Consider the following 57671-nt stretch of genomic DNA (forward strand, 5'->3'; position numbering starts at 1 on the left):
GACTCCTGATAAATCAAGAGCTTAAAAATAATGGCGCGCTCGAGAGGATTCGAACCTCTGACCGCCTGGTTCGTAGCCAGGTACTCTATCCAGCTGAGCTACGAGCGCGCAATTTTCGAGACTAAACAAACCGCTTAGTATCAGGGCATTACCCTTATTCACAATATTCTTTCACAAGAAAGAATGGCGCGTCCGAGAGGATTCGAACCTCTGACCGCCTGGTTCGTAGCCAGGTACTCTATCCAGCTGAGCTACGGACGCGCAGGCTTGATTGTTTTCACAATCGGACTCCTGATAAATCAAGAGCTTAAAAATAATGGCGCGCTCGAGAGGATTCGAACCTCTGACCGCCTGGTTCGTAGCCAGGTACTCTATCCAGCTGAGCTACGAGCGCGCAGGTTGTGAAGAATATCACATTTTTATTCTTTTGGAATAAAAACTTGCCCGAAGGCGAAGAAATGGCGGTGAGGGAGGGATTCGAACCCTCGATGCGGCTATAAACCGCATACTCCCTTAGCAGGGGAGCGCCTTCGGCCTCTCGGCCACCTCACCACTTTTCTCTTCCAAAACTTACGTTTCAGAACTTTTCATACTCCCGAAGGAATATGGCGCGTCCGAGAGGATTCGAACCTCTGACCGCCTGGTTCGTAGCCAGGTACTCTATCCAGCTGAGCTACGGACGCGCATTTCACCTAATGTGCTAAATTAAGTGTCGCAAGAAATGGCGGTGAGGGAGGGATTCGAACCCTCGATGCGGCTATAAACCGCATACTCCCTTAGCAGGGGAGCGCCTTCGGCCTCTCGGCCACCTCACCGTCTTGCGGAGGCACATATTACGATTTACCAAAAATATGTCAAACACTTTCTTGGCGAAAATAACAAAAAAACGCTTAACCGTTGGCTATTTAACCAAAGCGGTGTGAAATTACACTTTTATTAAAAATGAATATCTGAAAGACAAAAAAGGCCGGCAAATTTGCCAGCCTTTCTTCGATAATTAGTAGTTGCCTGATGCAACGTTACCATTACCTTTTTCAGCTTGAATGCGCATGTAGATTTCTTCACGGTGCACAGAAACTTCTTTCGGAGCGTTTACACCGATACGCACTTGGTTACCTTTAACACCAAGTACTGTTACTGTCACTTCGTCACCGATCATGAGTGTTTCGCCAACGCGGCGAGTCAAAATTAGCATTCTTTGCTCCTTGAGTAATCTCTGTATTATCTTGCAACTACGTTATTATCCACTAAAAGTTATATTTTCGTAAACTCTCTATTGCAGTCAAATCAGCCTAAAAATGCATGTTTAGGTTGAAAGTCCACAAGTGTTTCCGAATCGATATAAGCTTCGTGCAAAATATTTGCCGCTTCGTCAACGCATTGCGGCGCAAGCATCAACATCAATGATTGTGAAGTCGTAGAAGCATAATGCACGTCGATGCCTTTTTCAGACAACAGTACACGAGAATGCTCCTCTAAGTCAGGCGCTTGCAGACCGACCGTAGTCAGTAAACTCACATGTTCACTATTACGGATTTTGTCGCTGAACACCAGATCCAACTTGGCACAGGCATCGCGTTTTACCACAACTCCTGCCCATTCTGCCTTTTCGATCACATTCCAGACTTCCACACCCAGCATCTGACACTGTTTTGTCAGGCTGGATAATGAGTCATGTTCAACAGTAATCAGAGACATATCGCGTTGAACCGCCAGACCACACACCGCTTGCGTACCGAGTTCGCCTTTAATCAGGCTTCCTTCGTTCACATCAAACGTCGACAATACTCTTAGTGGAACCTGATTTTCCCAAGCGTACTGAACACAAGGCAGATGGAGCACTTTCGCGCCTTTACGTGCCATCTCTTCCATCGAAGGAAAATCGATCACGTCCAGTTTCTTTGCATTCGCTACAACTCGAGGATCACAGGTATAAACCCCGTCAACATCAGTGAATATTTGGCACTCATCTGCGTTGAGCGCTCCGGCCAATGTCACCGCACTGGTATCCGAACCGCCACGACCTAAAGTGGTGATATCCCCATTCTCATTGATACCCTGGAAACCGGCTACGATAACAATCTGATCTTGCTCCAGAAGTTCCGTAATCGTTCGTGTATCAATCGTTTTAATCGTCGCGTCATTGTGTTGGTTATCCGTCACAATGTTCGCTTGAGCTCCGGTTAGAGAGCGAGCAGCATAACCCAGTTTATTCAGAGTCATTGCCACCAGTGCCATAGACACCTGCTCACCAGCAGAGAGCAAAACATCAAGTTCCCTAGCGGTTGGTACGCTATCTACTTGTTGGGCTAAACCCAGCAGTCGGTTGGTTTCGCCTGACATCGCAGAGACAACAACAACAACTTGATTACCATCATTTTTCGCTTTAATGATGTGTTCAGCGACAGTATGCATGCGCTCAATCGAGCCTACTGAAGTTCCGCCGAACTTTTGCACGATAAGGGGCTTTTTCACCAGTATTCACCTTCCCAAGACCAAAGTCTCATTCGGACTAAACTGTGCTCACCAACGAGTTGTCTATCAGTTTAGTAGTTGCAAAAACAAAACCAAGCAGCTAATCGGCTTTGTACAAAATTAAGCCAATTAAACCACTTGGTTGACCAGATAAAGTTACGCTCAATCAAAAATTGTTTTGATTGAGCGCTATTTATTTCAGTTTGTTATAGACGCTCAGCAATCCAAGCGTCTACGGACTCCAAGGCTGAAGGCAATGCTGCTGCATCGCTACCACCCGCTTGAGCCATATCTGGGCGACCACCGCCTTTACCGCCAACTTGCTGGGCAACCATGTTCACCAGTTCCCCTGCTTTCACTTTGGCAGTCAGATCTTTTGTTACGCCAGCAATCAGACCCACTTTATCGTCAGCCACGTTGCCCAGCATAATAATGCCGCTACCCAGCTGATTCTTCAGTTCATCAACCATGCCGCGTAGCGCCTTGTTATCTGCACCATCTAGTTGCGCTATCAGTACTTTCACACCAGCGATTTCTTTAACTTTGCTGGTCAGGTTGGCACTTTCTTTTGCAGCCAGTTTGTCTTTCAGTTGCTGAATCTCTTTTTCCAGACTCTTCGCTTTAGACGCCATCTCAGAAACTTTGCTCTCAAACTGAGACTGTTGTGCGTCAAGGTAATCCAGTGCCGCCTCGCCGGTTACCGCTTCAATACGGCGGATACCCGCTGCGATACCACTTTCAGAAGTGATCTTGAACAGACCGATATCACCAGTGCTGCTAGCGTGAATACCGCCACACAGCTCTGTTGAGAAATCGCCCATCGACAGAACGCGCACCTGATCGTCATATTTCTCACCAAACAGAGCCATCGCGCCTTTGGCTTTCGCAGCGTCGATGTCCATGATGTTGGTTTCAATATTGTGGTTGGTGCGAACCTGTTCGTTCACCAGACGCTCAACTTCTTTAAGTTCAGCCGCAGAAACAGCTTCCAAGTGCGAGAAGTCAAAACGCAGAGCTTCCGCACGAACCAGCGAACCTTTCTGCATCACGTGCTCACCAAGAACACGACGCAGGGCTTCGTGCAGCAGGTGCGTGGCAGAGTGGTTAAGCGAAATTGCTTTGCGACGTTTAGCATCGACAATAGCCTGAACTTTATCGCCCTGAGCGAATACACCTTCAGCCACAACGCCGTGATGCGCAATCGCATTGCCCAGCTTTTGCGTATCCTGTACGTGGAATACACCCGCTTCAGTCTTAAGCACACCCGTATCACCACACTGGCCACCTGATTCTGCGTAGAATGGAGTTTCATCCAGAACGATGATCGCTTTGTCGCCAGCTGACAGAGAAGCGGCTTCTTTGCCTTCCACAAACATGTCAGCGATGACACTTTCACCCTGAGTCGCGCTGTAACCGCAGAACTCAGTTGTACCTTCAACTTTAATCAACTGGTTGTAGTCGGTGCCGAATTGACCCGCTTCACGTGCACGTTGACGCTGCTCTTCCATTGCCGTTTCAAAACCAGTTTCATCGATAGTAAAGCCACGTTCACGAGCCACATCGTTGGTCAGGTCAGCAGGGAAGCCGTAGGTGTCGTAAAGCTTAAACACGGTTTCACCATCCAGCTCAGTGCCAGACAGCGCATCTAATGCTTCATTCAGAATCGTCATACCGCGATCCAGAGTACGGCCAAAATTTTCTTCTTCGATACGCAGAACTTTTTCAACAATAGCTTGTTGTTTTTTCAGTTCTTCGCCAGCCGTACCCATCACTTGTGCCAGAGGGCCAACCAGTTTGTAGAAGAATGCACCTTTCGCGCCCAACTTGTTACCGTGACGTACTGCACGGCGAATGATGCGGCGCAGCACGTAACCACGACCTTCGTTTGAAGGCATAACACCATCAACAATCAGGAAAGCACAGGAGCGGATGTGGTCAGCCACCACGCGCAGAGACTGATTCGACAAATCGTCGTAACCAATCACGTCAGCAGCAGCTTTGATCAACGTTTGGAAGACATCGATTTCGTAGTTTGAATGCACACCCTGCATGATGGCAGAGATACGCTCGATACCCATACCCGTATCTACAGACGGTTTTGGCAGCGGCTCCATCGTTCCATCAGCATGGCGGTTGAACTGCATGAATACGTTGTTCCAGATCTCGATGAAACGGTCGCCATCTTCTTCTGGTGAACCAGGAGGCCCACCCCAGATGTGATCGCCGTGATCGTAGAAGATCTCGGTACACGGACCACAAGGGCCGGTATCACCCATTTGCCAGAAGTTATCTGACTCGTACGCTTTGCCGCCAGGCTTGTCACCAATGCGAATAATACGATCAGCAGGAATACCAACTTGTTTGTTCCAGATATCAAACGCCTCATCGTCGGTCTGATAAACAGTGACGAGCAGGCGCTCTTTAGGCAATTGCAGTACTTCAGTCAGAAATTCCCATGCGAATTTGATGGCGTCTTCTTTGAAATAGTCACCAAAGCTGAAGTTACCCAGCATCTCAAAAAAGGTGTGGTGACGTGCGGTGAAACCGACGTTTTCTAGGTCGTTATGCTTACCACCAGCACGCACACAACGTTGGGCAGTGGTGGCACGCGTGTAAGCGCGCTTTTCCAAACCTAGGAAACAATCTTTAAACTGGTTCATACCTGCGTTAGTGAACAGCAGGGTCGGGTCATTTGCAGGTACCAACGACGAACTGTCGACGATTTGGTGACCTTTACTTTCAAAGAATGAGAGGAACGCGCGGCGAACCTCATCCGTGCTCATGTACATGCAGCTCTTCCTGAAATACTCAAGTTAGAATTTTGCGCTATTGTAAAGCATGGATAAGAGTTCGCCTAGTTTTCTTCAAGAAAAGACGAAAATGAATTGAAATACAAAGAAATGTCAGAGAGTTAAATTTGATTTAACCGTTAACAACGTGAAATGTCTGGAAAATCCCCACAATATCGAGCTGCGGTCAGCTTTCTTCATCACTCAATGCATACTGAATCTGGTCAAAACCAAACCCACGATATTGCAAAAAACGAACGCGCTTTGCGTACTCTTTGGGCTCCCGGGCAGAGAGCGGAGAAAACTTTTTCTGCGCCGTAACTTTAGCCAGTTCAAACCAGTCTGTGCCCTCTTCTTCTATCGCTTGGGAGACAATATCGGAATCAACCCGCTTTTGCTGCAGTTCCTGACGGATACGTCGTTCGCCATGACCTTTGGCCACATGTTGTCGAACCTGACTGTGTGCATAACGCAAATCGTTGAGATAGCCATGCTCTTGGCAATAGCGCACCGCTTGCTCCACTTCCTCCGGTTCGAAACCTTTAATAAGTAGTTTCTGGTGCAACTCGTATTCCCCATGATCCCGTCGTGTGAGCAAAAACAGCGCGTTTTCTTTGCAGGTCATTTTCGGTGAGCGTGAATACATGATTTTTCCATCAATTCTCTGATAGCAAAAAGCCCCGCAATAGCAGGGCTTCATCGGTAAAGAGTCGGATTAAAACTCTTCTTCTTGTTCTGGCACTGAACCAAATTCCGGCTCTTCGCTGACCGCAACTTGTTCAGGGTTCAGCAGCATTTCACGCAATTTGCTGTCGATAAATTTAGCCACTTCAGGGTTTTCTCTCAGATATTTACATGCGTTTGCTTTACCCTGACCGATCTTGTCGCCGTTGTAGCTGTACCAAGCACCTGCTTTTTCGACCAGCTTGTGCTTCACGCCCAGTTCAATCAGCTCACCTTCACGGTTAAAGCCTTGGCCGTACATGATTTGCGTGTTGGCTTCTTTAAATGGTGCCGCAATCTTGTTCTTCACTACTTTGATACGAGTTTCGTTACCGACAACTTCATCGCCTTCTTTGATAGAACCGGTACGACGAATATCCAGACGAACAGATGCATAGAATTTCAGTGCGTTACCACCAGTAGTGGTTTCTGGGTTACCGAACATCACACCAATCTTCATACGGATTTGGTTGATGAAGATGCACATACAGTTTGACTGTTTCAGGTTACCCGTCAGTTTACGCATCGCTTGCGACAGCATACGCGCCTGAAGACCCATGTGGCTGTCGCCCATTTCGCCTTCAATTTCCGCTTTTGGTGTCAGTGCTGCAACCGAGTCAACGACGATAACGTCAACAGCACCTGAACGCGCCAATGCATCACAGATTTCCAGCGCCTGTTCACCTGTATCTGGCTGAGACACCAGCAGTTCATCAATTTTCACGCCCAGACGACGAGCATAAACTGGATCCAGAGCGTGCTCTGCATCGATGAAGGCACATGTTTTACCTTCGCGCTGAGCCGCTGAGATCAGTTCCAGAGTCAGCGTCGTTTTACCTGATGATTCCGGACCGTAGATTTCCACGATACGACCCATTGGCAGGCCACCCGCACCCAAGGCGATATCCAGAGAAAGTGAACCGGTAGAAATCGTTTCTACGTCCATCGTGCGGTTGTCACCCAAGCGCATGATAGAACCTTTACCGAATTGCTTTTCAATTTGACCCAGGGCTGCGGCCAGAGCCTTCTGTTTGTTCTCGTCCATTACTTTCTCCAGACTGTCACTATCTATTTATGTTTGAGTACCGACAGTGATACGTGAATGCGTAGAAATCGGTTCGACATTTGTTGTCAGATTGCTGCTCATTATACTGTTGATTCATACAGTGTCCACCCCTGTATGGAAAAAAGTTGCAGCGAGTCGACAAACTTAACGCTTAAGCCATTGATAAATATTTGCTCAACGTCAGCAGGGCATGTTGCACCGCTTGATAGCGAACTTGCGCGCGATTTCCAGCGAAATGATGAGTTTCTACATGAAGCCAACCATGCTTACTCGCCCAGGCAAAGCATACGGTGCCGACCGGCTTTTCTGCGCTGCCGCCGCCCGGCCCCGCGATGCCACTGATCGAAATACCAACGCTGCCCTGAGAGTGTTTTAGCGCGCCGAGTACCATTTCAACCACGACCGGTTCCGATACCGCGCCGTACTGTTCCAGCGTTGCAGCCTTAACACCAATCATTTCCTGCTTGGCTTCGTTGCTGTAGGTCACAAACGCGCGATCAAACCACGCGGAGCTGCCAGCTATATCGGTTACCGCGGTTGCCACGCCGCCGCCCGTGCAGGACTCAGCCGTAACCAGTATTTCACCCGCTGCCAGCAATTGTTCGCCAACCTGCTGACTTAATGTTTGGTGTAATTCCATAACCAAAAACCTCTTTGCGTCTTTTCGCTCGATAGGGATTCACGTATCCTAAGCCGCTATGTCCACAAACAAAAGATGTAACCCGTGACTGCCGAACAAAAACATACTCCAATGATGCAGCAATACCTCAAGCTCAAAGCTGAGAACCCGGATATTTTGCTGTTTTACCGCATGGGAGATTTTTACGAACTGTTCTATGACGATGCCAAACGTGCATCGCAATTGCTGGATATTTCCCTCACCAAACGCGGCGCATCCGCTGGTGAGCCGATCCCGATGGCGGGCGTACCGTTTCATGCGGTTGAAGGCTACCTGGCGAAACTGGTCCAGTTGGGTGAATCGGTCGCGATTTGCGAGCAGATTGGCGACCCGGCCACCAGCAAAGGCCCGGTCGAGCGTAAAGTCGTTCGCATCGTCACTCCCGGCACTGTCACGGATGAGGCTTTGTTATCAGAACGGGTGGACAATCTGATTGCCGCGATTTATCACCATGATGGTCGCTTTGGCTACGCGACACTGGATATCACCTCTGGCCGTTTCCAGTTGTGTGAGCCGGAATCGGAAGAAGCGATGGCGGCCGAACTGCAACGCACCTCACCACGCGAACTGTTGTTTCCGGAAGATTTTGCACCTGTGCAGTTGATGGCGAGCCGCAAAGGCAACCGTCGCCGTCCGGTATGGGAGTTTGAGATTGATACCGCCAAACAGCAGCTCAATCAACAGTTCGGTACACGCGATCTGGTCGGCTTTGGTGTAGAACAAGCGAAACTGGGTTTATGCGCGGCGGGTTGTTTGATTCAGTACGTGAAAGATACTCAGCGTACTGCCCTGCCACACATTCGTTCACTGACGTTTGATCGTCAGGATCAGTCGGTCATTCTCGATGCTGCGACCCGTCGCAACCTGGAGCTGACACAGAATCTCGCAGGCGGCACCGACAACACGTTAGCCGAAGTACTCGATCACTGCGCAACAGCGATGGGCAGCCGTATGCTCAAACGCTGGCTGCATCAACCTATGCGCAGTCTGGAAACATTGAACCAGCGCCTGGATGCCATCGGGGAAATTAAACAGCACGGTTTATTCACCGAGCTACACCCTGTACTCAAGCAGATTGGTGACATTGAACGTATTCTGGCGCGTCTGGCACTGCGTTCTGCCCGTCCACGCGATCTCGCCCGCCTGCGCAATGCGCTGCAGCAGTTACCGGAACTGGCGGATGTACTAACCATCCTGACTCAGCCATATCTGGGCAAACTGCGTAACGACGCTCAACCGATGGACAGCCTATGTGAGTTACTGGAACAAGCCATCAAAGAAAACCCACCCGTCGTTATTCGCGATGGCGGTGTCATTGCCGATGGTTACAATGCTGAACTGGATGAATGGCGTGACCTGGCCAATGGTGCAACCGAGTATCTCGACAGGCTGGAAGCTGACGAGCGCGAGCGTCACGGCATTGATACACTGAAGGTCGGCTATAACGCGGTGCATGGTTTCTACATTCAGGTCAGCCGTGGGCAAAGTCATCTGGTGCCGCCACATTACGTGCGTCGCCAGACACTGAAAAATGCTGAACGCTACATCATTCCAGAACTGAAAGAGCACGAAGATAAAGTGCTGAATTCTAAGTCCAAAGCGCTGGCGTTGGAGAAACAGTTGTGGGAAGGGTTGTTTGATCAGCTTCTGCCCCACTTAGAGCAGATGCAAAATCTGGCGTCTGCCCTGTCGCAGATTGATGTGCTGCAGAATCTGGCTGAGCGTGCAGAAAGCCTAGATTACTGCCGCCCAACACTCAGCGATGAACCGGGGATTCGCATTCAAGCTGGTCGTCACCCGGTGGTCGAGCAAGTGATGGATGAACCATTTATTGCTAACCCGATTGAACTGAATCCGCAACGTAAGATGCTGATCATCACCGGCCCGAACATGGGTGGTAAATCGACTTACATGCGTCAGACGGCGTTGATTGCGCTGTTGGCTCACATTGGTTCTTACGTGCCAGCCGAAGCGGCGCACATTGGTTCGCTCGATCGCATCTTCACTCGTATCGGCGCTTCTGATGATTTGGCATCGGGTCGTTCAACCTTCATGGTGGAAATGACAGAAACCGCCAATATTCTTCACAACGCCACCGAACGTAGCCTAGTCTTAATGGATGAAATCGGCCGCGGTACCAGTACTTACGATGGCCTGTCACTGGCCTGGGCAAGTGCGGAATGGCTGGCCAAGGAAATTGGGGCAATGACTCTGTTTGCCACGCACTATTTTGAACTGACGGAGTTACCGAATTCACTGCCACATCTCGCCAACGTTCACCTTGATGCGGTGGAGCACGGCGACAGCATTGCCTTTATGCATGCCGTACAAGAAGGCGCAGCGAGTAAGTCGTATGGTTTGGCGGTGGCAGGTTTGGCAGGTGTACCTAAAGCGGTCATCAAAAACGCCCGAGCCAAACTGACTCAGCTCGAACAACTCAGTCTTCAGCAGCCCAGTCAGAAACCAAGCACGGTCGATATTGCTAATCAACTGAGCCTTATCCCAGAGCCAAGCGAAGTCGAACAGACACTGGCCGAGATTGATCCCGATGATCTGACCCCGCGCCAGGCACTTGAGGCACTCTATCGTCTGAAAAAGATGCTCTAGCCCTCTTCCTACAGTGATCAAAAAAGGCACTCAATGAGTGCCTTTTCATTTCAATCAGTCTGCTGTATTTAATCGTTTTCCACGTTGAACAGCGATTCCATATTCAGGCCTTGTTTCATCAGGATCTCTCTCAGACGGCGCAGACCTTCAACCTGAATTTGGCGTACACGTTCACGAGTCAGATTAATCTCGCGGCCCACTTCTTCCAGCGTCGAAGGTTCATAGCCCAACAAGCCAAAACGGCGTGCCAGCACTTCTTTCTGTTTCGGATTGAGCTCATCCAGCCAAGCCACCAACGAATCACGAATGTCGTCATCTTGCGTGGAGACTTCAGGATCAGAGTTGTTGATGTCCGGAATGATATCCAGCAGCGCCTTATCACCGTCACCGCCAATCGGAGTGTCCACAGAGCTGATGCGCTCATTCAGGCGCAGCATTTTGCTGACGTCATCCACTGGCTTATCCAGTTCAACCGCTATTTCTTCTGCGGTTGGTTCGTGGTCCAGTTTCTGAGACAGTTCACGTGCAGTACGCAGGTAAATATTCAGCTCTTTCACCACATGAATCGGTAAACGAATGGTGCGGGTTTGGTTCATCAGCGCACGTTCAATGGTCTGACGAATCCACCAGGTGGCGTAAGTCGAAAAACGGAAACCGCGTTCTGGGTCGAATTTCTCTACCGCACGAATCAGGCCGAGGTTACCCTCTTCAATCAGGTCAAGCAGTGCCAGACCACGATTGCTATAACGGCGGGAAATCTTGACCACCAGACGTAAGTTACTCTCGATCATGCGTTTGCGCGCAGCTTCATCGCCACGCAGAGCACGGCGAGCGTAGAGTACTTCTTCTTCGGCGGTTAACAGTGGTGAGAAACCAATCTCACTCAGATACATCTGAGTTGCATCGAGGCTTTTCGTTGAAGCGTCAAACTCTTCACGAATCTCTTCTGACTGGTCATTGTTGGTAGCAAGTTCTTCTTCGACCTCAGCAAGATTCGCTGTTTCAGGATCAAAATCAAACTCTTCGACTTTAGTGGCTGTATTGCTGATACTCATAGCGCCTCCCCTGGCGAGCTAGCAAGACATTACTACTCTGAATGTCACTACATGACTCTTAACAAGTATGTTTATGGTAAGTAGCGCTTCGGATTCACTGACTTACCTTGATATCGAATTTCAAAGTGCAAACGAACACTACTGGTTCCTGAACTGCCCATTGTTGCTATTTTCTGGCCAGCCTTAACACTTTGTCCTTCTTTAACCAGCAACCGATCGTTGTGGGCATAAGCACTGAGATAGTGATCGTTGTGCTTAATGATGACAAGATTGCCATAACCTCGTAATGCATTGCCCGAGTACACCACGGTACCTGCTGCGGTTGAAACAATGGATTGACCTCGCTGTCCTGCAATGTCGATACCTTTGTTACCTTGATCCCCAGCAGAAAAATTCTTAACAACTCTGCCTTGAGTAGGCCATAACCACTTCGCGACTTTATCGTTCGTTGGTTTAGGTTTACTTACAGTTTTGTTAACATTTTGTTTACTTGAGTTTCCAACATACTCTTTTGTTTTCGATTGATCAACACCCTTTTCTGGATATTTTTTAACCACTTTTGATGATGTATTAGTAGTTTGTGATGACGCTGCAGGTTTAGAGTTTTTGCTCACGTTTGGCACAGCAACGGGAGGTGCTACAGGTTTTGCTGCTACAGAAACCGCACCAGCCGCAGCAACTGCTGAGCCTGCGCCACTTCCACCATAAGCGGGTGGATTGTATGCAGGTTGCCATAGTTTCAGTTTTTGACCCGGATGGATCGTGTAGGGAGATTTAAGATCATTGTAACGAATCAACTCTTTTACATCTTTATCTGTGATGTAAGCGATAAAGTACAGCGTATCCCCGCGCTTCACTTCGTAGTAGCTGCCACGGTAGCTGCCACGCTCAATTGAGTTGTAGTCCTTTTTCAGCCCCGATACTGGTGCAGGAGAATGCGCCACGCAGCCCAACATCAGGCAGCACAGTCCAATCACAATCCAGTTTCGACGCTGAAAAAAGCTCATTACGCGAGATCACCTGCCACTAACGGTACAAAACGCACCATTTCAACCACTTGGGTGGTAACTTCATCACCTTGACGTACGATTTTCAGCAGTTGTTGATCTTCTTCGCCAACCGGAATCACCAAGCGGCCACCTTCGGCCAACTGATCCAGCAAAGCCTGAGGAACCACAGGCGCAGCTGCAGTCACAATGATGGCATCAAACGGGCCTTTCGCAGGCCACCCCTGCCAGCCGTCACCATGTTTGGTCGAGACATTATAGATATCCAGCTGCTTGAGACGACGCTTGGCCTCCCACTGCAAAGACTTGATGCGCTCAATCGAGAAAACATGATCAACCAACTGAGCGAGCACTGCGGTCTGATACCCTGAGCCAGTGCCGATTTCCAACACCCGACTGCCGCGTTTAAGCTCCAGCATTTGGGTCATTTTGGCCACAATATAAGGTTGAGAGATGGTCTGCCCCTGACCAATCGGCAACGCATTATTGTCGTATGCCTGGTGCATCATGGCTTGGGAAACAAACGCTTCTCGTGGTAACGCATGAATCGCGGCCAGCACACTCTGATCACTGATACCGTGACCTGCGAGCAATTGAATCAATCTGTCCGCTTTCGGGTTAGCCATCGGCACTTTCCTTAAGCCAGTGGTTCATTGCTCCCAGTGATTCGTGCGCCGTCAGATCCACCTGCATTGGCGTAATAGAGACGTAACCGTGCTCAACCGCATGAAAGTCGGTACCTTCGCCCGCGTCTTGTTCTTTACCCGGAGGGCCAAGCCAATAGATATCGTGACCACGAGGATCTTTCTGCTTGGTCATGCTCTCGGCGTGATGGCGCGCACCAAGGCGGGTTACCTGATGGCCTTTGAGTTTATCAAAAGGCAGATCCGGGATATTCACATTGATCAGACGATTGGTCGGAATCGGAGAAGAAAGATGTTGCAACACCAGCTGACGAGCAATTTTACCCGCAGTGGCAAAATGATGTTTTCCGACCAAAGAAAATGCAATGGACTGAACGCCAAGGAAATGACCTTCCATAGCTGCGGCAACGGTGCCCGAATACAGCACGTCATCACCCAGGTTGGCGCCATGGTTGATGCCACTCAGCACCAAATCCGGCAACTCATCTTTAAGCAGCTCATTGAGTGCAAAATGAACACAATCAGTCGGAGTTCCCTGCACAGAGTAGGTATTCGGCTCGATGCGGGTGACACGTAAAGGCTGCTCGAGTGTTAATGAATTCGAAGCGCCTGAACGGTTACGATCCGGCGCAACGATGATGATTTCCGCCAGGTCGGCCAGTGCATACGCCAGAGCACGAATGCCCTCAGCGTAAACACCGTCATCATTGCTCAGCAAAATTTTCAGTTTTTTTTCACTCATATACACGCTCTACAGGAATTTCTTCGATCAACTCACGCACAATCGAGGTTGCAAAACTGCCCGCGTCCAATGCAAATCGTAATGTAATCTGGTCGCCATCCACTTCCCAGCTCAGGTCTTGCGGCATTAACGAGACTGCGCGGCGATCATGGCGCATGCGGTTACCGCAGATGAGCGCCATCAAATCCGGTTCCGCATCTAATTGTGGCTGTTCCAACGCTAACGCCTCCTTTTGAGTCGGCAGCGCATTGTCACCCGCCAGAGCCGCTGAAATCACCGCTTCACCACGTTGCAATTTGGCGTTCCACTCGTTTAACTGGCCCGCTTCTACCAGCATTTGTTCTCTGCCCACCAGCGCCACATCGCCGTCGACAAAACGGTAGAAACAATCAGCCTCAATACGCGCTGACACAATGTGGTTAAAGATCCACGAACGGGCGCTCGACAGATACAGGCTGCGCTGATTCTGATTGCGACTGCGAACATTCTCACGCCCCCAACGGCGTGCCTCAGTGACGTTGTTACCGTCTCGGCCAAAACGCTGGTTACCAAAGTAGTTCGGCACGCCCTGCTGAGCAACAACGGCCAGACGGCGCAGCACATCATCCACGTCAGTCACTTCCGACAGGACGACTTCAAATCGATTGCCGCGCAGATCGCCCGGGCGCAGCTTTTTATTGTGACGCTGCATTGCCAGAACTTCGATGCTTGGGTATTGCGCCAGAAACAGACTCAGGTTCGGGAACTTGCCTTGTGGCATGTGCACGCTCAGCCATTGCTCGGTCACCGCATGGCGATCCTTGAGGCCTGCCCAGCTGACATCTTTCGATTTCACGCCACACGCTTTGGCCAGTTCATTCGCCACAAAACTGGTGTTCTCACCAGTTTTACGGATACGTATCATCACTTGCTCGCCACTACCGCTGAAGTCATACCCCAGATCTTCAACGACTTTAAAATGTTCCGGTTTAGCCTTAATTTTGGCCTTAGCTGTTGGTTTACCACATAAATAAGCCAACGAAGATAAAAGATCTGTCATTTTTTATTCCGATATGTGAAGGCAGTGACAATCATGCCTTCACCAGTAATACGACGGCTTCACATGCGATGCCTTCTTTGCGGCCGGTGAAACCAAGGCGTTCTGTTGTGGTCGCTTTCACATTCACGTTGCCCAGATCCGTTTCAAGATCTTCAGCAATCGCGGCACACATCGCTTCAATATGCGGGGCCATTTTCGGAGCCTGCGCCATGATGGTAACGTCAGCGTTGCCTAAACGATATCCCTGCTCTTTGACACGGCGATAGACGTCTTTCAACAACTCACGGCTGTCTGCCCCTTTCCACTTATCATCAGTATCCGGGAAATGACGACCGATATCGCCTGCGGCAATCGCGCCCAGCAGAGCATCGCTCAATGCATGCAGCGCCACATCACCGTCTGAATGGGCGATCAACCCTTGTTCGTAAGGAACGGCAACACCACCAATGATAACCGGACCTTCTCCACCAAATTTGTGTACATCAAAACCGTGGCCAATTCGAATCATGTTCAGTCCTTGCTGTTGCTTAGATAATTGCGGCTTAAATAGAACTCGGCCAGTGCGAGATCTTCAGGTTGGGTAATTTTAATATTATCGGCGCGCCCTGCCACCAACGCAGGTTTCTGTCCCAGCCATTCAAAAGCAGACGCTTCGTCGGTAATCACCGCCTGGGCAGCGAGCGCTTGCGTCAAAGCCTGCATCAGCGGCTGCGCACGAAACATTTGTGGAGTCAGTGCGTGCCATAGCGCGACGCGATCCACGGTATGGTCGATATTCTGTCCACCGTCGGCGCGTTTCATGGTGTCACGCACTGGCGCGGCCAGAATCGCGCCCACAGTATGGGTTTGCGCTGTGGCGATCAGTTGGCTGATATCGACATGTTCAACGCACGGGCGGGCAGCATCGTGCACCAACACCCACTCACTCAACTGATGCCGGCACACATAATCCAGCGCGGACAGCACCGAATCGGCGCGCTCTTTCCCACCGGAGACCCGAACCACACGCGGATGATTAGCCAGTGTCAGCGAGTCGAAATAAGGATCATTGTCGCTGACGGCCACCACCACTTGTCCGACATTGGGATGACGCAGCAAGACTTCGACGGTGTGTTCAAGCACAGTATGTCCATGCAGGATTAAATATTGCTTGGGGCGATCAGCCTGCATACGACTGCCGACGCCAGCGGCGGGCACAATTGCAGTAATCTTAGCGGTCATGGACGGTCCTCACCGATGATGCGATAGAAAGTTTCCCCCTCTTTAACCATGCCCAGTTCATGTCGGGCACGCTCTTCAATCGCATCCAGCCCCTGACGCAAATCGTCAATCTCCGCAAACATCTCCTGATTACGCAGATGCAGGTTACCGTTTACCTGCTGTTGTACCTGAATTTCGCTCGACACAGCCCGGTAATCGGCAATACCGTTTTTCCCCATCCACAAGTCGTATTGTAGTAAGGCAAACAGCAGAGTCAGTGCCACCGCAAATACTCGCATAACCGTCTCTCTCGTTGATTGAAACTATGCCGCACAATGGCGGCATAAGATGAGATTCATTGTTAAGAAAAGTTCACCACTTATACCACAAGCCCGAACTTCAGGCGAGTCAGCACAAGGGCAACGCGCTTACTGGCTGAGCAGAAACGCGAACAAACCCGCGCCCAGCAGCAGGCGGTAAATCACAAACGGAGTCATCCCCATACGGGAAATCAGCTTCAGGAAGAAGAAAATACAGATATAAGCGCTGACAAATGATGTCGCGATACCCGTCAGTAGAAAACCGGTATGCACAGGCTCACCGCTGGTCACCAGTTTCAGCCCCAGATAGCCACCCGCCAGCATGATGATCGGAATTGACATCAGGAACGAAAAGCGGGCAGCCGCTTCACGGGTAAACCCTAGGTAAAGTGCAGCAGTGATGGTCGCACCGGAACGAGAAGTGCCCGGGATGATCGCCACAGCCTGAGCCAAACCAATAAACAGCGCTTTTTTCCAGCCCGCCTGATACTCATCTTCAAGCAGCGATGCATTCTTATCGACGTACCACAACAGCAAACCAAACACGATTGTAGTAGTCGCAATCACCCATGCGCTGCGCAAGTACACTTCCACAATGTCTTTCATCAGTAGGCCAAATACACAGGCCGGAATCGTCGCCAGCACAATAAGCCATGCCAGTTTGGCTTCTTTGCTGCGATCACCTTTAAAGATTGAGCCGAAAAATGCCCGCAGCAACGACACCACTTCACGGCGGAAATAAATGACGACGGCCGCCAGCGTACCGACGTGAACCGCAACGTCAAACGCGAGTCCCTGATCCGCCCAGCCAAATACAGCTGACGGCAGAATTAAATGCGCAGAGCTGGAAATAGGAAGGAATTCGGTTAAGCCCTGAATTAAAGCCAGAATGAACGATTCAAAATAACTCATTGTTTTCTCGTTGATTAGTTAAGAGTAAACCACAGTTCAACCGGCTTCAGAGCCGTTAATCCCTGGGCTTGTTGCCACACATGTTCAATAGTGTCTTGCGTGCCGGGAACCGTCAGCATCGGACACAGTTCGTGCAGGGGCTGAATCACAAAAGGGTATTGGTAGATATCCGGGCGAGGCAGAACGGGTGCCACGGCCGAAACGGTATCGCCGAACAGAATGATATCCAGATCCAGCGTACGATCCTGGAACTTCTTCGCCTGACTGTCACGCCCCCAGCGCAATTCAATCTCGCGCAGGGTTAGAGCAAAATCAGCCAGACTAAGTTCCGTTTTCATCTCAACCACCAGGTTGTAAAACGCATGGCTGTCAAACCCCACCGATTCACACTCATAAATAGTCGACAAACGTAGATCGCAACCAAGCCGACACAATTCATCAATTGCCGCTTCGATATGCTTGTGACGCTGCAGGTTTGAACCGATTCCCACATACGTGGTGATCATGCCTGACCGCGCTCAATGATCACGCCGACACCTTTTGCCTGAGCGACCGCGCCTGGCTTCGTCAGGCGAATGCGAATCCAAGGCACAGAAAAACGTGTCATGATCAGTTCTGCGACCTCTTCTGCCACTCGTTCAACCAACAGAAAACGACCAGTTTCAATATGTTCAATCACGGCCTGACTCACTTGAGCGTAATCCAGTGCATCTGCAACATCATCACTTTTACCGGCAGGCTGATTATCGTGTGCCATTTCCAGATCCAGCACCAGCTTCTGCTTGATTTCCTGCTCCCAGTCGTAAACACCGATTGTCGTGATCACTTCCAGCTGTTCGATAAAAACTTTATCCATATTTCTATTGCATCCTTTTTACAGGTCGGATACCCAAATTGAGTAAAAAAACGTACTATTTTTGCTAATCGCGATATCATATACCCAAACCACCTCAAGATGCGAAATCCAAACAGAATTTTTACTTTTGAGCTTGGTTTACAAAGACTTGTGAGCCGTCGCTTAGGTAAAACACCACTCTGAGGCAATTATGACTCCACTGGCACTCATTATGATCATTTCCGCTTACCTGCTGGGCTCAGTATCCAGCGCGGTGCTGATCTGCCGTCTGTTGGGGTTGCCGGATCCACGCGCAGTGGGCTCACACAATCCTGGCGCGACGAACGTATTGCGTATCGGCGGCAAGAAAACGGCCGCTGCAGTGCTGTTGTGTGACATGCTCAAGGGCACCATTCCGGTGTGGAGCGCCTATTTTCTTGGTATCGATTCGCTGATGCTGGGTATCATCGCGATTGCGGCCTGCCTTGGCCATATGTACCCGCTGTTTTTCCACTTTAAAGGCGGAAAAGGCGTCGCCACTGCTCTTGGCGCCATCGCACCGATCGGGCTAGACCTCACGCTGATGATCATGCTCACCTGGCTGGTGGTTGCCGTGATCTTTCGTTATTCCTCGCTGGCCGCTCTGGTCACGGTATTATTGGCACCGTTTTATACCTGGATGATCAAACCACAATACACCTTGCCAGTGGCGATGTTGTGCTGCCTGATTGTGCTGCGTCACCATCAAAACATTAAGCGCTTATTTGCTGGCACGGAACCCAAAGTCGGTGAAAAAAAACCGAGCAGCCTCGACTGACTCAATATCATTGGCAATAAAAAAGGCCAAACGGCCTTTTTATGTTTGCGTTATGCGTACACCTTAGCGAAGAAGCGCATCAGCATATCGGTGACAAACTGCGGTTGCTCCAGATTACTGATGTGGCCAGCTTGTGGAATCACCACCAACTCACTGCCGGTAATACTGTCATTCATTAAATAAGATTCGAGCGCCGGGCGCGGCGCATCTTCTGCTCCGACCGCAATCAGTACAGGAAGCGCAAACTTCTCAACCTCTTCCATTAAGTCGCGGCGGCCAAACACCATACGGCCAATTCGCGCAACTTCAACGGCCTGCTCGCCACTCAACGCCGCCAAACGGTTGCGGAATGATTGCACCAGCTGTGGCGAGCTCTCTGCGGCGTTTTGTGCAAAAAACATTGGCGTGACCACATCGACAATCGGCGCTGGGACCGCTTGAAGTTGGCTGATGGTATCCAGCATATGGAAGTATTTCGCATGTGTGACTTCTGGTTCCAATCCGACAAAAGTGTCCATCATCACCAAAGATTTTACTCGTTGCGGCGCAAGGGCAACCAACTCGGCGCCCCACATACCTCCCACCGAGAGTCCCAGTACAGAAAACGTTTCGATCGCCAGATGATCCATCAGTGCCAATATATGCTGCGCGTAGTCAGCCAGATTGCGCATTGCAACTGGAGCAGAATCGGACGCCCCGTGCGCCCACAAATCAGGCACAATACAGCGATAGTGCTGACTGAGCGCTTCCACCTGCGGAGCCCACATTTGGCTATCCCACAAGTAACTGTGACCCAGCACAATGACTTCGCCCTGCCCCACGTCCAGATAATGCATCTGCTGGCCATCAACGTTAAACATGTTCATTCTTATTTTTCCTGTTATCAATTTTGCAGCGACTATAGCATTAAAAACACTACTGTCAGCTCTGAGCAGACACGTCAAAACTGTACTAATCGATTGATTCATAGAAACAAAAACGGCCGCTTCAGCGACCGTTTGACAGTGATTAATCGTTGATTGGCGTCAGTTGATCTATCGGCCAGCGCGGGCGCGCTTCCAGAGTCAAATCCGTCACATCACCGTTTTTCAGACGCTGCATGCCAGCGTAGGCGATCATGGCGCCGTTATCGGTGCAAAATTCAGTACGCGGATAGTAAACTTCACCGCCGACTTTCTTCGCCAGTTTGCCTAAGTCTTCACGCAGCTGTTTATTAGCACTCACACCACCCGCAATCACAATGCGCTTCATGCCCGTCTGTTCCAGAGCACGGCGGCACTTGATAACTAAGGTGTCACACACTGCTTCCTGAAATGCATAGGCGATATCCGCTCGGGTCTGCTCATCATCGCCGTTAGCCGCAATCGTATTGGCAGTAAAGGTTTTCAGGCCAGAGAAACTCATATCCAGCCCTGGGCGATCCGTCATCGGACGCGGGAACTTAAAGCGACCCGGTGTGCCTTTTTCAGCCAAACGCGCCAGCAGCGGACCACCAGGATAATCCAGCCCCATCAGTTTCGCGGTTTTGTCGAACGCTTCACCGGCAGCATCATCAATCGATTCACCCAAAATCTGATATTCACCAATGCCGTTCACTTCCACCATCATTGAGTGTCCACCTGAAACCAATACCGCAACAAACGGGAATGGCGGCGGGTTGTCTTCCAACATTGGCGCCAGCAAGTGACCTTCCATGTGATGCACAGGCACCGCGGGCACATTCCAGGCATAAGCTAGGCTGCGGCCAATCGTTGCACCCACCAACAAAGCGCCAACGAGGCCCGGGCCTGCGGTGTACGCGACGCCATCAATGTCTGCCGGGGTTAAGTTAGCTTCAGCCATCGCCGCTTTGATCAAAGGAATGGTTTTCTTAACGTGATCGCGTGATGCCAGTTCCGGCACTACGCCACCGTAGTCTGCATGAAGTTTGACCTGACTGTAGAGTTTATGCGACAGCAATCCTTTCTCATCGTCGTAAATCGCTACACCCGTTTCGTCACAAGAGGTTTCAATACCAATAATGCGCATAGTTTTCTCAGCACGCTGTCATCTATAATTCGAAATTGGCGCCATGTTACCTCGGCTTGGCTTCACAAACAAATTTTGTACAGACTGTAAGCGACAAAGTGCTTTACAAAGCCGTGGCTATCGGATTAAAATTCCGCACCATTTTTGATCAAGCTGGTTTCGACCAAACTAATTGTTGTTTTGGTCACACAACGCCAGCGTTAACGAATTAACCCCTGAGGTGAAAGGCATATGCCAGTAGTTAAAGTACGTGAAAACGAACCGTTCGACGTTGCACTACGTCGTTTTAAGCGCTCTTGCGAAAAAGCAGGTATCCTTTCTGAAGTGCGTCGTCGTGAGCACTACGAAAAACCAACTACAGTTCGCAAACGCGCTAAAGCAGCAGCTCAAAAGCGTCACGCTAAGAAGCTTGCTCGCGAAAACGCTCGTCGCGTTCGCCTGTACTAATAACTGATTCCTAACTAAGGAATTCGTTATGGCTCTGATTGACACTCTCAAAGATGAGCAAAAATTAGCGATGAAAGCCAAGGACAAAGCGCGCCTTGGCACTATTCGTTTAGCCCTTTCAGCCATTAAGCAACGTGAAGTTGACGAGCAGATTACTCTGAGCGATGACGACATTCTTGCTGTGCTGACCAAAATGGTTAAACAACGTCGCGATTCTGTTACGCAATTTGAAGCAGCAAACCGTCAGGATCTTGCTGACGCGGAAAAAGCAGAAATCACAGTTCTTGAGGAATTTATGCCTCAACCACTGAGCGAAGAAGAAGTGGTCGCACTGATTGACAGTGCAATTGCTGAATCTGAACCAGCGGGCATGCAAGACATGGGTAAAGTGATGGCGCTATTGAAACCGCAGATTCAAGGGCGTGCAGATATGGGTAAAGTTAGCGGCTTAGTTCGCGCTAAACTCGCTTAACCTGACACCCAATTGCATCAAGCCGTGCTATCCTCTGGAACGCACGGCTTGTTTGTATCTGTACTCTGCCTGAACGCGGGTACGTTTCTTTGAATTTCAGTTCTTTCTTTTAGGTTTTATGGCAGGACAAATCCCTCGCAGTTTCATTGATGACCTCCTGGCTCGGCTTGATATTGTCGACATCATCGACGCACGTGTAAAACTTAAAAAAAAGGGTAAAAACTACAGCGCCTGCTGCCCATTCCACAACGAGAAAACCCCCTCCTTCAGCGTCAGCCAGGAAAAACAGTTTTATCACTGTTTCGGGTGTGGTGTGCACGGTAATGCCATCGACTTTATGATGGAATATGAGCGTCTGGAGTTCCCTGAAGCCATTGAAGAGCTGGCCTCTTTTCTCGGACTTGAAGTACCTCGGGAAGAGCGCAGTAACGGGTCGTTTAACAAAAATGCCCCTCGAGCCAACAGCGAAGAAAAACGCAACCTGTATGATTTGATGGGCAGCATCGCTCAGTTTTATCGTCAGCAACTCAAAGTCGCATCCAACCGTCACGCGATTGAATACCTGAAAAACCGCGGTTTATCTGGCGAAATCGTCCAGAAATTCGGTATTGGTTTTGTAGCAGACGAATGGGATTTGGTTCGTAAGAACTTTGGTCAAAGCCGCCACAATCAGGACATGCTGGTATCAGGTGGTATGTTGATCGAGAACGACAATGGCAACCGCTACGACCGTTTTCGCGGTCGAGTAATGTTCCCGATTCGTGATCGTCGTGGCCGCGTGATCGGCTTTGGTGGCCGCGTGCTCGGCGATGGCACACCGAAATATCTCAACTCGCCAGAAACGCCCATCTTCCATAAAGGTAAGGAACTGTATGGCCTTTACGAAGTACTGCAGGCCTATCGTGAACCACCACAGATTCTGGTGGTCGAAGGCTATATGGATGTGGTGGCGCTGGCGCAATATGGTATCGACTACTCTGTCGCCTCACTGGGTACGTCAACCACCGGCGATCACTTACAGCTGCTATTTCGTCAAACCAATACTGTGGTTTGCTGTTACGACGGTGACCGTGCAGGCCGTGAAGCCGCGTGGCGTGCACTGGAAAATGCACTGGGCTACTTAAAAAGTGGCAACATTCTGAAGTTTTTGTTCTTACCTGATGGAGAGGATCCGGACAGCTACGTACGCAAGTTTGGTAAAGATGCCTTTGAAGAACAGATGAACCAGGCAGAACCTCTGTCGAAATATCTGTTTTCTAATCTGTTGTCACAAGTCAATGTCGGCAACAATGAGGGTAAAGCGGCGCTTGAAGCCATGGCTCTGCCACTGATCAATAAGATCCCAGATGAATCTTTACAGGATCAGTTGCTGAAAATACTTGAGCAGAAAACCGGTATTTATAAAAAGCCGAATTTACCGAGTGAAGCCAATAGTCGACCGCAACCGCACAAAGAAATTAAACGCACGCCGATGCGGGAAGTTATCGCTTTGCTTCTGCAAAATCCGAGCTATGCTGATATGGTACCTGACCTTTCCAGCGTTAGAGGTCTGGCTATTCCGGGGCTGAGTTTGTTGGTAGAAGTCCTTGAAAATTGCCGACAATACCCCCATATCTCAACGGGCCAATTACTTGAACATTGGCGCAACAGTAAAAATGAGGCACTTCTGTCTCGTCTGGCAAGCTGGGAAATCCCCCTTGTCGAAGACAACCAAGAAGAACTATTTTTAGACTCATTGGACAAAATTCTTGCCCAGTGCGTAGAGAAACAAATTGAAAACTTGCAGGCTAAAGAGAGAAGCGTCGGTTTATCAGCCGAGGAAAAGCGGGAGCTAGTAGCGTTAATGCTAGAATTAAAAGCGTAACCCAGTTTAAATAGTCAGCAACGAATAAATTTGTTAATATACGTGGTTTGCATTTCGCATACTATTCCTTCACCAGATACGAAGTTGGATACCGTCTATGGATCAAAATCCGCAGTCACAGCTTAAACTACTTGTCATTAAAGGCAAGGAACAAGGCTATCTGACCTACGCCGAAGTAAATGACCACCTACCTGCTGAGATCGTCGATTCTGAACAGGTAGAAGATATTATTCAGATGATCAACGACATGGGTATCAAAGTAGTAGAAACTGCTCCTGATGCCGATGACCTCGCCCTTAGCGACGACAACACGATCACTGATGAAGATGCAGCAGAAGCCGCTGCAGCTGCGCTGTCAAGTGTAGAAAGCGAGATTGGTCGAACGACCGATCCAGTCCGCATGTACATGCGTGAAATGGGTACAGTAGAACTACTGACTCGTGAAGGTGAAATCGATATTGCTAAGCGTATTGAAGAAGGTATCAACCAAGTTCAAAGCGCCGTAGCTGAATACCCGGGCACCATCCCTTACATTCTTGAACAGTTTGACAAAGTTCAGGCCGAAGAACTGCGCCTGACCGATCTGATTTCTGGTTTTGTCGATCCAAACGAAGAAGAGACCACCGCACCAACAGCAACCCACATCGGTTCTGAGCTAAGTGGTGCAGATCTCGACGACGAAGATGAAGAAGACATCGACGACGAAGATGAAGACGAAGATGAAGACGGTGATGACGACAGCAGCGACAGCGATGAAGAAGTCGGTATCGACCCTGAGCTGGCACTGGAAAAATTCACCGAGCTGCGTAACAAGTTCCAAAACCTGCAACTCGCGATCAACGAGCACGGTAACGAAAGCTCAAAAGCGCAGCAGGCAACGGATCTGGTACTGGATGTCTTCCGTGAATTCCGTCTGACACCAAAACAGTTCGATCATTTGGTTGATACCCTTCGCACGTCAATGGATCGCGTTCGTACTCAAGAACGTCTGATCATGAAAGCCGTGGTCGAAGTGGCAAAAATGCCGAAGAAATCGTTCATCGCTATCTTCACGGGTAACGAATCAAGCGAAGCATGGTTGGATCAGGTTCTGGCATCAGATAAGCCGTACGTGGAAAAAGTTCGCCAGTACGAAGATGATATTCGCCGTTCTATCCAGAAACTGAAGATCATCGAACAAGAGACCTCTCTGACTGTTGATCGTATCAAAGACATCAGCCGTCGCATGTCTATCGGTGAAGCGAAAGCTCGCCGTGCGAAGAAAGAGATGGTTGAAGCGAACTTGCGTCTGGTTATTTCTATCGCGAAGAAATACACCAACCGTGGCCTACAATTCCTGGATCTGATTCAGGAAGGTAACATCGGCCTGATGAAAGCGGTTGATAAGTTTGAATATCGTCGTGGCTACAAGTTCTCGACGTACGCAACTTGGTGGATTCGTCAGGCGATCACTCGCTCAATCGCAGACCAGGCACGTACTATCCGTATTCCGGTTCACATGATCGAAACGATCAACAAACTGAACCGCATCTCTCGTCAGATGCTACAGGAAATGGGTCGTGAGCCACTGCCGGAAGAGTTGGCTGAACGCATGCAAATGCCGGAAGACAAGATCCGCAAAGTACTGAAAATTGCCAAAGAGCCTATCTCAATGGAGACACCAATCGGTGACGACGAAGATTCGCATCTGGGTGATTTCATCGAGGATACCACTCTGGAACTACCACTGGATTCTGCAACAGCGACAAGCCTGAAAGCAGCAACTCGTGATGTTCTGGCTGGTCTGACGCCTCGCGAAGCGAAAGTACTGCGTATGCGCTTTGGTATCGACATGAATACCGACCACACGCTCGAAGAAGTGGGTAAACAGTTCGACGTAACTCGTGAACGTATCCGTCAGATCGAAGCAAAAGCACTGCGCAAACTGCGTCATCCAAGCCGCTCAGAGACTCTGCGCAGCTTCCTCGACGAGTAAGCAATCATTGCAAAGACAAAGGTGAGCCACGGCTCACCTTTTTTATTATTCGGGATGCTAAGTGAATAAAAACTAAGCGCTATTACCCTACTTTGCGGCTAGACACTCCAAAGCCCATCCCCTATAATCGTTCCCCTAATCGGCCCCTTAGCTCAGTGGTTAGAGCAGTCGACTCATAATCGATTGGTCCCCAGTTCAAATCTGGGAGGGGCCACCAAATTGCAAAAGCCTGATGAGGAAACCCATCAGGCTTTTTTGCATTTGGAAATTGAGGAGAAAATTGCCACTACCAAAAATAGCGGAATTTGAGCAGCACCGAATTCATGCCTGCATTTTGTGAATATATGCCGCCATTAGAATAATGCAGGTAAGTTAGCATCAACGTACCGAAGTCATAGTGCAAACCAAACGCGATCCGATCCTCGAACTGGAATTTACCACCCATATCTCGATCGTTGAATACATATTCGCTAATGTAGCTTCCCCCGATACCGCATTCTAGATTGGGTTTGGCTCCGAACAATCGCGTAGAAAATTGGTACGTAAACACCGGGGAGATCGCAACAATGCGCAGGTCATCTTTTCCAGGTAATGACCAATTGTTCAAAGACAAATCTAGATAGGCTGAAAGGCTTCCAGAGTCACTCTCCCACCATTGTTTATCAAAATTGTGCTGAATACCGATATGCGCGAGAAACTCGTGATCAAATGAAGTTCCAGCGCCAACACTCACACTGTCGAACCAAGATTGGCAATAAACGGCAGACGAAAAGCAAAACGATACACCCACAATCAATGACCTACATAAACAGACATTCATCATGTATATCTTCATTATTACTGATAGATATAATTTTAGTTCGCAATACCTATTTTGGTAGCTAAACGCTTTTCTTCTATCCACTAAAACTGGCTGTAATCCGGATAACATAATCTTTAATAACGAAAGCAGATGTTTGAACCCATGCCACGAAACAGACACTGAGTGATCAAAGACAGCACAATGCCCCGAGTCCAACTACTCTGTTCCACGTTCAGAGACTACGCTTAGAGCTACTATCTGTGATGAAAAGGTTCCACCATGAGAAATGTAACGGCTTTACTCGCTATGGCGCTCAGCGCATTCACGGCTCACAGTGCTTTTGCCAGCGACTATGTCTTGGACTCCAGCTTATCGTCGATCAGTTTTGCCACGATTAAGAAGCAGTTTGTGGTCGAACCTGCCAGCATCAACACCCTTTCCGGGCAACTGAAAGAGAATGGTCAATTTCAAATCAGTGTCGATTTAAAGGGCATCAGCACTGGCGTGCCTATTCGCGATACTCGCCTCAACGAGATCTTCTTTGACAGCATGACCTACCCAACGGTGTCGATCACCGGTAGCGTCGATGCTGGTTTGTTAAGCGGCGAAGCCAAACAAGTCGCCTTGCCCGTCAAGGTGACCATGCACGGCCAAACTCAAAGCGTAACTTTTCCGGTTGTAGTGATGCCAGCCGGCGATCACATCATGGTCAGCTCATACGCCCCCGTAGTGATCGGGGGCAGTGATTTTGGTATTCCTGCTGGCAATTTAAATGCGTTGTCAACCACGGTGGGCGACATCAGCATTTCGGATCGTGTGCCAGTGACACTGACACTGATGTTTCGTAAGTGACTAAGTATTTAGGAATAAAAATGCCCGCAATATGCGGGCATTGAAAACAGCAAAATCAAAGATAGGTGTAACATTATTCCTGATATGAATAACTGTAATAACCATATCCGTAGTTAGACGCTTTTTTCTCTGTTGCATTCAAAATAACGCCTTTTACTTCGATGCCCGCTTGTTCGAAGCGGTTTCGAGCAACATCAATCTCTTTCACTGTGTTCATACCAAAGCGAGCAACCATAAGAGTTGTCCCAGCTAATGCACCAACAATGCTTGGATCCGTAACAGCTAAAACTGGAGGTGTATCAATAATAACCAAATCATAGTGCCCACTCGCCCACTCCACTAATTCATTGAATCGAGGATGCATAAGAAGCTCAGAAGGATTAGGGGGAACCTGACCACGTGTGATGATGTCCAAATTTTCAATACGGGTCTCTTTAACCGCCGTTGCAAGAGGAATCTTGCCCCCCAGATAATCTGATAAGCCATTTTCCCAATCCATTCCGAAAGGTTGCTGCAAATATCCCTTGCGCATATCTGCGTCAATCAATAGCACTCTTTGACCTGTCTTAGCTGCAACGACTGAAAAGTTCGTCGATACAAAAGATTTACCTATACCTGGTGCAGGCCCAGAAATCATGAGGACATTATTCTTTGCTTCCATCATCGCAAAATGCAAGCTGGTACGTAATCCGCGCAATGCCTCAACTGATAAGTCTGCAGGATTGGATTCAGCTAATAATGTAAGATCCCTATTTTGTTTACGATGGCGTTTGAGCTTGTTGAAGAGTTCTAGTTGAAGACTTGACTTGGGGATACTGGCATAAACTGACAGGCCTATCTGCTCAATGTCATCAGGATTCTCAACTCCACGGTGTAGTGCTGCTTTAACTAAAACAAAAGCTAAACTTAGCATCCCTCCCAATAATGTTGAAAGCAGAACAATCATAGTTTTTTGGGGCTTAACTGGGGTTGCAAACGTCTGTGCATTGTCTAAAATGCGAACGTTGCCAACTGTACCTGCTTTTACGATTGAAAGCTCCTGAACTTTGTTTAATAGCTGAACGTAGATTTGTTGATTCACCTCGACATCACGCGTCATTCGCAGCACTTCCCTCTGCGTTTTAGGCATCTTTTGAATCTGTTGATTTAAGCGTTCTTTTTCTTTTAGAAGCGTAGTACGCTTGTCTAACAGAGATCGATATGCGGGATGATCCTTGGTAAAGCGCTGACTGATTTCACTTTCTTTAAATGTCAGTTCATTAAGCTGTGCTTCAAGCTCCACCATAACCTTCAATGTTGATTGGGCCTCTAGTCCCAAATCGATTGAGTCATTTTTTTGACGAAACGTGTTAAGAACGTCTTCGGCGGTAGTCAAGCTGTCTTTTACATCCGGTAAGTGACTTTTCAGGAAGCTCAAACTCTTCTCTGCTTCTGCTGAGTTACGAGCGACATTCTGTAAAAAGTAATTCTGTGCTATATCATTAAGCACATCTGAAATCAGTGCTCGATTCTCACCAGTAAAACTCAGTCCTAATATACCTGTTTGCTTTCCTCGCTCACTGACAGACAAGTTTTGCTTTAACCACTCAATCGCCTCCAATTGACTACGCTTCGCGATAGAAAATTCAAAGCCATCATTCGCATAAAAAGAAGAAACGAATACTTCATAACCATCTTTTTTTGCTAATGCACCAGCTTGACCTTTCAATACTACACGGTCATCTCGAAGCAACTGATAAGTTTGCTGATCATTATCAAGAACAACAATGGTATGGGTTGACTCTTGGGCAAACTCAGGAATGGCAAAGCGCTTCACACTTATTGCACTTAAATCACCACGAATACGTGCCAATCCCTTGCCAAAAAATGGAAAATACGACGGTTCAACGACTGTTGTTAAATTAAATTTATCAACTGTATCCCCTAAAATCATACGAGATTTAATGATTTCTATTTCGGTTGTAGCAGAAGACTCCGAAGAAAATAGCTCTCCCATATCTCCAACCAAAGAGCCAATACCACCTGAGCTTTTTTGTTCTATCTGGATCAATGAATCAGCTTTGTAGATCGGTGTAGAGAGAAGAGCGAATGCCACACCCACGAGAGAAAATAACAAAGTAGTTAAAAGAATGATCCATTTGGAATCAAAAATAATACCGAAGAGTTTTCCTAACTCGATTTCATCAGAACTATTTTCAGCCGCTGTTCTCGATAGTTTTGTTGTCATAGTATTGTTGTGTCCTGGGTCGTTCCGGGAAAGAGTGAAATTAATTGTGTGGTCCAGCAAGCAGTTTTCATATTTATAGCTTTTTCACCCAAGCTTTAGCGGACTGTTCAATCAATTCATAAGCATATTCAAACGCTTCTCTGCTTTGTCGAAAAGGATCAGGGATATCTTTCTGTCCTATCCATTGTCCAAATAGCATAGTTTTGCCACGAGCCTCTGGCGCAATCTCTGTCAGCGCTTCTATATGCTTTTTTTCCATAACCAGAATCAAATCGTATTGCGCACAAAGTGAACTCGTCAGCTGTTGCGCGCTGTGGTCACTCAGGTCCAAATTATGTTTTTCCGCAACTTTTAAAGCCAATTCATCAGCTGGCCTTCCTGTCAGACGGCTTTTGTCTGTACCCAAGCCAGCTGAAGCAATATGCTTGTGTGGGAGCAACCTGTTCAACAAGCGCTCCCCTGTAGGAGAGCGACAAATATTACCAACACAAACAACTAAGATATTGTTAAACAAAATTCCCCTCCTTACGGCCAGTTACGGATCCGCAACACTCCCTCGGTGAGGTCATTAAACCCAGAGATAGTCGGGACCAATTGACTAACCACACGATTCCAACGTGTGAGTGGAGCAGCCGTAACATATACAATGTCATAAGGCTGAATTTCAAATTCCGTACCAATCACTAACGCAGAAGCGTCTTTGATATTCAGTTGATAAATATCTGCCAAGCGCTCCGATTTATCATTAGAAGTGCGAATCACGAACACGCCCGTAGCATCAGCCGATAGTTGGTTAATCCCGCCCACACCACTAAGCGCTTCAGTGAGACTCATTCCAGAGCGATCAATCTTCAGCATTTTGGGCTCATTCACTTCCCCCATAACAAACACTTTCTGACTATCATTTCGAGGAACGTGAATAATATCGCCAGCTTGTAACAATTTATTTTGAGTCAAATCACCATGTTGCATCAATGCATACAACGAAATATGCAGCTCTTCGCCGTTACGTGTTAATGTAACATTACGCCAATCAGCATCGTCGGCTAAACCGCCAGCATTGTTAATTGCATCGAGGATGGTCAAAGGGATATTGGTTATAGCTTGTTTACCCGGAGTTGAAATTTCACCAGTAACGTATGCCTTCTGAGATCGAAAAGCCGCAACACTTACGTCCACCTGTGGGCTTTCAATATACTTGGATAAACGTTCTGAAATTATCGCGCGAATCTCACGCACTGTTTTTCCAGCGACATCAACCGTGCCAATGTAAGGATAGAAAATTGTACCATCGGAATGAACCCAGTTACCCGCTTCAGAGGCACTCCGATAGGATCCCGCAGGAATAGTCAGTTCAGGATGATCCCAAATCGTAACATTTAGTATGTCACCAACCCCTACTTGATACTCGTAGGTCTCAATTTGTTTATCAAGCTCAGCATTTGCGCGAGAGCGAACATCTTTAGCAGAGTTATAGCGACTAACACTGTGCGCATCTAGGGGATAAATGTTGACTTGCTCAGTCGTATTATCGTTTTGATCATTCGAATCAGCTTGAATGATGTTTTTATTATCAACGGAAAGATGCGAACCTGGTACAACAGTGCAACCAGCCAGAATCGTCGGTAACAATACCGAGAGAACGAGATATTTTTTCACTTCCATTTAAGCCAATTTTTTCATGAGTACTTTACAGTTACTCTTATCATCTCCGGTAAACATTCAACTGTACAAAAGTAAGAGCACAGCTCTACATAAAGTTTGAAAGTTTTAGAACAGCTATTGTTACCAGAACTATACCTAGCCCTTTACAGGCTCCCTATACGTTGTTGTTCGTGGATTTCAAAGAAAATTTAGCAATAATAAAGACACATAACACTAGACTTAAATGTTCACTCTCATCTAATTTCGCCTAAATTTATCCTTAAGACTCACCCTTACCAACATATTGACAAAATTATCATGACGGTTACTTATACCATCTTTATTCTTAGGTCGATTATTATGCATATTGCAGCCAAGATGACAATTTATTGTCTCAAATATCTTTTAGAAACCGCTGTCCTGTTTAAGCAAGTTTGAATCTAAACTTATCGAACACATATGTTCGTTTACTTTCCAAACGATTTATATCTACAATTGGCTTCGAAGTGAAATACACACTTCAAACATCGATGTTTAAATTTGTATATTAAGGACTCTCTATGAAAAAAATCGCATTAGCATTGTTCGTTGCATTGGGTGTTTCAACATCGGCTTTCGCAGCTGTTGAAGAAAGCTCTGCTGCTGCAGCGTCTGGTGGCTCAGCTGGCGGTGCAGCAGCCGGGACTGCTGCTGTCGGAGGCGTTACTGCTGCTGGCGTTGCTGTGGGCACCGCATTAGTAGTGACAACCGCTGTTGCCGTTTCTCAAAACAACAGCACTGATGGTACAACAGGTACAACAGGTACGAACTAGTTTGCTACCTAAAGTAAAATCACACGCTATAAGACCAACTGCGGTTGGTCTTTTCCTTCAAACTTTACACTAATTTGAACTTATCGAATTAAAAACAAAAATATCAATAAACAAACCAGAACAAATAATAATCAATTCGATGTTCTTAAGATTGAAAATAACAAAAAAATAACAAAATCCCTTCTGGAATTAATTAACACAAAACACAATAAGGAATAGCATTAGCCATGAACGACATGTCAGGATGGCGTAATTTATTAAAAGTAGGCAACGCCACGGTTTTGCTCTTACTAGTTGGTTGCTCTTCGCAAATATCGAGTGTCAATGACACATTAAAAGAAGCATTTTGGGGTATTGATGATGTCACTCTTTCTGCTGAGCAAGTCAATGAATTACCCTATGCAAGCACTTATGTGCGACTGAATAATGGACCACGTGTGTTTATGGTATTAGCCTTTGCCGAAAAAAACCCGGTGACTGGAAATACTCAATTAAAATGGGTCTCTAACGATCATGCAATGATTGTGACCGAGCAAGGCAGAATTGTAAAAACGCTCAACCTTCCAGAACAGAACTTGGCTGCTATTAACGGAGAAATGCCTGAATGGACTTATCCAGGTCGATGGCAAGCAACTTATGACTGGCAAACCAGAAACCAATACGGATATTCCGCCGATGTCTCAACAATCAAGTTAAATAGTGATTTTACTCAGCCCGAACTATGGCAGGAAGCCTTGGAACATTGGCAAGAAACCATTTCCTTTTCGGATCTTTCATCGAGTATTCAAAATCACTATTGGGTCAACCAGCAAGGCGTGGTGCTCAAGAGCATCCAACACATTGGGCCGAATATGGCCCAGATAGAAATGGACATTCTCAAACCTTATCTGGAAACTCGACAATGAACCGCTTGAAACCACTATCGCTTTTCATGACTGTTTTAATTTTAGGCAGTTCCGGTATTTCAGCTCATGAGTCAACACATGTTGTATTGCACAATCACCAACTTGTGCTGCAGTACAATCAGGCAGTTCGCCTCGATCGAGTGTTAGCAGATGCGCTGATTCAAGACATGAAATCTATAGAACCACACGCTTATCATGAAGGGAGCAAACTTTTTTCTCTTAATCAGAAAAAACAAGCCGCTCAGTTCTACTTAAATGTACAAGAACAATTAAGCAACTTACTGAATGACAATGACTATCGTGTCACTGCCAAGCAGTTGTTGACTCAACTCAATCAGTTTCAATTTGGTTTTAGGTTGAAAACCAATCTGGACGTCGACGCCGTTCGCCTCAAAACTGAGCTTAATCCATTGCTTCCAGGCAACTATCAGCTTGAGTTGGCTCATAGACCCAATTCAATAACGCTATTCGGCCTCTCTGAAGAACAAAGCACTGCATTTCAGTCAAGTTTTACTGTTGCCGATTACATTGAACGTTCTCGCGCCAGACACAAAAGCTATTCGAGCTACGCTTGGGTTATCTCTCCAAACGGCGACATTTCACGTGTCGGCTATGCCTACTGGAACAATGAGTCAACAAAACTTCAACCAGGCAGTTCGATTTTGGTCGGGTTTAATACTACAGACCATCAATTGATTCAACTCGAAAAAGACATTGCCACCCTTATTAGTATGATCGAAGGTCCTTATTTATGACAAACCTTGAACGCTCAATCACGCCTTTTACTTATGCCATGAGCGCGGTTTGTCTTGGCATGCTTTCCAGCCAAGTTTTCGCCTCATCTTTGACACCACTGTCATTACAACCTTCTCAATCAGATTTTGGTGGTGTTGGGTTGATGCAAACACCAACGGGTAGAATGGCCGACGAAGGTGAATTCAACTTTGGAATCAACGTCAATGATGATTACCAACATTTCTATACCTCTATACAGTTATTTCCTTGGTTGGAATCTACGATTCGCTATACGCGGGTACCTGATATGCTGTACAACCCAAATCCGTCCTACAGCGGAGATAACTTGTATACGGACAAGGGGATAGACGTCAAATTACGCCTTTTGGAAGAAAGTTACTGGTTGCCAGAAACCTCTATCGGAATTAGAGATATTGGTGGTACTGGGTTATTTGACGGCGAATTTATTGCTGCGACAAAGCGTTTCGGCAACTTAGATATGACCCTTGGGATGGGATGGGGATATTTGGGTCAGAGTGGTAACATCGGTAATCCATTCTGTCACACTAGCAATTCGTTTTGTGATCGCAGCGCGGAAGTAAAGCAAAGTGGTGGTTCTATTGATGCAGGCCGTTGGTTCCACGGTCCAGCAGCACTATTCGGAGGGGCTGAATATCAGACGGCATACGCTCCACTTCGTCTAAAAATCGAATACGATGCAAATGATTATTCTCAAGATTTCCCTTATGTGCAGGGAGGCAAGCCAATGCCTCAGCATACTCCTTGGAACTTTGGTGTTCTTTACAGGCTTGGGGATTGGGGCGATGCAAAGCTGAGTTATCAACGAGGCGATACTTTAACGCTAGGACTGAATCTCTACACTAACTTCAATCAGTTACAATCCAGTTGGAGAGATGAGCAAAAAGAGTCGGTCGGCGCAGCGCCGAACAGTACCCCCGACTGGAATGAAGTGAGCGCGAAACTCGCAACCAATGCGGGTTATGTGAACAATACCATCAGCCAAAATGACGAGACTTTGGTTGTGACAGGTCAACAAGTCAAATATCGCGATCGTGAAGAAGCTCAAGATCGATTGGCCGCGATTCTGGCTAATAATGCTCCAAGCACGATTCGAACCTATCGGATCGTAGAGCAGCGGAATGGCGTTGCACTTACTGAAACGGATATTTCAGCAACTGGCTATAAAAAAATTGCTCGCAACGAATACATCGGCGCTCAAATGGCGGATGCCACCAGAAGTTCAGAGCCTAGGAAAGGATCATCCGGTACGATACTGGCTGAGAACCACAACCGATGGAACGCAGGTATAGCTCCTGTTTTACAGCAGTCTTTTGGTGGGCCAGAGTCCTTTTATCTTTACCAAATAGGCTTCAATACTAATGCCAACCTGTGGCTTACCAACAATATTGAGGCCAGTGGTTCCATTTACTTCAACTTGGTCGATAACTATGACCAATTTAACTATGTTGAGAACAACCCTCACATTTCCAACTTTGCCGTACCACGCGTGCGTACCATGTTCCGAGCCTACGTTCACGATAACCCAGTGCGACTGAACAATCTTCAGCTGACCTGGTTTGAACAACCGTTCCAACAAATCTATACACAAGCCTACGCCGGTTATTTAGAAACCATGTTTGCTGGTGTCGGGGGGGAAGTTCTGTATCGCCCAATGAACAGCAACTGGGCTGTTGGTGTCGATGCTAACCTGATTTCACAACGTGATCCTGATTCCTGGTTCGGTACATTCAGCGATTCTTACGTTTACTATGATGGTTATAACGCCAACAACTGTGCAGCAGGTGACGTCAGTTGTCAGGCCTATGTTCTTGATAAAGGAACAACTGGGCAAATCACCACATATTACACACCGCAATGGCATTGGGTTGATGACACCTTATTCAAAGTCAGTGTTGGAAAATTCCTTGGGGGAGACAAAGGGGTGCGGGTAGATTTTTCCAAGCAATTCAAATCCGGTGTGATTGTCGGTGCATTTGCCACTGTGACTGACCTGACTACCGAAGAATACGGTGAAGGCAGCTACAACAAAGGTTTCTATGTTTCCGTGCCATTCGACGTTATGACGATAAAACCATCAACAAACAGAGCCAACATAGCATGGCAACCTATTACCCGCGATGGTGGCCAGACGCTGAGTCGGAAATATCATCTCTATGATATCACCGATGCTCGTAGCCCTTGGTTTGAGCGCAAAAACCAAGTTTCTTCCAGTCAGTAATCATTAATTCTGTCATGCCTACGCACCGTAGGCATGACTTTTCCCTCTGTATACCTTTCAGTTGTTACCCCACTTTAAATCCTCTGCCGTTCATCGTCACCAAACTGCAATCGAAACGCCATCAAAGCCTCATCCAATCGCAGCGGTTCTGACACAATCGCGCTCTAGCATGACGATAAAACACGGATCGTGAGGACGTTATGCTTTCCACCAGCCCTTTTAAATTGCCGCGCAAAACCCCGTTTGGCCTGGGTGAACAATTCGCCGAATGGGCGACCGGTTTAAACCAACTTGATAAATTTTACGCCCAGCGTCCGGCTGGGTGCGATACGGCGCAGTTTCTGCGTTTCACGCTCGAAGTGTTGGGCATTGATTACCAATTGGTGAAAGGCTCACTGGGCCAAGTGCCGCAAACGGGTGCGACTGTGGTCGTGGCGAACCACCCACTTGGCTGCGTGGAAGGGGTGATTCTGGCTGAACTGCTACTGACTCGCCGCTCAGACATCAAGATCCTCGCCAATCACTACCTCAAAACCGTCCCCGAGCTCGATGAACTATTTATCGGCGTGGATGTGTTTGAAACCCGCCAAGCGCACAAGGCCAATTTACTGGCTCTGCGTCAGGCACATAAACATCTGGAGCAAGGCGGCTTATTGCTGATGTTCCCCGCCGGCGAAGTGTCACAACTGGTCGACAACAAACAACGTCGTTTGGAAGACAAAGAGTGGAGCCAGTCGGTCAGCCGCCTGATCAAAAAACACAAAGCCAAATCGGTGCCGGTGTACATCGATGGCCAGAACTCCAAACGTTTTTATATGGCGGGGAAAATCCACCCACTGCTGCGCACCCTGATGCTCGGGCGCGAACTGCTGAATAAAAAGCAGAGCTGCATCGACATCGCGATCGGCGAAACCATTCACTACAAAGAAGTGAACGATCTGTGCGATCAGCAATTGGTCAACTACCTGCGCTTGAACACCTATTTGTTGCACAACCCTGCCACCATTACGCGCAACAAAACCGCGCAAGATAGTTCGCTGGCACCGATCGATGCCCGCTTGCCGTTGGATGATCTACGCCAAGACATCGCGCGTCTGTCATTTTCGGATCATCTGCTGCGCCACAACGAATTTGATGTGTACTGCACGCGAGCCGAGAACATTCCCGCCATCCTGCATGAAATTGGCCGTGTGCGAGAACTCAACTTTCGCCAAGTCGGTGAAGGCACTGGTTTATCATTGGATATTGACGAGTTCGACCGCGACTATCTGCACCTGTTTATCTGGGATCGCGAACATGAGGTATTGGTCGGCGCGTATCGCTTAGGGTTGGTCGATGAACTGCTGACAAGTCGCGGCATTGATGGGCTGTACTCCAGCACACTGTTTCAATACGACCCGCGCTTTCTGCACAACATGGGCAAAGCGATTGAGATGGGGCGCTCGGTGATTGATGAAGCGTACCAAAAAAGCATGGCGCCTCTGTTACTGCTGTGGAAAGGTATCGCCACTTACGTGCAACGCCATCCGGACTACACGCACCTGTTTGGTCCGGTGAGCATCAGCAGCGACTACAGCGATCAGGCACGTCGCCTGCTGGCCGACACCATGACGCTACATTACTACGACAAAGCACAGGCCGAACTGGTGGAAGCGACCAATCCGCTACCGACGGGTCAAAACCTGTGGAATGCCAGTCTGCTGACGTCGCTCGCCGACCTGCAATTGCTGTCGCGTGTGATTGCCCGCATTGACGAAGGCAAAGGCATTCCGGTGTTGTTGCGCCAATACCTTGGCCTCAATGGCAAACTGGTCAGCTTCAACATCGATCCGGATTTTAACGATGCGCTCGATGGTTTGATTGTGGTCGATTTGCGTAATGTGCCACAGCGTACCCTCTCTCGCTACATGGGCAGTCAGGAAGCGCAGCAATATCTGGGCTATCACGGCCGTTAAACCACTCAACACGGCGATGGTCACTGGATCATCGCCGTGACCTTACAGACAGTTTTGAAATCATAACGAACGGTCATAAACTCGCCTTCAAACCAAACATATCGCTAATACTGAAATATAAACCAACATTAAAAGCCTAAAATAATCCGACATACAGCAGACTCCTTCAGCATCACTCTCCTTCTTTTCTCCACAGCCAATTGACGTTTTTTTGTTCTAACCAGAAGATTATCCGGTCAATAACAATAAAAATGAGGAAGTTATGTTGACTAAGTCTGCCATACACAAAGGAATGACCACCGCCTTACTCTTGTCTCTGACCCTATTCAGTGGCCTCAGTGCAGCAGCGGAAAAAGTCTATCGTCTCAAGCTGGCCGAAACGTGGGGGGCGAACACTCCAATTCTCGGTGATGCCTCACGCAATATGGCCAAACTGGCGGAAGAGATGTCGAACGGGCGACTACAGATTCGCATCGATTCGGCCAATAAGCACAAAGCGCCACTGGGCGTGTTTGATATGGTCAAATCCGGTCAGTACGATCTGGGTCATTCCAGCTCTTATTACTGGAAAGGCAAGGTACCGAATACGCTGTTTTTCTCTTCTATGCCGTTTGGCATGATCACTATGGAACAGTACGCCTGGTTCTTCTACGGCGGCGGCATGGATCTGATGCAGAGAGTTTATGAACCTTTTGGTCTGCTCTCATTTCCCGGCGGCAACTCCGACATTCAGATGGGCGGCTGGTTTAAAAAAGAGATCAACTCCATTGATGATCTGCAAGGGCTGAAGATGCGCATTCCGGGTTTTGCCGGCGAAATATTTGCAAAAGTCGGCGCTAAGCCTACGAATATTGCACCGGGGGAACTGTATACCTCACTTGAGCGCGGCACGATTGATGCGCTGGAATGGGTGGGACCAGCGTTTGATCTGCGCATGGGTTTTCAAAAAATTGCACCTTATTACTACACAGCCTGGCATGAACCAGGGTCAGAGACACAGTTCCTGGTGAACAAAAAAGTCTGGGATTCGCTGCCGAATGATCTGCAGGTGATCCTGAAAACAGCATTCCGCGTTGCGGCATTTGATATGTACGCTCAGGCGATTGACGCCAATGCGACGGCATGGGCACAGATGACGACTGAACATCCGGACATCAAAGTCCGCGATTTCCCGCCGGCGGTGTTAGACGCCATGCGTAAAGCCAATGATGAGCTGTTACAAGAACTCGCAGCCAACGATCCTCTCGCCAAAGAGATCATCGAATCTCAACACAGTTACCTGAAGAAAGTGCGTGACTGGACTAAGATTTCGACACAAGCCTATCTCAACTCTAACCCATAACGAAAAAGGGCTGCCAATGGCAGCCCTTTTTGATTCAACTAATTAGCCTGTTACTCTACGGTCACCGCTTTTGCCAGGTTACGTGGCTGGTCTACGTCAGTGCCTTTGATCAGTGCAACGTGGTAAGACAACAGCTGCATTGGAATGGTGTAGTAGATTGGCGCCGTGATTTCACTCACGTGCGGCATGGTCACAATCTTCATAGTGTCATCCCCTTCAAAGCCAGCCGCTTGATCAGCAAACACATACAGCAGACCGCCACGTGCGCGCACTTCTTCAATGTTGGATTTGAGTTTTTCCAGTAGATCGTTGCTTGGAGCCACCACAACCACTGGCATGTCAGCATCGATCAGCGCTAGCGGGCCGTGTTTCAATTCGCCGGCAGCGTATGCTTCGGCGTGAATGTAAGAAATCTCTTTCAGTTTCAGCGCCGCTTCCAGAGCAATCGGGAAGTATTCGCCGCGGCCCAGGAACAGTGTGTGGTGCTTCTCAGCAAAGTCTTCGGCGATCGCTTCGATCTCTTTTTCACACGCCAGAGCGGTTTCAATCTGTTGTGGCAGAGCGTGCAGCGCTTCAACAATCTCTTTTTCCTGCGCTTTGTCGATCACTTGCTTCTGTTTGCCCAGTGCGGTTACCAGCATCAATAGTGCGGACAGTTGAGTGGTGAAGGCTTTGGTTGATGCCACACCAATCTCAGTGCCAGCGCGAGTCATGAAGGCGAAATCTGATTCACGCACCAGTGATGAGCCAGCCACGTTACAGATGGTCATTGCCGCCATGTAACCTTTTTCTTTCGCCAGACGCAGAGCAGCCAGCGTATCCGCAGTTTCACCCGACTGCGACAGCGTGATCAGCAGGCTGTTTGGACGCGTTACAAATTTGCGGTAGCGGAATTCAGACGCGATTTCCACGTCACAGCTGACACCAGCCAGAGCTTCAAACCAGTAACGCGCTGTCATACCCGCATTGTAAGAGGTACCGCAAGCGACGATTTGTACGTGTTCAACTTTGTTCAGAATATCCGCCGCGTGCACACCAATGCTTTCGGTAACCACAGAATCTTTGGTCAGGCGACCTTCCATGGTGTTGATCAGCGCTTTTGGCTGTTCGAAAATTTCTTTTTGCATGAAGTGACGGTAGTGCCCTTTGTCACCCGCATCGTGTTCAGCATTTGATTCCACGATTTCACGTTCAACCGCTTCACCGAACGTGTTGAACACTTTCACTTCACGGCGAGTCACTTCTGCCACGTCACCTTCTTCCAGATACATAAAGCGGCGAGTCACGCTCAGCAGCGCCAATTGGTCTGATGCCAGGAAGTTCTCACCCACACCGAAACCAATCACGATCGGGCTGCCAGAACGCGCTACCACTAAGCGGGATGGATCTTTACGATCAACCACAACCGTACCGTACGCGCCTTCCAGCTGTTTTACCGTTTTCTGCACCGCTTCCAGCAGCGAACCTGCAGTGCGCAGTTCCCACTCCACTAGGTGGGCGATCACTTCGGTATCGGTTTGTGACTCAAACACGTAACCGCGCTCACGCAACTGTTCACGTAGTACTTCGTAGTTTTCAATGATGCCGTTGTGTACCACAGCGATATCACCAGACATGTGTGGGTGCGCGTTGATTTCAGATGGCTCACCGTGAGTTGCCCAGCGTGTGTGCGCAATACCCGTACCGCCCGCAACGTGCTCCGCTTCAACGGCATCTGCCAGCTCTTGCACTTTACCCAGGCGACGAACGCGCGTCAGCTGACATTCACTGTCTACCACTGCCACACCGGCAGAGTCGTAACCGCGGTATTCCAGACGGCGTAGGCCTTCCACCAGAATTTCAGCGACATCACGTTGTGCTACTGCACCAACAATTCCACACATGTTTATTACTCCGTAACTATTTTTGTTTCAGCTTCTCTGCGACATTCCAGCCGGGGCAGCAAGCAAAAGGCCCGTCAGAGAAGGAGGGTATTTGTTATGCTCAGGCCCGAATCACTCGGACCTGATGAGATTCAATTTGCGCCGCGTACTCGTCGGGTAACTCTTTATCGGTGACCAGCACATCGATATTGTCCCACGCCAGTTCTAAGTTCGGGATTCTGCGGCCAACTTTGTCCGATTCAACCATGACGATCACTTCACGCGAGACTTCTGCCATGACTTTGCTTAATCCCACCAACTCATTAAACGTAGTCGTGCCGCGTTCAAGGTCAATGCCATCAGCACCAATAAACAGCTGGTCAAAATCGTAAGAGCGCAGTACTGATTCCGCGACTTTGCCCTGAAACGATTCGGAATGGGTATCCCAGGTTCCGCCCGTCATCAGCAAGGTCGGTTCACTTTCCAGTTCGTTGAGCGCGTTCGCCACATGCAAGGAGTTGGTCATCACCACCAGCCCACGTTTGTCGTTCAACTGCTCAATCAAAGCACCGGTCGTACTGCCGCTGTCGATCACAATTCGATTGTGGTCACGAATTAATTTTGCGGCGGCTTTGGCGAGTGATATCTTTCGAACCGAAACTTTTGAACTCATTTCGTCAGCGACCACTTCTTTCGGCAAAGCGATCGCACCACCGTAGCGTCTTAACAGTAGCCCATTGGCTTCTAAAGAGGCCAGATCCTTTCGAATCGTGACTTCGGAGGTTTCAAACTGACTAGACAAAGCCTCGACACTGACCTCACCCTGTTCATTCACCAGATTGGCAATCGCATGGCGTCTCAGCTGTGTATTTCGTTTCGACATGGTTTATTTTTTATCAAGTTTCGAATCGAAACAAATTATAATCAAACCGAAACATTTGTGTCTATTTATTTTGATCCAAAAAATTAATATTTCGCGCTAAAACCTTGTCCTAAGACAAATCTTAGACAGTGATATTGCCGCCATTCAGTGGTAGAATTCACACCCGAAAAGAAAAAAAATTACAGAATGCGGCGTGATATTTTTGTAACTTTCGCCGTTTAAAGTGACTAAGTCACAGATTTCTGAAATTTCATCCCAAACAAATGGTCATAAAATGACTAAATTTGTTGAAAGACTTTCAGCTTTGGAGTGAAAGAAACTCGTGAACTACACTTGGCAATTGAAGACGAAATGTTGCCACCACCGAGATCACTTTGGGGCTACGCACCAAACTTCTATTTCTTAATATTTATTACCGGAGAGACCCTTCCATGAAAAAGACCAAAATCGTTTGTACGATTGGCCCTAAAACTGAATCTGTAGAGAAACTGACTGAACTGGTCAACGCAGGCATGAACGTAATGCGCCTGAACTTCTCTCACGGTGACTACGTTGAACACGGTACTCGTATTGCGAACTTCCGCCAGGTCATGGAAAACACTGGTAAGCAACTGGCTATCCTGCTGGATACTAAAGGTCCTGAAATCCGTACCATTAAACTGGAAAACGGTGATGACGTTGATCTGGTTGCTGGTCAAGAATTCACTTTCACTACAGATACCTCTGTTGTGGGTAACAAAGACATCGTTGCCGTGACTTACGCAGGCTTCGCACAAGACCTGAACGTAGGTAACACCATTCTGGTTGACGACGGTCTGATCGAAATGGAAGTGATTGCGAAAACTGACTCAGAAGTAAAATGTAAAGTGCTGAACAACGGCGCACTGGGCGAAAACAAAGGTGTAAACCTACCAGGCGTATCTGTGAACCTGCCAGCCCTGTCTGAAAAAGACAAAAACGACCTGAAATTTGGTTGTGAGCAAGGCGTTGACTTCGTTGCTGCTTCTTTCATCCGTAAAGCATCTGACGTGAAAGAAATTCGTGAAGTACTGGCTGCAAACGGCGGCGAGAACATTCAAATCATCTCTAAAATTGAGAACCAAGAAGGCGTAGACAACTTCGACGAAATCCTTGAATTGTCTGACGGCATCATGGTTGCACGTGGCGACCTGGGCGTAGAAATCCCAGCGGAAGAAGTTATCTTCGCGCAGAAGATGATGATCGAAAAATGTAACCGTGCCCGTAAAGTGGTTATCACTGCAACTCAAATGCTGGATTCAATGATCAAGAACCCACGTCCAACTCGCGCAGAAGCGGGCGACGTAGCGAACGCGATCATGGACGGTACTGATGCAGTGATGTTGTCTGGTGAAACAGCGAAAGGTAAATACCCTGTTGAAGCAGTTACTATCATGGCGCAAATCGCTAACCGTACGGATTCTGCACTGAAAGCAGAACTGGGTTCTCGTCTGGACAGCCCACGTCTACGCATTACTGAAGCAGTATGTAAAGGCGCGGTAGATACAGCTGAGAAACTGGCTGCTCCACTGATCGTTGTTGCAACTGAAGCAGGTAAATCTGCACGTTCAGTACGTAAGTACTTCCCAACTGCAAACATCATTGCCGTAACGACTAACAAGAAAACGGCTGCGCAGCTGGTTCTGAGCAAAGGCGTAGCGCCAGTTGTTGTTGACTCAATCGACAGCACTGACGATTTCTACCGTCTGGGTAAAGAGATCGCTCTGGAATCTGGTCTGGGTAAAAAAGGCGACATCGTCGTGATGGTTTCTGGTGCTCTGGTCGCTTCAGGCACGACAAACACGACTTCAGTACACGTACTGTAATCCGCGTTTAACGCATAAAAAAATCGGGGCATGGCCCCGATTTTTTGTTTCTGTCTCTTACCAACCAAAAAACTCTTTGTGGTGAGTGTTAAGCAATAACACCATAGGTAGGAAGTAAAGCGCACTGAGCTTAAATCCTAATACCACCAAAAAGCCAATTGTGAGCCTTACTAGAAAATGATTAACCATACTCTGCCCCGTCTTGCCCAGAGTGTGCGATTTCCGTTCCCTTTCACCGCCCCACTGCGGAGAAAGTGACTGCTCCATTCAAAATTTGGGCGACCACTGATGAAAATATCAACAGTGTACTTATTAATCAGTTTAGCTCAAGAGAAATTTAAAATTCGACTTTAGTCGAATTGTCAGAAAAGTGTGACACTAAGCAATCTCATCACTGCTTCGGCAAAGCGAGACCTGGTTTCGGCCCAATGTTTTCGATTCATACAGGGCGATATCCGCACACTTATACGAACGAGTACTGTCTTGCGTCAGGTCCGTAATCCCGGCGCTGATTGTCACCGTTAGACTTTGGTCTATATCCACAGCGACACGAAGACGCTCTACGACAGCCTCTGCTTCTTCAATATCAGTATGCAGCATCAGAACCGCAAACTCTTCCCCACCGATACGGGCAATAAAGTCGGTCGCTCGCAGTTGCTGCGCAAGAATATGAGCAACTTTCGCAATCACGCGATCCCCTTCATCATGACCAAGCTCATCATTGATGCGTTTGAAAAAGTCGATGTCGATCAGCACCAGACACGCGTCGTGACTATCCGGATAACGTTGCACCAGCTGCGTTTGAGCTTGCAGCTCCTGTTCGAACTTACGGCGGTTCCAGAGATGGGTCAGTGAATCTTTTTCGCTCAGCTCACGCAGTTTGTTTTCCAATGCTTTACGTTCGCTGATATCCACCAGTGACGTGATGTAATAACTGACTCGCCCGGCTTCAAAGATTGCCTGAATGCGCATGATGGTAGTGAGTGTCTGATGCTCGGCGGTCACCAGTTCGATTTCACCTTCCCAGAAATGATTCTCCGCCACCTTTTCCAACACATTGAGGACGTGATCCATACCATCGTGACACAGCAGCACTTTCAGTGCATTGCGCCCCAACACCCAATGACTGCTGAGACCAGTGATCTTTTCAAACTCCTGATTGACCATGATCACTTGATGTGACTTATCGGAAATCATCACCGCCGACATGCCATTCAGCGCGGCTCGAGCCAGCTTACTTTCTATGTTGCGGCGATGATAATGCAGCGCCATCGAAACGGTCGGCAATGCAAAAATCAGCACGATAAGAAAGACAAACACCCCTTCTTTGACCAAATCATTGAGGTCGCGCTCAACACGCTTGGTCAGTTGCTCAGGTGTCAGATTGATCACCAGATGGAGTTGCTGTTTGTCCGAGATAGAAACCGTGGTAAACACCAAAAGATGCTTTTTCTCCAGCAAGTAGCCACTCCCTTCGCGCTTGATGCGATCCCAGCTCAGGGGATAATGTTGGGCAAGGTTATCGCTGTGAAACTCTTCATGAGCGAACGTGAGATGCGTATCGGCGTATTGATCCGTGAGGTAAACACCAGCATCAGACACCAGCTTAGGACGCAGATCTTTTTCCAACGCATAGTTAAGGCGATTGGAGAGGTTCCAGATATCCACATCAATCATGATGTAGCCATAGCGCTCTCCTAAGATACCAACCGGAGTGACGATCCTTACGGACGGAACGGTTTGAATGCTCTCCCCGATTTTAACGATCCGATTGGCGCTCCAAGAACCAACTTGGTCGTCAGAAAGCGTCTGTGCATAGCGAAAAAGCTCGCTATCCTGATAACTCTGCAACGTCTTGACCGAATTTGCCTGATGCGTAGCCGATGAGTAATCAACCCGAATCAGCTCCAGGCCTTGCGGATCAATAAAGCGAATATGGTTGTACCATTTCTGGCTTTTAGCCACGGAAATAAACACGTTTTCCAACTGAGACCGGTTGGTTTCGTTAGGAGAAAGGGCAAAATCGCAGGTGCTCTGACCGTGGCCAAGCAGGTCAGCCACAGAAAATAGCTGTTCTTGAATACTGGTAAATTCGCGTTCACTGTACGCGAGTTGATTGAGTGCTTCGCGCGCCGTCTGGCTGATGTTGCTCTGTTTGAGCTGCTGATAACGCTGAACGTAATAGGCGACAATGACGGTCGTGATCAACGTACAGGTGATGAGAAGAAATATGACGACTCTGGAAAATCTCATAACCTACGCAACTATCCGACCACTCAATGAAGGCGCGCATTATATCACCTTCACGCCCAGACTGAATAAAAAGCTAGCGATTCCGTACCATTTACTAGGATTGGTATTGCATCCAGAGCTTTAGTTGGCTCTGGATGATTTCACTAGCGGGTTGTTCAGTTAATCGACAAGTTTATAGATAACATCCACACGGTCGCGAATGACCAGGGTGGCATCCTGATAGGTATCGCTGGCATCCATTTTTTCATTCATGCTCATCGCGCGCATCATGACGGGTTGAGGATTCATGGTGTTGTAATCCACGCGCCAAACGCCGCCCAGATTACGTTTAAAGCCTTTCGCAATCGAACGAGCTTTCAGTTTGGCATCCTCAATCGCCGCCATACGCGCTTGTTGCTGATATTTCGCTTCATCACGCACTTTCAGTTGCACGTTGTCGACCTGATTAATGCCGTTCGCCAATGCAATGTCCAGATACTGATTCAGATTAGCGACGTCATCCACCTCCACAGTCACACTGCGCGACGCACGATAACCGACCAGTTCCGGCTGACCTGATTTAGGATAATGGTATTGCGGCGCCAGATAGAGATTGGAGCTGGAAATTTGCTGCGCGCTAACACCGGACGATTTCAATTGAGTCGTAAACGCCGCTACCACTTTATCCACCGCCGCTTTGGCCTGCTCGGCGTTCATGGTGGTTTCCGTTACTTTGACCGAAAACTGCGCCATGTCCGGCTTAGCCACCACTTCACCATAACCAGAGGTTACCAGATGAGGGAAATTCGGTTCCTGTGCCTGAGCGGTAACCGCACCCAAGCTAACAATCACAACGGCGAGCTGAGAGATCAATTTCATTCCATTTATCCTTCATGTTAATGGCTGGGCGGAATTATTGAGGCCCAGTCGCAGAATTCGCCAATGCGAACCTGCAGAAATCATTGGCTCTATCATAGGTGAAATAGTGCACATACTCAGCGGCTTCGCGTGAAAATGACACAACTTTGACGTGCCTTGTCTGCGTCAGATTTCGTCAATCTTGTGGCAGCACTTTGCGCGCGTACGCCACGATCGATTGCGAGATGGTTTTCAACATGCCACTTTCGAGCTGCCAGTGATGCCAGTACAGCTGTTGATCGATAAAGTGCCCCGGCAGGACATCGACCAGTTTGCCTTGTTTGAGTTCGTGACGAATCTGAATCTCCGGGATGAGTGCAAAGCCAAACCCGTGCAACGCCGCTTTTACGCACGCTTCGGAACTGCCTACCGAATGTTTTACATCGAAGTGCACTTCATGCCCGACAAACGCCTGTACGAAACGTTCATTGATGAAGTCCTGCTGGTCAAAAGCGACCGAAGGTGCAACCTGAAACCTCTCACCCGTAACCCCTTCGGCGAAATAGCGCTGATAGAACTCCGGTGAGCAGACACAGAGATACGGCATATTTCCCAATAGCACCGCCTGACAACCGGGGATGGTTTTCGACGATTGGCTGATGGCGCCCACGACTTCACCATTCTTGAGTTTCTCTATCGTGCGGTGCTCATCGTCCACCAGCAGGTTGATTTCCACTTTTCTGGAGGCAATCAGTGGGCCGAGTGCAGGCAACAGCCAAGTCGCCAGACTGTCAGCGTTGGTGGCGATCGACACGGCCACGGGTTTCTCTACACCATCATTATTCAATTGCGGCAGAATGTCCTGCTCCAGCACACAAACCTGCCGATAGAGCCCAAGTAACTTCTGTCCCGCAGGTGTCACCTTGGGTGGTGTCTGACGCACCAGCACGGGTTGCGCTAACCATTTCTCCAGTTGTTTGATTCGCTGAGACACCGCCGACTGAGAGATGCACAGCGTTTCCGCCGCTTTTTCAAAGCTACCTTGTGCGATAATTTCATCCAATGCTTCTATCCAGCGGTAATCCAATCCACGCATTTCATCACCATAAGTTAGTCTAATGACTTATTAATATTATTAGTTTTATTTATTTTCAACTATCCCTTATTTTGCCTTCAGATAACTATTTACTCACTTTTGGAATATAACTATGAACTTTTGGATTTTGCTCCAGGGCTTTGGATTTGGTGCAACCATGATCATTCCGATCGGCGCTCAAAATGCTTACGTACTCAATCAAGGCATCAAGCGCAACCATCACCTGACGACCGCGACGATTTGCAGCTTCCTCGATATTTTCTTCATCTCTCTGGGGATCTTCGGCGGCGGCGCTATTTTGTCGCAGAGTGAGTTACTGTTAACTTTCGTGACTGTGGGCGGCATTGCCTTTCTGACCTTCTATGGCCTCCAGTCTTGGAAGAGCGCCTTTACGGCACAGAGTGAGGAAAATGCCACGACAACCACAGCGAGAGGACGCCGGGCGGTGATTCTGGGCACTTTGGCTGTCACTGTGCTCAATCCTCATCTATATCTGGATACCGTGGTGATTCTAGGCTCAATTGGCGGCCAGTTTGAGGGCAACGATCGACTCTCGTTTGCTATCGGCACCATTATGGCGTCGTTCGTGTGGTTCTATTCGCTCTCCATTGGCGCAGCGAAACTGGCACCGACACTGTCCAGACCCAGAGTGAAGCAAGCGATTGATATTGGTGTCGCGTTGATGATGTTTGGTATCGCCATTGCGCTGACCAAGAACTTGTATCAGTTGTGGAATTAAGGAGCAACGATGTCAACGTTAGAAGAGTTGTATCAAGCCAATATTGCTTTATTGCATGAAGCGGGCGTGCCCTTCCAACAGTGGCAGCATGAACCGATTTTGGATTTCGCCACCGATGAGAAAGTAGCTCAAGAGCTCGGTTGGACAGGCACTCACACCAAAAGTCTGTTTCTGAAACTCAAAGGTGGCGGTTACGCGCTGCTATTTACTGAAAAAGATGCCCGTTTGAATGCCAAGGCCATCAAAGCCCTTATCGGCCAACGTCCGTCGATTTGCGAGGACGATGAGATGACGGCTGTCACCACCTGTGTGCCCGGCGCGGTCGGCCCGTTCGTCTTGCCCAAAGACATTCCGGTGATTGTCGACCCGGCGCTATTTCAGAAAACTGAGCTGCTTTACACACCCGGACATCCGCACCTCACACTTGGGTTTGCTGGTATCGATCTCGATAAATTACTTGCCAGGCTTCACAACCCCATTCTGATGCTGACATAAAAAAACGGAGGCCAAGGCCTCCGTTTTTAGTAATCTGTTCAAGCTTAGTCGAGCTTGTTGAGATGCACATCCATTTGTGGGAATGGAATCTCGATGCCGTTTGCATCCAGCGCTTCTTTGATGCCTTGCATAGCATCAAAGTACACTCCCCAATAATCGGAAGTTTTACACCATGGGCGCACCACAAAGTTGACGGAAGAATCCGCCAGCGCCAGTACACCGATCGTGATGTCAGGATCTTTAAGAATGCGTGGATCTTTTTCCAGCGTCTCACGAATCACTTTCTTCGTCAGTTTCAGATCCGATTTGTACGACACACCAATCACCATGTCCACACGGCGAGTCTCATGGCGTGAATAGTTGGTGATCGCACCACCAATCACACCTGCGTTAGGCACAACAACCATTTTGTTGTCTGGTGTTTTCAGTATCGTCTGGAAAATCTGAATAGAGTCCACTGAACCGGCAACACCGGCCACTTCAACATAATCACCAGATTTGAACGGACGGAAAGCAACAATCAGAACGCCAGCTGCAAAGTTAGACAGAGAACCTTGCAGTGCCAGACCAATCGCCAGACCGGCAGCACCAATCACCGCAACAACTGATGCTGTTTGTACGCCAATACGGCCCAGAGCCGCAATCAATACAATCACAAACAGTAAGTAGCGAACCAGACCATGAACAAACGAGACCACCGCTGGATCCATGTCTTTTTTCTTCAGTACTTTAGAGACACTGCCCGCCACTGCTTTAACTATAATGTTACCGATAAAAAGAATCAGTAGTGCGGAGATAATGTTTACACCGTATTGAATCAACAAATCTGAATTGTCTGACAGCCAGGTATTTACGTGACTCAGACTGTCAACAATCGGCATTTCAACGCCGTTCGATTCACTAGCCATAGTGTATATCCTCTAGAATTTTCGTTATTCAATATTTTTATGTAACCCACTGACCATCAAACACATTATCGCGCAACGTCCTGACATCAGATTTTTGGCAATTTATCGTAATCTTGGTAGCTTGCAAAGTCAGCTTTTTGCAAAGACTGGCAAAACAAAAGGTTATCTCGATTTTGATAAGCCTGTATCAGATTAAGCAATAAATAGTTACTCTGCCAGTGCTTGACTAAAATTTAATGACAACCAGAAACGAAAAAACCCGCTCAATGAGCGGGTTTTCTTAATTGTGAGAAGACGACTTACAGTACGTCTACTGCGTTCAGGTCAGCAAAGGCTTTCTCAAGACGAGCAACCATAGAAGCTTGACCAGCACGTAGCCATACGCGTGGATCGTAGTATTTCTTGTTCGGAGCGTCTTGACCAGTTGGGTTACCGATTTGACCTTGTAGGTAATCGTGGTTTTCTGCTTCGTACTTACGGATACCATCCCAAGTTGCCCACTGAGTATCAGTATCGATGTTCATTTTGATAACACCGTAAGAGATAGACTCTTTGATTTCTGCTTCAGTAGAACCAGAACCACCGTGGAATACGAAGTTCAGAGAGTTAACTGGAAGGCCAAACTTCTCAGAAACGTACGCTTGAGAATCACGTAGGATGGTTGGAGTCAGAACAACGTTGCCTGGCTTGTAAACGCCGTGTACGTTACCGAAAGAAGCCGCGATAGTGAAACGGTGGCTAACTGCGTTCAGTTTCTCGTAAGCGTATGCAACATCTTCAGGAGAAGTGTACAGCTCAGAAGAATCCATATCTGAGTTATCAACGCCATCTTCTTCGCCACCAGTACAACCCAGTTCGATCTCGATAGTCATGTTCATTTTAGCCATGCGCTCTAGGTACTTAGCACATGTTTCAACGTTCTCTTCCAGAGACTCTTCAGACAGGTCTAGCATGTGAGAAGAGAACAGAGGCTTACCAGTCTGAGCGAAGAACTCTTCACCCGCGTCCAGCAGACCGTCGATCCATGGTAGTAGTTTCTTAGCCGCGTGGTCAGTGTGCAGAATCACTGGCACACCGTATGCTTCAGCAACAGCGTGTACGTATTTCGCGCCCGCTACTGCACCAAGAATTTGTGCACCTTGACCTTCCAGTTTAACGCCTTTACCTGCGAAGAAAGCTGCGCCACCGTTAGAGAACTGAACGATAACTGGAGCTTTAACTTTCGCAGCCGCTTCTAGTACGGCGTTAACAGAATCTGTGTTCACACAGTTTACTGCTGGTAGAGCGAAGTTGTTCTCTTTAGCTACTTGAAATACTTTTTGTACGTCATCACCAGAGATAACACCAGGTTTTACGAAATCGAAGATCTTAGACATGGATGTAATCCTATTTTCTGTCGTTTTAAAAATAAAAACGGTAAGTTTAAATTCTTGCAAACGTTTGCTCACAACGGGCGTCATTCTAGCAGAAGAAACCGGCGCATGCAGCAAACAAGAAAGCGGGAGATTTCTCCCGCCCTCGACACATTGATTAAGCTTTAGCGCGTGCTTCTAGCATTTCTACTGCTGGAAGTACTTTACCTTCTACAAACTCAAGGAACGCGCCGCCACCAGTAGAGATGTAAGATACGTCAGCTTTGATACCGAACTTGTCGATCGCAGCCAGAGTGTCACCACCACCTGCAACAGAGAAGCCATCAGAAGCAGCGATGGCTTCAGAGATACCTTTAGTACCCGCTTCGAAGTTCTTGAACTCGAATACGCCTACCGGACCGTTCCACAGGATAGTTTTCGCGCCTTTCAGAATTTCAGCCAGAGCAGCCGTTGATTCTGGGCCAAGGTCGAAGATCATGTCATCGTCTTGAACTTCAGAAACGTGTTTGATTTCTGCTTCTGCGTTTTCGTCGAATGCTTTTGCACACGCAACGTCAGTGGCTACTGGAATGGCACACTCTTCCATCAGTTTCTTCGCTGTATCAAGCAGGTCAGCTTCGTACAGAGACTTACCTACGTTGTGGCCAGCAGCCGCGATGAACGTGTTTGCGATACCACCGCCAACAACCAGTTGGTCAGCGATTTTAGACAGTGACTCAAGCACAGTCAGTTTGGTTGAAACTTTAGAACCACCCACGATAGCGACCATTGGGCGAGCTGGGTTATCCATAGCTTTGCCCAGCGCTTCAAGTTCGTTCGCCAGCAGAGGGCCTGCACATGCGATAGGAGCAAACATACCCACACCGTGAGTTGATGCTTGAGCACGGTGAGCGGTACCGAATGCATCCATTACAAATACGTCACACAGTGCTGCGTATTTCTTAGAAAGCTCTTCTTCGTTTTTCTTTTCGCCTTTGTTGAAGCGAACGTTTTCCAGAACAACCAGTTCACCAGTGTTCAGTTCCAGACCATCCAGGTAGTCTTTCGCCAGTTTCACTTCGCAATCCAGCGCGTCGTTCAGGTAGTTCACAACAGGCTGTAGAGAGAACTCTTCTGCGTATTCACCTTCAGTTGGGCGACCCAGGTGAGAAGTCACCATTACTTTAGCGCCCGCTTCCAGACAGTGCTTGATTGTTGGCAGTGATGCGATGATACGAGCATCTGAAGTCACTTTGCCATCTTTTACTGGCACGTTAAGGTCTGCACGGATAAATACGCGTTTACCAGCCAGGTCCAGGTCAGTCATCTTGATTACAGACATGGTTTGTCCTCTCAAATATTCAAAGAAAATAGAAGTTTTCGTCAACTCGGCGATCCTGCCGAGCCTGTCAATTCTTAAACTGCTTTAGATATGGGGATTCGAATATTTATTTCAATGCAAAAAATAAATATTTTCCCCCAGCAGGTGGCGACTACTTAGCTGCCTGCATTGCTAACGCGGTATCAAGCATGCGGTTAGCAAATCCCCACTCGTTATCACACCAGACGAGCATTTTTACCAGTTGCCCGTTACTCACTCGAGTCTGGCTTCCATCCACAATCGCGCTGTGCGGATCGTGATTGAAATCGATGGAGACGAGCGGTGCTTCAGTATAGTCAACAATGCCACGTAATGTACACTGAGATGCGTTCACTATGGTTTGATTTACGTCATTAACTTTCACATTTGTATTAATCGTGACACTTAAATCCATCGCAGTGACGTTTACCGTTGGAACACGCACGGAAATGGCTTCAAATTTGTTAGAAAATTTCGGAAAGATTCTTTCAATCCCTTTATGCAACTTTGTGTCTACAGGGATGATCGACTGACTGGCCGCTCGCGTGCGGCGTAAATCGGTGTGGTAAGCGTCAATGACCTGCTGGTCATTCATGGAAGAATGAATGGTGGTGATGGTTCCCGAATCAATGCCAAACGCATCATCGAGCACTTTAATGATCGGCACGATACAGTTGGTGGTGCAGGAGCCGTTCGACACAATATGGTGATCGGCCGTAAGCGTTTCATGATTGACGCCGTAGATGATGGTGTTATCCAAATCGGCAGCCCCCGGATGGGAGAACAGCACTTTACGCGCACCAGCATCCAGATGTTGCAAACCATCAGCCTGCGAACCGAATACCCCCGTACAATCGAGTACGATGTCGACATCAAGGTCACGCCATGGCAGCAGCGGGATATCAGACAAATGCAGAATGCGGATTCGATCAAAATCGCCATTGTCGTGATGCACATAGATGTGCTCCTGATCATGGGTGATCTTTTTACCAAATCGGCCATGGCTGGAATCATACTGCAGCAGATGCGCCATCGCTTCTGGCTTGGCCAGTTCATTCACTGCCACCACTTTGATGTGTTGGTTCTTGCCACTCTCGTAAACGGCCCGAAGAACATTCCGACCAATGCGTCCGAATCCGTTGATCGCCACTTTTAACATGGGTTCATTTTTCCTTATGGTTTATCCTGCCGATGTTAACGAGAAACGACCTGTGATTCACGTAAAATCCCCAACTATTTCACACTCGTCGTACCTTTGTGCCAACGTATCGGCGCAATAAAAAAAGCCCTCACCAAACGGTAAGGGCTTCGAGTCAACCGATAAGGCCAGCAACAGTGCCATCGGCGCAGATTAGAACGCCACGTCCAGACCTACCCAGTAACGACGGCCATCTTCAACGTAGCCGTACTCTTCGTACGTCACGTCTTCATCAAACAGGTTGTAGATCGCCGCTTTGACGCTGGTATTGCTGGTCAACGCATAGGTAATCCCCGCATCCACAAACGTGTATGACGGTGCAGTCAGCGTATCTCGCGTGCTCGCAGGATCAGACTCTTTGCCATGGTAAGTAACTTTCGCCCAACTGCTCATCAGATCAGTGGTTTGCCAGTTCAACTGAGTCGTGAACAGGTGTTTTGGCAACTGTTCGAGCGGCATGCCCGCGTGATCGCCGGTTTTTTGTTTGGAATAGGTGTAAGTGTAGCTACTCGTCCAATCCCAGTTGTCGCCGAGCGGCAAGTCCAGAGACGCTTCAACCCCGCGGGTCACCGCTTTGTCGACGTTGGTGTAATAGCGCGGCGCACTGCCCCACTGGTTATTGCCTTCACTGCAGATGCTGTCCGGGCAGCTGACACTGGAAATCTTGTTTTTGAAATCATTGTTGAACAAGCCAAGCGACGCTTGCAGACCTTGCTGGCCGTTATAGATCAGGTTGATCTCTTCACTGACTGAAGTTTCTGGATCCAGATCCGAGTTACCGTGAATATTGCCGCCGCGGCTGACAGAAACCCAGTCATCACTGGCCTGACGCAGATCCGGCGCTTTAAAGCCGGTAGAAACACCGCCTTTAAGTGTCCATACATCGTTGATGTTCCACACCGAGTATACACGCGGGCTAAAGTGAGAACCGTAATCCTGATTGTAATCGTAACGGCCGCCGAATGTCAGAGCTACCGAATCAAGCACCCGCCACTCGTCTTCCATAAACAGCGCCATTTGCGCATTATCAAGTTCCGTTACGCTGCCGCCGGTGTTGCCGGTCAGGTCTTCCAACTCGGCTTTTTCGCCCTGAATACCGATGCTGAGAGTATTGGTTTCAAATGGGGTGACCAACACGGATTTTGCGATGGTGTTGGTCAGCGTCATTTCACGTGATTCGTTGTCGCTTTGCTCACGCTGAATGTAACTGTCAGAGCGGCCAATGCTGCCCCAGTCACCTTTGTGGCTCAGAGCAAATGAGGTACGGTTGTACTCGCCCAGACTTTCGTCATCACCAGTTGTGACCGATTTGCCCGGCGTACCTTCACGCTTCTGCTGGGTGATGTCAGCGCTGAACGCCAGCTCATGATTCTCACTCAACTGATAAATCAGTTTAGAGCCGATGCTGCGCAGCGTTTTGTCTTCAAAGCCGTATTCGATGTTGTCTTCATCGCGGTGTTGATTCTGGCCATACACTTGCAGAGAAAGAGAGTCGGTCAGCGGACCTGACGCAAAGAAGTTCACATTCTGCTCGTCGCCGGAATCGCGGTTTTCCTGCAGCACAGTGCTGAGCTGCACTTTACCCGACCAGTTCTGACCTGCTTTTTTGGTGATAATGTTGATCACGCCACCCATCGCTTCTGAGCCGTACAGCGTCGACATTGGGCCACGGATAATTTCAATACGTTCAATCGCTTCCAGAGGCGGAAGCCAAGCCGCTTCAATACCCGGACCATCGCTGTTCGGACGGGTTTGACGTGAAGACAGGCGCTTACCATCGACCAGAATCAGCGTGTATTTTGAGCCCATGCCACGAATACTGATGTCCTTGGTATCGCCACCGCCAGTCACCACTACGCCCGGCACATTGGTCAGTGCATCGGTGACATCACGGTAATAGCGTGAGGCCAGATCTTCCTGAGTCAGCACGGTGACACTCGCCGGAGCATTGGTCACCACCTGCTCATAACCGGCCGCTGTAACCACAACGGTTTCATCCGCTTTTACACTTTCCTCTGCATTAACCTGGGCAGAAACCACCAAACTTAAGGTCACCGCCAACGCTACTTTAGATGGATTCAGTCTGGACATGAACCACTCCTTTAAATGATAATAATTATTAATTTCAGGAAGGCATTATTCATAAATTACTGACGTAGAAAAGGTTCACAAATGGAATAGTTGGGACCAGTTTTGGAACAAGACGTCGCATTTTTCCACAGAGGTGTGTCATCAATGCAGGATCTCAGCGCTGTACGTGCGTTTTATGCACTCTGCCAACATAAAAGCCTGACCGCAGCAGCGAAATCGCTGGAGCAACCCAAATCGACCCTAAGCCGCCGTCTGGCTCAACTGGAAGAAGATCTTGGTCAGGCACTGGTTGCCCGGCAAGGAAATCGCCTGTCATTAACCAAAGCCGGTGAAGTGTTTGCGGCCTATTCAGAACAGTTGATTGAACTGGCCAATCGCAGTCAGGAAGCACTGCACGAGCTCAATACTCAGGTCAACGGCGAGATGACTCTGGTCGTGCACCCCAACCTGACCCGCGGCTGGATGAGTCGGGTGTTAGACAGCTTTATGCAGGAGCACCCGCAGCTGAAAGTGCGGCTGCACAGTCAATTCCAACACGGAGATGGTTCACTCGATCCGGATCTGATTATCTGGATTGGCGATATTGCGCCAGCTGGTTACCGCCGAGAACAACTTGGCTTGTGGCGCTATGCAGCCTACGCGTCGCCACAATATCTGAGTGAGCGTCCGCGTCCGGCTCACCCCAGTGAGCTGAGCGATCATCCCTGGATCGACTTCATTGCTTTTCGTCAGGAAGCCTTAACGCTTCACCATACCGAGCATGGCCGTTATGTCCTGCCAGCCTTAGAGAGCCGCTTGCAGAGTGACAATCTGGCAATGCAAGCCGATGCGATCGCCAAAGGGCGTGGGATTGGCCTGTTGCCGACTTGGGTTGCCAAGGGGTTTGAGAAAAACCATCCTGGTAGCCTCGAACCCTGTTTGGAAGAATGGTATTCCGAACCAGCCAGCATTCACTGTTTCTATCCGATAGGCCGTCACCCGTTGCGTTTACGGCTGTTTATTGATGCTCTGCGCGCCGCCTGTCCGAACGAATGGAAATAGTGAAGCTATATAACGATAAAAAAGCCCCGCTCATTGAGCGGGGCTTTTTTATCGTTATATAACATCATAGTAAAATTTAATTAGATTTATATGTATTCAATCTAACTTTATTTATGTAATTAATCGCTTGTTCGGCATATTTTGTATCCACAGAGGCCCTTGTATCATCACCATCTAGTATTATATCGAATTTATCATCTTCACATAAAACAGACACTTTGGATCTTTCATCGCCTCTTGAATGATAAACACATTTAGACGGAATTGAACGTTCTAGAGGAAAAATCGCCCCCGTAGAATGGTTGTGACATAGTTCGCCAACAGATGAATTATATACGCTTCTTAGTACATCTTTTTGTTGATAATATTGAACAATAACTTTTTTTCATTATTCCAAATAACAAACATCGGAACCCTACTTGATGCCATTTGTTGAGAGTCCGATATTTCTTTCTCTGACAACGGAGTCATCGCTCTATGAT

The 57671-nt window shown here is 48.3% G+C and carries 50 protein-coding genes, 7 tRNA genes and 1 pseudogene (1 of these 58 running past the window's edge); 18 read left to right on the top strand and 40 right to left on the bottom strand.

Going from position 1 to position 57671, the window contains the following annotated elements; translation table 11 throughout:
• Nucleotides 1-31: 31 nt before the first annotated feature.
• The 12 genes from JIG40_RS00975 to pncC form a co-directional block, all read right to left on the bottom strand.
• Nucleotides 32-108, bottom strand: a tRNA-Arg gene (locus JIG40_RS00975).
• Between the two features lie 76 nt (nucleotides 109-184).
• Nucleotides 185-261: transfer RNA gene (locus JIG40_RS00980), tRNA-Arg, on the bottom strand.
• A 56-nt stretch (nucleotides 262-317) separates the two neighbouring features.
• Nucleotides 318-394, bottom strand: a tRNA-Arg gene (locus JIG40_RS00985).
• Nucleotides 395-459: 65 nt separating this feature from the next.
• Nucleotides 460-552 (bottom strand) — tRNA-Ser (locus tag JIG40_RS00990).
• 54 nt (nucleotides 553-606) lie between these two features.
• A tRNA-Arg gene (locus JIG40_RS00995) sits at nucleotides 607-683 on the bottom strand.
• 39 nt (nucleotides 684-722) lie between these two features.
• Nucleotides 723-815, bottom strand: a tRNA-Ser gene (locus JIG40_RS01000).
• Between the two features lie 182 nt (nucleotides 816-997).
• Nucleotides 998-1195, bottom strand: a complete 198-nt coding sequence (gene csrA, locus JIG40_RS01005; protein ID WP_004415691.1) for a carbon storage regulator CsrA — start codon at nucleotides 1193-1195, stop codon at nucleotides 998-1000.
• A 92-nt stretch (nucleotides 1196-1287) separates the two neighbouring features.
• Nucleotides 1288-2475 (bottom strand): aspartate kinase, encoded by a 1188-nt coding sequence (locus JIG40_RS01010; RefSeq protein WP_020330436.1) that lies wholly within the window; start codon nucleotides 2473-2475, stop codon nucleotides 1288-1290.
• 206 nt (nucleotides 2476-2681) lie between these two features.
• A complete protein-coding gene (gene alaS / locus JIG40_RS01015; protein ID WP_158148056.1) occupies nucleotides 2682-5264 on the bottom strand; it encodes an alanine--tRNA ligase in 2583 nt (860 codons plus the stop codon).
• A 187-nt stretch (nucleotides 5265-5451) separates the two neighbouring features.
• The gene (gene recX, locus JIG40_RS01020) at nucleotides 5452-5910 is read right to left on the bottom strand and encodes a recombination regulator RecX (RefSeq protein WP_199464631.1); all 459 of its coding nucleotides are present in this window, start codon (nucleotides 5908-5910) and stop codon (nucleotides 5452-5454) included.
• Nucleotides 5911-5979: 69 nt separating this feature from the next.
• Nucleotides 5980-7032, bottom strand: coding sequence for a recombinase RecA (gene recA / locus JIG40_RS01025; RefSeq protein ID WP_024374201.1), 1053 nt, complete (start codon nucleotides 7030-7032; stop codon nucleotides 5980-5982).
• Between the two features lie 172 nt (nucleotides 7033-7204).
• Nucleotides 7205-7693, bottom strand: a complete 489-nt coding sequence (pncC, locus tag JIG40_RS01030; RefSeq protein WP_199464632.1) for a nicotinamide-nucleotide amidase — start codon at nucleotides 7691-7693, stop codon at nucleotides 7205-7207.
• 84 nt (nucleotides 7694-7777) lie between these two features.
• On the opposite strand from pncC, the gene mutS reads away from it, so the two are divergent.
• The gene (gene mutS, locus JIG40_RS01035; protein ID WP_020429690.1) at nucleotides 7778-10339 is read left to right on the top strand and encodes a DNA mismatch repair protein MutS; all 2562 of its coding nucleotides are present in this window, start codon (nucleotides 7778-7780) and stop codon (nucleotides 10337-10339) included.
• A gap of 68 nt (nucleotides 10340-10407) precedes the next feature.
• Here mutS and rpoS read toward each other — a convergent pair whose 3' ends face one another.
• The 11 genes from rpoS to folB all read right to left on the bottom strand — a co-directional run bounded on the left by rpoS (nucleotide 10408) and on the right by folB (nucleotide 18114).
• Entirely contained in the window at nucleotides 10408-11394 is a 987-nt protein-coding gene (gene rpoS / locus JIG40_RS01040; RefSeq protein ID WP_020429689.1) for an RNA polymerase sigma factor RpoS, read from the bottom strand.
• 71 nt (nucleotides 11395-11465) lie between these two features.
• Nucleotides 11466-12401: a murein hydrolase activator NlpD gene (gene nlpD / locus JIG40_RS01045; protein WP_020429687.1), complete on the bottom strand. Its 936-nt coding sequence runs from the start codon at nucleotides 12399-12401 to the stop codon at nucleotides 11466-11468.
• On the bottom strand, nucleotides 12401-13027 hold the full coding sequence (locus JIG40_RS01050; RefSeq protein WP_020429685.1) for a protein-L-isoaspartate(D-aspartate) O-methyltransferase: 627 nt from the start codon (nucleotides 13025-13027) through the stop codon (nucleotides 12401-12403). Before JIG40_RS01050 ends, nlpD begins: the two co-directional genes overlap by 1 nt.
• Nucleotides 13020-13787 (bottom strand): 5'/3'-nucleotidase SurE, encoded by a 768-nt coding sequence (gene surE / locus JIG40_RS01055; RefSeq protein WP_199464633.1) that lies wholly within the window; start codon nucleotides 13785-13787, stop codon nucleotides 13020-13022. The genes JIG40_RS01050 and surE overlap by 8 nt, the downstream gene beginning before the upstream one ends.
• Nucleotides 13780-14826, bottom strand: a complete 1047-nt coding sequence (gene truD / locus JIG40_RS01060) for a tRNA pseudouridine(13) synthase TruD (protein WP_158151496.1) — start codon at nucleotides 14824-14826, stop codon at nucleotides 13780-13782. Before truD ends, surE begins: the two co-directional genes overlap by 8 nt.
• Nucleotides 14827-14857: 31 nt before the next feature.
• Nucleotides 14858-15334, bottom strand: a complete 477-nt coding sequence (ispF, locus tag JIG40_RS01065; protein ID WP_020330425.1) for a 2-C-methyl-D-erythritol 2,4-cyclodiphosphate synthase — start codon at nucleotides 15332-15334, stop codon at nucleotides 14858-14860.
• Nucleotides 15335-15336: 2 nt separating this feature from the next.
• Nucleotides 15337-16047 carry a 2-C-methyl-D-erythritol 4-phosphate cytidylyltransferase gene (gene ispD / locus JIG40_RS01070; RefSeq protein ID WP_020330424.1) on the bottom strand — a complete coding sequence of 237 codons (711 nt, stop codon included), beginning with the start codon at nucleotides 16045-16047 and terminating at the stop codon, nucleotides 15337-15339.
• Nucleotides 16044-16325 (bottom strand): cell division protein FtsB, encoded by a 282-nt coding sequence (ftsB, locus tag JIG40_RS01075; protein WP_020330423.1) that lies wholly within the window; start codon nucleotides 16323-16325, stop codon nucleotides 16044-16046. The genes ispD and ftsB overlap by 4 nt, the downstream gene beginning before the upstream one ends.
• A gap of 129 nt (nucleotides 16326-16454) precedes the next feature.
• Nucleotides 16455-17258: an undecaprenyl-diphosphate phosphatase gene (locus JIG40_RS01080; RefSeq protein WP_044365890.1), complete on the bottom strand. Its 804-nt coding sequence runs from the start codon at nucleotides 17256-17258 to the stop codon at nucleotides 16455-16457.
• Nucleotides 17259-17272: 14 nt separating this feature from the next.
• On the bottom strand, nucleotides 17273-17764 hold the full coding sequence (folK, locus tag JIG40_RS01085; RefSeq protein WP_158151497.1) for a 2-amino-4-hydroxy-6-hydroxymethyldihydropteridine diphosphokinase: 492 nt from the start codon (nucleotides 17762-17764) through the stop codon (nucleotides 17273-17275).
• Nucleotides 17761-18114, bottom strand: a complete 354-nt coding sequence (folB, locus tag JIG40_RS01090) for a bifunctional dihydroneopterin aldolase/7,8-dihydroneopterin epimerase (protein WP_024374195.1) — start codon at nucleotides 18112-18114, stop codon at nucleotides 17761-17763. The genes folK and folB overlap by 4 nt, the downstream gene beginning before the upstream one ends.
• A gap of 190 nt (nucleotides 18115-18304) precedes the next feature.
• Between folB and plsY the strand changes: the two genes are divergently transcribed.
• Nucleotides 18305-18910 (top strand): glycerol-3-phosphate 1-O-acyltransferase PlsY, encoded by a 606-nt coding sequence (gene plsY, locus JIG40_RS01095; protein ID WP_020330420.1) that lies wholly within the window; start codon nucleotides 18305-18307, stop codon nucleotides 18908-18910.
• Nucleotides 18911-18960: 50 nt separating this feature from the next.
• Here the strand turns inward: plsY and JIG40_RS01100 are convergent, their stop codons facing one another.
• Nucleotides 18961-19776, bottom strand: coding sequence for an alpha/beta fold hydrolase (locus JIG40_RS01100; protein ID WP_199464634.1), 816 nt, complete (start codon nucleotides 19774-19776; stop codon nucleotides 18961-18963).
• 142 nt (nucleotides 19777-19918) lie between these two features.
• Nucleotides 19919-20938 (bottom strand): tRNA (adenosine(37)-N6)-threonylcarbamoyltransferase complex transferase subunit TsaD, encoded by a 1020-nt coding sequence (gene tsaD, locus JIG40_RS01105; RefSeq protein WP_020330418.1) that lies wholly within the window; start codon nucleotides 20936-20938, stop codon nucleotides 19919-19921.
• Nucleotides 20939-21169: 231 nt separating this feature from the next.
• Here tsaD and rpsU point away from each other — a divergent pair, with 231 nt between their 5' ends.
• The 5 genes from rpsU (at nucleotide 21170) to JIG40_RS01130 (ending at nucleotide 25913) form a co-directional block, all read left to right on the top strand.
• On the top strand, nucleotides 21170-21385 hold the full coding sequence (gene rpsU, locus JIG40_RS01110) for a 30S ribosomal protein S21 (protein WP_001145625.1): 216 nt from the start codon (nucleotides 21170-21172) through the stop codon (nucleotides 21383-21385).
• A gap of 28 nt (nucleotides 21386-21413) precedes the next feature.
• The gene (locus JIG40_RS01115; RefSeq protein ID WP_020330407.1) at nucleotides 21414-21857 is read left to right on the top strand and encodes a GatB/YqeY domain-containing protein; all 444 of its coding nucleotides are present in this window, start codon (nucleotides 21414-21416) and stop codon (nucleotides 21855-21857) included.
• Between the two features lie 118 nt (nucleotides 21858-21975).
• On the top strand, nucleotides 21976-23721 hold the full coding sequence (gene dnaG / locus JIG40_RS01120; RefSeq protein ID WP_020330405.1) for a DNA primase: 1746 nt from the start codon (nucleotides 21976-21978) through the stop codon (nucleotides 23719-23721).
• Nucleotides 23722-23818: 97 nt separating this feature from the next.
• Nucleotides 23819-25696 (top strand): RNA polymerase sigma factor RpoD, encoded by a 1878-nt coding sequence (gene rpoD, locus JIG40_RS01125; protein ID WP_020330404.1) that lies wholly within the window; start codon nucleotides 23819-23821, stop codon nucleotides 25694-25696.
• Nucleotides 25697-25837: 141 nt separating this feature from the next.
• Nucleotides 25838-25913, top strand: a tRNA-Ile gene (locus tag JIG40_RS01130).
• A gap of 69 nt (nucleotides 25914-25982) precedes the next feature.
• Here JIG40_RS01130 and JIG40_RS01135 read toward each other — a convergent pair.
• Nucleotides 25983-26519 carry an acyloxyacyl hydrolase gene (locus tag JIG40_RS01135; RefSeq protein WP_222758107.1) on the bottom strand — a complete coding sequence of 179 codons (537 nt, stop codon included), beginning with the start codon at nucleotides 26517-26519 and terminating at the stop codon, nucleotides 25983-25985.
• 258 nt (nucleotides 26520-26777) lie between these two features.
• On the opposite strand from JIG40_RS01135, the gene JIG40_RS01140 reads away from it, so the two are divergent.
• Nucleotides 26778-27350: a YceI family protein gene (locus JIG40_RS01140; RefSeq protein WP_100268884.1), complete on the top strand. Its 573-nt coding sequence runs from the start codon at nucleotides 26778-26780 to the stop codon at nucleotides 27348-27350.
• A gap of 73 nt (nucleotides 27351-27423) precedes the next feature.
• Here the strand turns inward: JIG40_RS01140 and JIG40_RS01145 are convergent, their stop codons facing one another.
• The 3 genes from JIG40_RS01145 to JIG40_RS01155 form a co-directional block, all read right to left on the bottom strand.
• Complete coding sequence (locus JIG40_RS01145) at nucleotides 27424-29577, bottom strand: polysaccharide biosynthesis tyrosine autokinase (protein WP_158151500.1); 2154 nt, start codon at nucleotides 29575-29577, stop codon at nucleotides 27424-27426.
• A 73-nt stretch (nucleotides 29578-29650) separates the two neighbouring features.
• Nucleotides 29651-30091, bottom strand: coding sequence for a low molecular weight phosphotyrosine protein phosphatase (locus tag JIG40_RS01150; RefSeq protein WP_199464635.1), 441 nt, complete (start codon nucleotides 30089-30091; stop codon nucleotides 29651-29653).
• Nucleotides 30092-30102: 11 nt separating this feature from the next.
• A complete protein-coding gene (locus JIG40_RS01155; protein WP_158151502.1) occupies nucleotides 30103-31242 on the bottom strand; it encodes a polysaccharide export protein in 1140 nt (379 codons plus the stop codon).
• A 567-nt stretch (nucleotides 31243-31809) separates the two neighbouring features.
• Here JIG40_RS01155 and JIG40_RS01160 point away from each other — a divergent pair.
• From JIG40_RS01160 to JIG40_RS01185, 6 genes and pseudogenes are all read left to right on the top strand, one after another.
• Complete coding sequence (locus JIG40_RS01160; RefSeq protein ID WP_158150307.1) at nucleotides 31810-31959, top strand: hypothetical protein; 150 nt, start codon at nucleotides 31810-31812, stop codon at nucleotides 31957-31959.
• A 301-nt stretch (nucleotides 31960-32260) separates the two neighbouring features.
• Nucleotides 32261-32938 (top strand): YjbF family lipoprotein, encoded by a 678-nt coding sequence (locus JIG40_RS01165; RefSeq protein WP_158124295.1) that lies wholly within the window; start codon nucleotides 32261-32263, stop codon nucleotides 32936-32938.
• Nucleotides 32935-33693 (top strand): capsule biosynthesis GfcC D2 domain-containing protein, encoded by a 759-nt coding sequence (locus JIG40_RS01170; protein WP_158151503.1) that lies wholly within the window; start codon nucleotides 32935-32937, stop codon nucleotides 33691-33693. Before JIG40_RS01165 ends, JIG40_RS01170 begins: the two co-directional genes overlap by 4 nt.
• Nucleotides 33690-35933: a YjbH domain-containing protein gene (locus JIG40_RS01175; RefSeq protein ID WP_199464636.1), complete on the top strand. Its 2244-nt coding sequence runs from the start codon at nucleotides 33690-33692 to the stop codon at nucleotides 35931-35933. Before JIG40_RS01170 ends, JIG40_RS01175 begins: the two co-directional genes overlap by 4 nt.
• 200 nt (nucleotides 35934-36133) lie before the next feature.
• Nucleotides 36134-37888 (top strand): GNAT family N-acyltransferase, encoded by a 1755-nt coding sequence (locus JIG40_RS01180; protein ID WP_154184774.1) that lies wholly within the window; start codon nucleotides 36134-36136, stop codon nucleotides 37886-37888.
• 349 nt (nucleotides 37889-38237) lie between these two features.
• A pseudogene (locus JIG40_RS01185) lies at nucleotides 38238-39230 on the top strand (TRAP transporter substrate-binding protein); the annotation flags it as partial.
• A gap of 50 nt (nucleotides 39231-39280) precedes the next feature.
• Here JIG40_RS01185 and glmS read toward each other — a convergent pair.
• Together glmS and JIG40_RS01195 are read right to left on the bottom strand one after the other, a co-directional pair.
• Complete coding sequence (gene glmS, locus JIG40_RS01190) at nucleotides 39281-41113, bottom strand: glutamine--fructose-6-phosphate transaminase (isomerizing) (RefSeq protein WP_020428522.1); 1833 nt, start codon at nucleotides 41111-41113, stop codon at nucleotides 39281-39283.
• A 100-nt stretch (nucleotides 41114-41213) separates the two neighbouring features.
• Nucleotides 41214-41975 (bottom strand): DeoR/GlpR family DNA-binding transcription regulator, encoded by a 762-nt coding sequence (locus JIG40_RS01195; RefSeq protein WP_020428521.1) that lies wholly within the window; start codon nucleotides 41973-41975, stop codon nucleotides 41214-41216.
• 431 nt (nucleotides 41976-42406) lie between these two features.
• Between JIG40_RS01195 and pykF the strand changes: the two genes are divergently transcribed.
• The gene (gene pykF, locus JIG40_RS01200) at nucleotides 42407-43819 is read left to right on the top strand and encodes a pyruvate kinase PykF (protein WP_020332653.1); all 1413 of its coding nucleotides are present in this window, start codon (nucleotides 42407-42409) and stop codon (nucleotides 43817-43819) included.
• Nucleotides 43820-44197: 378 nt separating this feature from the next.
• Here the strand turns inward: pykF and JIG40_RS01205 are convergent, their stop codons facing one another.
• From JIG40_RS01205 to JIG40_RS01215, 3 genes are all read right to left on the bottom strand, one after another.
• Nucleotides 44198-46072 (bottom strand): diguanylate cyclase, encoded by a 1875-nt coding sequence (locus JIG40_RS01205; protein ID WP_199464638.1) that lies wholly within the window; start codon nucleotides 46070-46072, stop codon nucleotides 44198-44200.
• A 159-nt stretch (nucleotides 46073-46231) separates the two neighbouring features.
• Nucleotides 46232-46930 (bottom strand): oxidative stress defense protein, encoded by a 699-nt coding sequence (locus JIG40_RS01210; protein ID WP_020428519.1) that lies wholly within the window; start codon nucleotides 46928-46930, stop codon nucleotides 46232-46234.
• 175 nt (nucleotides 46931-47105) lie between these two features.
• Nucleotides 47106-48005 (bottom strand): LysR family transcriptional regulator ArgP, encoded by a 900-nt coding sequence (locus JIG40_RS01215; protein WP_199464639.1) that lies wholly within the window; start codon nucleotides 48003-48005, stop codon nucleotides 47106-47108.
• 112 nt (nucleotides 48006-48117) lie between these two features.
• Here JIG40_RS01215 and JIG40_RS01220 point away from each other — a divergent pair, with 112 nt between their 5' ends.
• Nucleotides 48118-48744: a LysE/ArgO family amino acid transporter gene (locus JIG40_RS01220; protein ID WP_020428516.1), complete on the top strand. Its 627-nt coding sequence runs from the start codon at nucleotides 48118-48120 to the stop codon at nucleotides 48742-48744.
• A 9-nt stretch (nucleotides 48745-48753) separates the two neighbouring features.
• On the top strand, nucleotides 48754-49239 hold the full coding sequence (locus tag JIG40_RS01225; RefSeq protein WP_055453304.1) for a YbaK/EbsC family protein: 486 nt from the start codon (nucleotides 48754-48756) through the stop codon (nucleotides 49237-49239).
• A gap of 44 nt (nucleotides 49240-49283) precedes the next feature.
• Here the strand turns inward: JIG40_RS01225 and mscS are convergent, their stop codons facing one another.
• The 5 genes from mscS to JIG40_RS01250 form a co-directional block, all read right to left on the bottom strand.
• Nucleotides 49284-50147: a small-conductance mechanosensitive channel MscS gene (gene mscS / locus JIG40_RS01230; protein WP_020332661.1), complete on the bottom strand. Its 864-nt coding sequence runs from the start codon at nucleotides 50145-50147 to the stop codon at nucleotides 49284-49286.
• A gap of 299 nt (nucleotides 50148-50446) precedes the next feature.
• Nucleotides 50447-51523, bottom strand: coding sequence for a class II fructose-bisphosphate aldolase (fbaA, locus tag JIG40_RS01235; protein WP_020332662.1), 1077 nt, complete (start codon nucleotides 51521-51523; stop codon nucleotides 50447-50449).
• A gap of 154 nt (nucleotides 51524-51677) precedes the next feature.
• Complete coding sequence (locus tag JIG40_RS01240; RefSeq protein WP_020332663.1) at nucleotides 51678-52841, bottom strand: phosphoglycerate kinase; 1164 nt, start codon at nucleotides 52839-52841, stop codon at nucleotides 51678-51680.
• A 151-nt stretch (nucleotides 52842-52992) separates the two neighbouring features.
• Entirely contained in the window at nucleotides 52993-54018 is a 1026-nt protein-coding gene (gene epd, locus JIG40_RS01245) for an erythrose-4-phosphate dehydrogenase (protein WP_020332664.1), read from the bottom strand.
• Nucleotides 54019-54210: 192 nt separating this feature from the next.
• On the bottom strand, nucleotides 54211-56148 hold the full coding sequence (locus tag JIG40_RS01250) for a ligand-gated channel protein (protein WP_199464640.1): 1938 nt from the start codon (nucleotides 56146-56148) through the stop codon (nucleotides 54211-54213).
• Nucleotides 56149-56292: 144 nt separating this feature from the next.
• Here JIG40_RS01250 and JIG40_RS01255 point away from each other — a divergent pair, with 144 nt between their 5' ends.
• Entirely contained in the window at nucleotides 56293-57189 is an 897-nt protein-coding gene (locus JIG40_RS01255; protein ID WP_061056906.1) for a LysR family transcriptional regulator, read from the top strand.
• A 342-nt stretch (nucleotides 57190-57531) separates the two neighbouring features.
• Here JIG40_RS01255 and JIG40_RS01260 read toward each other — a convergent pair whose 3' ends face one another.
• Nucleotides 57532-57671, bottom strand: the 3' end of a protein-coding gene (locus JIG40_RS01260) for an LTA synthase family protein (RefSeq protein WP_199464641.1). 835 nt of this gene lie beyond the right edge of the window; only the last 140 of its 975 coding nucleotides appear in the window; its start codon lies off the right edge, out of view; its stop codon occupies nucleotides 57532-57534.

It is taken from the genome of Vibrio sp. bablab_jr001 (genome assembly GCF_016464285.1).
Classification (GTDB): Bacteria; Pseudomonadota; Gammaproteobacteria; order Enterobacterales; family Vibrionaceae; genus Vibrio; species Vibrio fluvialis.

Coding starts and splice junctions, on each gene's coding strand:
- plsY (WP_020330420.1), top strand. CDS start 18,305: ATGACTCCACTGGCACTCATTATGATCATTTCCGCTTACCTGCTGGGC.
- JIG40_RS01135 (WP_222758107.1), bottom strand. CDS start 26,519: ATGATGAATGTCTGTTTATGTAGGTCATTGATTGTGGGTGTATCGTTT.
- JIG40_RS01140 (WP_100268884.1), top strand. CDS start 26,778: ATGAGAAATGTAACGGCTTTACTCGCTATGGCGCTCAGCGCATTCACG.
- rpoS (WP_020429689.1), bottom strand. CDS start 11,394: ATGAGTATCAGCAATACAGCCACTAAAGTCGAAGAGTTTGATTTTGAT.
- JIG40_RS01180 (WP_154184774.1), top strand. CDS start 36,134: ATGCTTTCCACCAGCCCTTTTAAATTGCCGCGCAAAACCCCGTTTGGC.
- JIG40_RS01210 (WP_020428519.1), bottom strand. CDS start 46,930: ATGAAATTGATCTCTCAGCTCGCCGTTGTGATTGTTAGCTTGGGTGCG.
- JIG40_RS01205 (WP_199464638.1), bottom strand. CDS start 46,072: ATGAGATTTTCCAGAGTCGTCATATTTCTTCTCATCACCTGTACGTTG.
- fbaA (WP_020332662.1), bottom strand. CDS start 51,523: ATGTCTAAGATCTTCGATTTCGTAAAACCTGGTGTTATCTCTGGTGAT.
- JIG40_RS01080 (WP_044365890.1), bottom strand. CDS start 17,258: ATGAGTTATTTTGAATCGTTCATTCTGGCTTTAATTCAGGGCTTAACC.
- alaS (WP_158148056.1), bottom strand. CDS start 5,264: ATGTACATGAGCACGGATGAGGTTCGCCGCGCGTTCCTCTCATTCTTT.
- surE (WP_199464633.1), bottom strand. CDS start 13,787: ATGAGTGAAAAAAAACTGAAAATTTTGCTGAGCAATGATGACGGTGTT.
- nlpD (WP_020429687.1), bottom strand. CDS start 12,401: ATGAGCTTTTTTCAGCGTCGAAACTGGATTGTGATTGGACTGTGCTGC.
- JIG40_RS01115 (WP_020330407.1), top strand. CDS start 21,414: ATGGCTCTGATTGACACTCTCAAAGATGAGCAAAAATTAGCGATGAAA.
- pykF (WP_020332653.1), top strand. CDS start 42,407: ATGAAAAAGACCAAAATCGTTTGTACGATTGGCCCTAAAACTGAATCT.
- folB (WP_024374195.1), bottom strand. CDS start 18,114: ATGGATAAAGTTTTTATCGAACAGCTGGAAGTGATCACGACAATCGGT.
- JIG40_RS01240 (WP_020332663.1), bottom strand. CDS start 52,841: ATGTCTGTAATCAAGATGACTGACCTGGACCTGGCTGGTAAACGCGTA.
- tsaD (WP_020330418.1), bottom strand. CDS start 20,938: ATGCGCATTATTGGTATTGAAACCTCTTGTGACGAAACGGGTGTAGCG.
- JIG40_RS01145 (WP_158151500.1), bottom strand. CDS start 29,577: ATGACAACAAAACTATCGAGAACAGCGGCTGAAAATAGTTCTGATGAA.
- JIG40_RS01195 (WP_020428521.1), bottom strand. CDS start 41,975: ATGTCGAAACGAAATACACAGCTGAGACGCCATGCGATTGCCAATCTG.
- csrA (WP_004415691.1), bottom strand. CDS start 1,195: ATGCTAATTTTGACTCGCCGCGTTGGCGAAACACTCATGATCGGTGAC.
- JIG40_RS01170 (WP_158151503.1), top strand. CDS start 32,935: ATGAACCGCTTGAAACCACTATCGCTTTTCATGACTGTTTTAATTTTA.
- epd (WP_020332664.1), bottom strand. CDS start 54,018: ATGTTAAAAGTGGCGATCAACGGATTCGGACGCATTGGTCGGAATGTT.
- JIG40_RS01155 (WP_158151502.1), bottom strand. CDS start 31,242: ATGGAAGTGAAAAAATATCTCGTTCTCTCGGTATTGTTACCGACGATT.
- JIG40_RS01250 (WP_199464640.1), bottom strand. CDS start 56,148: ATGTCCAGACTGAATCCATCTAAAGTAGCGTTGGCGGTGACCTTAAGT.
- truD (WP_158151496.1), bottom strand. CDS start 14,826: ATGACAGATCTTTTATCTTCGTTGGCTTATTTATGTGGTAAACCAACA.
- ftsB (WP_020330423.1), bottom strand. CDS start 16,325: ATGCGAGTATTTGCGGTGGCACTGACTCTGCTGTTTGCCTTACTACAA.
- rpoD (WP_020330404.1), top strand. CDS start 23,819: ATGGATCAAAATCCGCAGTCACAGCTTAAACTACTTGTCATTAAAGGC.
- pncC (WP_199464632.1), bottom strand. CDS start 7,693: ATGGAATTACACCAAACATTAAGTCAGCAGGTTGGCGAACAATTGCTG.
- JIG40_RS01175 (WP_199464636.1), top strand. CDS start 33,690: ATGACAAACCTTGAACGCTCAATCACGCCTTTTACTTATGCCATGAGC.
- ispD (WP_020330424.1), bottom strand. CDS start 16,047: ATGACCGCTAAGATTACTGCAATTGTGCCCGCCGCTGGCGTCGGCAGT.
- JIG40_RS01255 (WP_061056906.1), top strand. CDS start 56,293: ATGCAGGATCTCAGCGCTGTACGTGCGTTTTATGCACTCTGCCAACAT.
- folK (WP_158151497.1), bottom strand. CDS start 17,764: ATGATCACCACGTATGTGGGAATCGGTTCAAACCTGCAGCGTCACAAG.
- JIG40_RS01225 (WP_055453304.1), top strand. CDS start 48,754: ATGTCAACGTTAGAAGAGTTGTATCAAGCCAATATTGCTTTATTGCAT.
- recA (WP_024374201.1), bottom strand. CDS start 7,032: ATGGACGAGAACAAACAGAAGGCTCTGGCCGCAGCCCTGGGTCAAATT.
- mscS (WP_020332661.1), bottom strand. CDS start 50,147: ATGGCTAGTGAATCGAACGGCGTTGAAATGCCGATTGTTGACAGTCTG.
- JIG40_RS01220 (WP_020428516.1), top strand. CDS start 48,118: ATGAACTTTTGGATTTTGCTCCAGGGCTTTGGATTTGGTGCAACCATG.
- JIG40_RS01050 (WP_020429685.1), bottom strand. CDS start 13,027: ATGGCTAACCCGAAAGCGGACAGATTGATTCAATTGCTCGCAGGTCAC.
- ispF (WP_020330425.1), bottom strand. CDS start 15,334: ATGATTCGAATTGGCCACGGTTTTGATGTACACAAATTTGGTGGAGAA.
- JIG40_RS01215 (WP_199464639.1), bottom strand. CDS start 48,005: ATGCGTGGATTGGATTACCGCTGGATAGAAGCATTGGATGAAATTATC.
- recX (WP_199464631.1), bottom strand. CDS start 5,910: ATGTATTCACGCTCACCGAAAATGACCTGCAAAGAAAACGCGCTGTTT.
- rpsU (WP_001145625.1), top strand. CDS start 21,170: ATGCCAGTAGTTAAAGTACGTGAAAACGAACCGTTCGACGTTGCACTA.
- dnaG (WP_020330405.1), top strand. CDS start 21,976: ATGGCAGGACAAATCCCTCGCAGTTTCATTGATGACCTCCTGGCTCGG.
- JIG40_RS01165 (WP_158124295.1), top strand. CDS start 32,261: ATGAACGACATGTCAGGATGGCGTAATTTATTAAAAGTAGGCAACGCC.
- glmS (WP_020428522.1), bottom strand. CDS start 41,113: ATGTGTGGAATTGTTGGTGCAGTAGCACAACGTGATGTCGCTGAAATT.
- JIG40_RS01100 (WP_199464634.1), bottom strand. CDS start 19,776: ATGAACATGTTTAACGTTGATGGCCAGCAGATGCATTATCTGGACGTG.